This is a genomic window from Arhodomonas sp. AD133 (assembly GCF_051195215.1).
Taxonomy (GTDB): Bacteria; Pseudomonadota; Gammaproteobacteria; order Nitrococcales; family Nitrococcaceae; genus Arhodomonas.
This window is the reverse complement of record NZ_JBNAZM010000026.1, coordinates 1-57,671: the sequence shown is the minus strand read 5'-3', so window position 1 is coordinate 57,671 and position 57,671 is coordinate 1. Positions and strand designations below refer to the sequence as shown.

The window sequence follows — 57,671 nt, the reverse complement described above, 5'->3', positions numbered from 1 at the left end:
TGGCGTCGCGCACGGGAACCGGCTGCAGCATCCGCTGAAGCGCGCCGGGGTCGCGACGCAGCCGGTCGCGATAGCGCTGGAGCGAGCCGTCGCCCGCCGTCTGCCTATTGCCCGAGGGCGATTGCGTGGCAGTCTCGGTACCGGCGCCGAGACTATCCTCCGGCAGATTGAGTGCTTCGTGGCGACCGTTGCGCATGAGAATCACGCGATCACCGTAAATGGCATCGATCACGGCACCGCCGGGAAGCTCGTCGCCATGTCGGAACAGGGCATCGGGGTCGCCGCCGGCGGCGATGATGGCCAGGCCGGAAGTGCCGTCATCGCCGGCGAGCACGCCACGGAGGGTTAGGTCGAGCTGCGTCTCGGGCGCTTCGCGCGGCGTCGCCGTCTCTTCCTTCTCGGCCGTCGCTTCGCCGAACAGGTGCGCGGAGGCAATGCGCTGGTAGTCGGGTCCGGTATCGCCGGAACCGCCGGCGTCGTCGAGGGACAGCGCCGGCGGCGGTGGCGGTTCCGTGTCCGCGTCGGGCCACAGCAGCCAGCTCAGGCGAGCCGCCTGCCAGGCGAGCGCCATGGTGGCGGCCACGGTCACGACCGCGGCCACCCGGGCGCCCGTGCGCGAGGCGGGATCGAAAGATGGTGTCATTGCCGATAGTGCCAATGCGGGCTGCTCCGTGGGGGATGTCCGTTTCCCGTGGCCGCTGCGAGCCTGATTGCGCGAGCTTAAGGAACGCGGCTGCGCCGCTGCAAGCTGGCTGGTACTAGCGGTAGCCCATAATCGGTGGAAGCCGGCGCAACACGTGACCGGCCCCGCGGGTGATGAGCCGACTGTCGTGCACCGGTGTCACCACCTTAGTACCAATCGTGACACCAATGCTAACAGGTCGCGCGTCAGGACTCCGAGGTGAGCGGGCATCCCGTCTCTCGCGGGTCGCGGAATGCCGTGCCCCGGGGAACCGTCTCGAGCACTTCGAGATAGTCACCGGTACGCTCGATGTCCATCGGTTGCTTTACTTCGACGAGGAGCATGTCGTGGAGCATGCGGCTGTTCGCGAGCACGCGACCGTCGCTGGTGAACACGCCATCGTCCACCGGCCGGGCGCGCATGGCCGCCATCACCCGTTCGCCTTCGTCCGTCCCGGCGGCGGCCACAGCTTCCAGGTAGTGGCGCGTCGCCGAGTATACGCCTGCCTGCGGCGAAGTCGGCGGGCTGCCGTGACGGCGCAGGAAGCGCTGGGACCACTCTCGTGCACGGGCGTCACGGTTCCAGTAGAAGCTCGTCGCGAAGCGCAGACCAGTGGTGACGTAGACCCCGAGGCTTCGCACGTCGGTGATGTAGAACTCGATCGCCACCGGTGCGACATCCTTCATCTGCAGCCCCTGGGCATAACTCTGACGCAGCGCGAGCTGCGTGTCCTCGCCGGCGTTGGCCAGACCGAGCACGTCCGCCGGGGAGGCTGCTGCCTCGTTTACCGCCTCGGCCATCGCTTCGGGGCCTGCCGGGCTGGGGATCACGCTTTCGCCCACCACCTCGCCGCCATTGGCCGTGACCACCGCGGCGACCTGGTCCCTGAGGTCATGGCCGAAATTGTAGTCGGCGGTGACGAAGTACCAGCGACGGGCGCCGCGTTCCACCAGGCTGGTGGCGACGGACTGGGCGAGCGCATGGGTATTGAACCCCCACTGGACGGCGAGCGGGGAGCAGTTCTCGTCATTGAATGCAGTGCTCGAAGGGGCGCTGTGCAGGGTGACGATGCCGTGTTTCTCGGCGAAGCGTTGGACCGCCAGCGCCGTGTTGGAAGCCGACAGGCCCACTACCATGTCCACTGGTGTTTCCGCGTGGGTTTCGCGCAGGCGCCGGACAGCGACGTCCGGATCCAGCTCCGAATCCCTCGTCAGCACCTCCACAGGTGTGCCGGCGACCGTTCGCTCGAGCGCTTCGGCGGCCATCTCCGCGGCTGCGACCGAGCCCTGGCCGGTGAAGTCGGAATAAGTGCCCGATAGGTTGGTGAGAACCAGCACGCGCACCACGCCATCGGACATGGCAGCGGCGGCAGAGCCGGTCATCGTGGCCAGCAATGCCAGGGCCCACACGGAGCCACGCAGTCTCCCTTGCTTCATGGTGCCCCCTCCTGCTCGCGGTGTCGGAATGCTGTTGTCGTTATCCAGCCTTCGAGCGGATGCCCGAACGGCTTGAGCTCAATGTAACCCCGGGCCGCTCGCGAACGCGAGCGCACGACGAGTTCATGTTCGCCCGCGCGCGCCCCGACCCTAGCTGCTTCATGGGTGCGGTAAGCCGGGAGTCGGGCAAGCCGTTCGGGCCAGTAACGATCGAGGCCATTGACACCGATGGGGGGCACCGCTATCGTTAGCTCCCAGATCGGCACAGCGTGCCTCCCCCGTTTCCCGCATCAGTCGGTCGTTTCCGCACTACTATTATCCTTAAGTCGACGGACAGCCCTGCTATATCCATGCGTTTCCAGCGAGGAATCCCTGGAGGTCCCAAGTCGTGAGTGCAGACATCGTGCATGCCTCGGACGAGACATTCGAACGCGAGGTGCTCAATGCCAGCGAACCCGTGCTGGTGGACTACTGGGCCGAATGGTGCGGCCCGTGCAAGATGATCGCACCGATACTCGACGAGGTCGCTGGCGCCTACGGGGCGCAGCTGAAGGTCGTCAAGCTCAATATCGACGAGAATCCGGAAACACCGCCGCGCTATGGTATCCGCGGCATTCCCACGCTGATGCTCTTCAAGAACGGTAATGTGGAGGCCACAAAGGTGGGCGCGCTGTCCAAGTCGCAGCTGACCGCGTTCATCGACAGCAATCTCTGAAGCCGGGACGGCCGGCGCCCCGCCGTAAGCCGTCCATCCTGAAATCTCCGAATCCCCGCCTGCCGGTCACCGGTCGCCACCATTGAGACGAAGGTCCGGAACGGATTGCCGATGGCTAGCGCGGGGGGACACAGCCCATGAAGCAGTAGGCGATGAATCTCACGGAACTCAAGCAAAAACCCGCGACCGAGCTGGTTGAGATCGCGCAGTCGCTCGGTATCGAGGGGATGGCGCGCAACCGCAAGCAGGACGTCATCTTCTCGATCCTCAAGGCCCAGGCGAAGAAGGGCGAGGACATCTGGGGGGATGGCGTACTGGAAATTCTCCAGGACGGCTTCGGCTTTCTGCGCTCGGCGGATAGCTCCTATCTCGCAGGCCCGGATGACATTTACGTCTCGCCCAGCCAGATCCGACGCTTCAGCCTGCGAACGGGGGACACGATCGCGGGCAAGATTCGGCCGCCCAAGGAAGGTGAGCGGTACTTCGCTCTGCTCAAGGTCAACGAGATCAATTTCGAGAAGCCCGAAGCGGCCAAGCACAAGGTCCTCTTCGAGAACCTCACGCCCCTTTTCGCCAAGGAGCGTATGGTCATGGAGCGTGGCAACGGCTCCACCGAGGATCTGACCGCGCGGGTCATCGATCTCACCGCGCCCATCGGCAAGGGGCAGCGCGGGCTCATCGTCTCACCGCCCAAGGCGGGCAAGACGATGTTGCTGCAGAACATCGCCCAGTCCATCACCAGTAACTATCCCGAGTGCTACGTGATCGTGCTGCTCATCGACGAGCGACCCGAGGAGGTCACGGAGATGCAGCGCACGGTACGCGGCGAGGTGGTGTCCTCGACGTTCGACGAGCCGGCGAACCGGCACGTGCAGGTCGCCGAGATGGTGATCGAGAAGGCCAAGCGGCTCGTGGAGCACAAGAAGGATGTGGTCATTCTCCTCGACTCCATCACCCGGCTCGCGCGTGCCTACAATACCGTGGTGCCTTCCTCCGGCAAGGTGCTCACCGGTGGTGTGGACGCCAACGCGCTGCATCGGCCGAAGCGCTTCTTCGGCGCGGCACGAAACGTCGAGGAGGGTGGCAGCCTCACCATCATCGCGACCTCGCTGGTGGAAACCGGCTCGCGCATGGACGACGTGATCTACGAGGAGTTCAAGGGCACCGGTAACATGGAGATCCACCTGGATCGCCGGATCTCCGAGAAACGCATCTACCCGGCGATTAACATCAATCGCTCCGGTACCCGCCGCGAGGAGCTCCTCATGTCGCCGGAGGAGCTGCAAAAGGTCTGGATTCTGCGCAAGCTGCTCCATCCGATGGACGAGCTCGCTGCCATCGAGTTCCTGCTCGACAAGCTCAAGGACACCAAGACCAACGGGGAGTTCTTCGACTACATGAAGCGGTAGGTCGAAGACCGATAAGAAGAAGGAAGGCTCGGGACGCGCCGGGGTGCCGGGCGCCCCGGAGCGCGTTGTGTCGTCCCGAAGCAGCTTCGAGAAGACACGGGGACGAGGCTATACCAGCCAAGCGCGAAGAGCATCGGTTGCCGATCCTGCCCCTTCGCTGCAGATCGGTCGTCCGGGCTTTGTGGGACGAAAAAGGCCGGCCCCTTTGCGGGAGCCGGCCTTTTTCGTCCCGTCGGTGCCCGCTGGTCAGAATCGGTAATCGGCGGAGACGGCGATTACATTGGCCGAGCCGTCGTACTCCCCGGAGAGGTTGCCGCGGCTGGCGTTGCCCGGGTCGCTCGCCCGCAGATCGGTTTCCCCTTCGTCGAAGAAGATGTGCATCAGCGCAGCGGTTACGCCCAGACGCTCCGAGGGCGAGAAAGTGGCTCCCACCGAAAGCCAGGTCCGATCCACGTCCGGGACGCGCGGCGTGCGGTGTTGGGCGTCGGGAACAGGTGTCTCGTCGATGCCGACGCCACCGCGCAGCAGCCACCGATTGTTGAGCGCGTAGTTCGCACCGACCGATAGTGCCCAGGAGTTGTCCCAGTTTTCCTTGGTGACGCTGTCCGGCGTGTTGTCGCCAAATTCGACCACGAGCTCGTCGAACTCGCTCCACCGTGTCCACTCTGCATTGGCCATGACGGCCAGGCGGTCGGTTGCCTGGTGATAGACGCCGATGTTCAGGTTGCCCGGCGTCGTGAGCTCCGCGGTGCCGTCGGTGTCAGTGAGCCGGCCCTGCGCCTGCGCCCCCTGAAGCACGGCCTGTGCGACCGGGTCGGAGGCGCTGAATTCCGCATCCCCCTCGAGCTCCAGCTCGACCTTGGAGCGATAGGAGACGCCGAAGCGTGTGCGCTCGGTGATGTCGAACAGGGCGCCGATGGTATAGCCGACCCCCCAGTCGTCGCCGGTGACCTCGGCCATGCCATCGTTCTGGCCGATCCCCGCGCCGGGTACACCAGCCTGCGCACCCATCGCGCCGAGGTCCAGGGCGTTGGTGAGGGTGGCGTCCGCGTACTGGAAGCGCAGGCCGGCACCCAGGGAGACCCGATCTGTGAGCCGGTAATTGATCGTGGGCTGGATGTCGATCGTCTTGAGTTCCGTCTCGATGGCGTGATAACGGCCGATCCAGTCGTCGTCGTACTCCGTGGCCAGGCCGTACGGTGCGTACAGGGCGATTCCCAGGTCGAGGTCGTCACGGAACTGGTATTTTGCCGCGAGTGACGGCACGAGCTCGCTTTCGCCACTCTCACCCGAGCTGCCGGAGTACGGCACCGGCCCCATGGGTGTCTGAGCGGAGGCCTGGCCGTCGCTGAGATCGAAATCAGCATCGATGAAGGCGAGACCGCCGGCGACCTGGTTGCCGTCGATATTGCCGATCGCCGCCGGATTGTACGCCATGAAACTGGCGTCCTCCGCGCCGGCCGCTGCATTGGCGAGAGAGTTGGCGAGAGTCTTCGCACTCTGTTCGCGAATCTGGAAGCCGGTGGCGTGGGCCGTGGTCATGGCGCCGGCCAGCGCCAGCGCCGAGGATGCAATCAGGATGCGCCGGGGAACGCGGTGTTTGGCCATCATGGCACCTCCTCCTCCATGGGTGTTTTATTCGGGACCGACGCTGCACAAGTGCCCGAGCATACGGCAGCGTACGGACCCAAACATAAGCCGGCGCTGGTACGGCCGTCAATACGCTGGCGTATGGAGTTAACCCGCCGGCAATATCAGGTCCGTCTGCTTCGGTGCCCGGCCGCTCACCCTTTCGAGGATAAGCAGCCCGTTGGGGGTGCGGCCCGTGACTTCCAGAACGCCCTCGGCGGGGTCCGGTAGCCATGCCACGGCATCGCCACCGTTACGGATGACCCGGCCCCCGGCGTGGACGCCGAATCGCGTGCCCACCGTGGCATCTGCGTCGGCGTCCTGCATGACCCAGCGTGTTCCATCTTCGGCGCTGGCGACGTGGAATACCCGCGGCGCCAGGCGCAGCCGCTCCAGGGCGTGCATGTAGACAGCATCGGCGAGTGCGGCGAGGCTCTCACCGGCGGTGCCATCGTCCGTGGCGGGCAGTGCGATCCGCCAGGCCGGATACTCGATGCCGAGATCCAGGTCGACGAGTGTCACCTGCAGGGGCAGCTCGTCCCCGTCGGGGGCGGCGCCCGTGATGATCGCCACCACACGCGCCCGTGTGGCCGCTGACACCGATTGCCCGCATTCGGCGAGGCGTGCCTGCGGACATTGCTGGGTGCGCATGGCGTTAGTGAGCGTCTGCGGGCTCACCGGTGCGATGGGGTAGTCGCCAGCGGCCCGGGCCATGGTCGCGTAGGCGCGGGTCGCTGCCTCGTCGCCGGCGTTCGGGAAGAGCAAGGCGACGCCGGGGCCCCGGTCGCCACCGGCGGCTGCGCTGCGACGGGGTTCAGGCTCGCGTGCACGCAGGTCCGCCCGCAACCGGGCGATCTCCTGACGCAGCGCCCGTTGCTCACCGGTATCGGCGGTCGTGCCGGCGGCGTCGCCATCCTCCTCATCGTCACCGAGAAACAGGGATATGATGCTTAGCTCTTCGTCCGACTGAGCGCCTTCCCCCGGCGCCGGATGCTGGACATCGCTCGGGTGGCGAGCCGGGTTCGTGGGCTCGCCGTTGCTGGCGCAGCCGGTGGCGAGTGTCGTGAGCATGGCGAGTGTGACGGCGAGCGTCTTGCCGCGGGGCAGGGTCATCGTTGTGCTACCTTTCCTTCGATCTGCGTGGAATCGAGTGTGCGGCGCCAGGATGGCGCGCACGCCGCCGGGCCTGCACCGTCGGACCGACTGGTTGGTCAGCATAGGCAAGGGGCGTCGGTGCTGCAATCGGGACGGCGCTCACGGCGCTGGCGCTAGCGTTCCAGTCTCAGGAACGTCATCGGCCACGCGTTCTGCTCATCGGCGGGATGGTGGTCGCGGGCGGTCTCCCGCCACTCGTCACCGAGCTCGGGGAAGAACGTATCCCCGTCAAGTCGGGTCGCGATGACGGTGAGCTCGATGCGGTGGGCGCGAGGCAGGAACAGCCGGTAGATCTGCTCGCCGCCAATGACCATCACTTCAGGGGCATCGCCGGCCGCGGCCAGCGCGGCTTCTAGGTCGTGCACGACCGTGCAGCCAGGCGCTTGGAAATCCATGTTCCGGGTGAGCACGATGTTGTGCCGCTTCGGCAGCGGGCGGCCGATATCCGCATAGTTGCGTCGACCCATGATCACCGGCTTGCCGCGCGTGGTGGCGACGAAATGCCGCATATCCGCCGGCAACCGCCAGGGCAGCCTCCCGTCGCGGCCTATCACGCGGTTTTCGGTCATGGCGGCGATTAGTGTGATTGTCGGTGTGCTCATGCCCCGCACAGAAACCACATGGATGGCTCGATTGCAATGGCATGTGCGTGTTTGAGGGGGGGCACGGACGCATTGGTCGCAGGTTCCCCGGGCGGCCCTGCTTTTGGTAGGGCGTGTCAGGCGCGCAGCATAGCAATGGCGTGATGCGTGACTGCCGCTCGAATGCGAAGATGGGTAGCTGGTCACCAAGCTGGCGACCGAACGCGGCGGTAGCGGTAGGAGCACGCATCGCCCGTGCCATTGTTTGGGGGAGACTGGCTCACCTCAATGGCGGGAACAGGGAGGTTCATTGGTATGAGAGAAGTGTGGCGGCGCCTGTGTCGGCACGAGGTCGCTTTGGTTGTAGCGGTTGGGCTCGTCTCAGCAGTAATCCAGAGTGTGTATTTCTTTGAGACCGGCAGGGCACTTGAGCTGCGTCCAGCATATCCGAATTCGGACGCGTTTTTCTACTGGCATGCGGGTTGGTACAGGGCGTTCGTCGATTGGGACGGAGGGTTTGCTGGCGCTGTCATGCCTAACGATCCTTACGTGTACCTCCTTGCGCTGGCGCACCGGGTTTTAGGGCCGTCTTTTAGCTCATTGTTCGCTTTGAATTCCGTTTTTGTTGTTCTGTGTGCGATATTCGTCGCTTTGGCGGCAAACGTGGCATATGGGCGTGTTGCTGCATGGGCGGCGGGCCTGATGACTGCTCTGTGCGCGCCGATTGTCTTTTTTAGTGGAATGGTCATTAAGACCGTTTTTGTTCTTTTTTTGCTGCCTGTTGCCATTTTTGCATTCTTCCGTTTTCTGAGAAGCGGCGGTCTCGGGGGGCTCTTCATTCTGGTTCTGAGCGTGGGCATTGCGACACTGGAGCGCCCTAATCTTGGCGTTGCATCTGTGGTTCTGGTCGTCGTCGCAACGGGCCGGGCGCTGTGGCCCCGAGGCGAGCTCCCGAGCAGACTCGCCAGGACCAAAGCATGCGTCACGATCCTGCTTGCCATCGGTTTCGTGTGGATTATCGGAGGTTTGGAAAGTGACAGGCTCGAGCAGGATATCGTGTCTCCTGTCGGTCTGAATTTCTACGTGGGGAATGTGCCGGAGGCTCGTGGTGGCCATGCTACCGTCCCCGGACTGCGGGACGACGTGGTCGGTCATCGGCTCGGATCGGGGCGAGTGCTCACGGAGAAACTCGGGTATCGACCGTCGCGCTGGGAGCAAAGCGAATACTGGTTCGAGAAGACAATCGATCGCTATCGCGAAGAACCACTGTCGTACTCTGGCCTTCTGGCGCGCAAGGTCGTTGCGCTTTTCAGTCGAGAGACCTATGGCCTGCCTGAGCAATTCGGAGTTTGGCGCTGGCATCGGTCGGCATTGGCAATGGCCTTTGTCGATTTTTCCGTGGTGCTCAGCTTCGTTGCGGTTACTCTAGCTTCGGGGGCGCAGAGCGTAAACGTGCTGAGACCCGGGTTCTGCTCGGCTGTGCGGCGTTGTACGCCATGACGCTTCTCGTGTTTCTTGTCGTAGAGCGTCAACGGCTGTCACTGCTCTTGCTACTCATGCCAATAGCCGGGCTCGGCGTCAGTACGTTGTGGGAGGCGGTGAAGTGTCGGAGAGCGCTGGTGCCGCTCTGCGTAGCTGGAGGCGTGTTCGGGTTGAGCGTCGTGTCAGTAGAGGTGCTCGCACCGGGCCCGGGGTGGGTTTCGGATGCGCAGCAGACGCGTAGTGTCGAACGCGAGCGGCTTCGGAGACTGGACCCGGTTTACGAGGACTACGTGCATGTGCCGATGGACGATGCCTCGGATCGATGGGCGCGCATGGCGGAGTACGCGTCAGCACGCGGGTTTCACCCGGATGCACGGGCGTTCGCGGAGCGTGCGCTGAAGTCCGATGATTCCAACGTTCGTGTCTGGGGAGCCCTTCTGGAGGTGTTTCGCGCGTCGCGCAACCGGTCCGGCGTCGAGTGGTTGGTGCAAGAGATCAGCCGTCTACAGGTACATTCGGAGCACGACCGCATCGCGTTGCGACGTATTCACGGCCGCGCGCTCGATGCGCTCGCCGCGTGGGAGTAGAAGCGGGTTGTACGTCGTGCTCGAGCTTTGATAGTGTGCGCTACGTCACGCTCGATGGGGTTGTGTTGAGCGTGGCGATCGATTCGGGGGTGAGTCCCTTGGTGACGGGGTGACCAGGCTTCCGCGACGGTCTGGGGTACCGGGTACCCATGGCTCGGCACATCGTGCCCGAGTATTCCGTGCGGGTGATCGAGCCGCTCCCACGACGTTCTAAATTGCCGAAGCGGGTGATGGTAACCGCACGAGTGGGCATCACGAATGCCTTCGCTCATCGGTGCCGTTGCCCGATAACAGGGATGTGGGAAGGCTGTGACCAGGGGACACCAGCGTCTTCAGGGATGGTTCTGCGGGCGCGTATGCATTCAGCACGTATTTGCGGCACTGACGTTCCTGGTCAGTGCATCGGCAACGGCCGACGTTGTGGTGGACATCCGTGCGGCGTCGCCGCTTGGCGCGGACAAGGAGCGTCACGAATACGTCCTCCGCGTATCGGACTGCTCCGACGTCACGAGCATGGAGGTTGTGGCGGGCGCCACTGAATCCTTCGATACCACGGATGCTCAGCAAGTCTCCTCCGACGACTCGCCCGCTTGCGAGGTTCGTTTCCACGGCGACGGGCTCCCGGCGCTTACGCCTTCTGCGACAGTTACCTATTCAGACGGGTCGACGCAGCACCATAGCGAGACTTTCCGCTCCGAGGACTCGCGGCCAACCCTCGGGTTCGGGCAGGCGGTGATTCGAAGTGACGAGTCCGGACAGTATCTCGACGTAAGGGTCGAAGCTGCTGACGATGTCGATCTGCGTTATGTCTCCTTCTCCCTGCTTGGGTTGAGAGCCTCCGACCTTAGAGACGCTGGCGGTGTGGTTGCCGAGGCAGCGACGAATGCTTTCGCGAAAACGGACGGGGTGCGGCGTGTACCTCCATCCAAGGATGGTCAAACCAAGTTCTCGCTTTCAGTCCCGGTGGATGCCGAGTTAAGCCGTGGTGCTATCGCGCGCGACGGCTTGGTGCTCGTCGAAGCCTCCGCCGTGGATGCATCCGGTAATCAGGCTAGCCTCTCGCGGATGTCGTTCACCGGGGGCGAGGTGTCGGAAGACGTCAAGGATCTGAAAGCGGCACCCGAACGCGTGGTGTTCACTCACCTCCTGGAGTCGGTCTCTATCGTGCCGGAGGTCCAGTTCGAGTTCCGCGGCTGGACACCTCTGCCGGGTTTGGGAACAGGTGTCACCTATACGTCTTCCGATCCGGATGTGGTCTCGGTCACACGCAGCGGCGTGGTTTACCCGCTGGAAGAAACGAACGGCGAGCCGGTGACCGTCACTGTTAGCTACCCGGGGCTCGACGACGTCATTATTCCGGTGGAGGTGGACCCATCCAAGGAGCTCGTCGGGCTACGGGCGCGCGGTGTTGGAGCGGGCGAACAATTCGTCATCGAGCGCCTGAACCAGTACCAGCCGTTGCCTGAAGTCGTCGGCGTTTTCGATGACGGAACACAGGCGGGCCTGGCGAGCAATCTGAATCTGCGCTACGAGTTGCCGGCCGAGGCGGAGGGCGTCCTCGATCTGGCGCCGGGCCGGGGGCTGCGTGCCAACGCAATTGTTCCGTCAGCGGAGCCGCTTCCGCTGACGATTCGGCTGCAGGAACATCCGGGGATATCGGCGAACGTGCCCGTCGTGGCAGAGGATGCGCCGCCCGAAGTGAGCTTCGACCCGCCTGATCAAACCGTTGCGGGAGGCTCTTTCAAAGTCGTCGCCGAGGCATCGGACGACGTCGACGTCGCTTCCGTTCGAATTGAAATGAATGGAGCCCTGGCCGGTCAGCGGCAACAGCCGCCATATAAGGTCTCGGTAGCAGTTCCCGAAGAGTCGGCCGGAAGCGTATTGACCTTCCGGGCTATCGTAACGGATAGCCAGGGGCAGAAGACGATATCTCCGGAGCGCGATGTACGAGTCGTCGCCGAGCAAACCGCGTCGTTCCCGACGCTGACGCTGGAGGAGCCGCGCAGCGGGCAACGTCTCGTGGAAGGCGGCTCCGTCAACTACCAGCTCGCTGTCCCGTTGAGTGGATCGACACGCAGCGAACTCGATTATGTCGAGTTTTTTCAGGATGGCCGTCAGGTTGCGGCATCCCACTTCCCCGTCATGGAAACCCGCGAGCTGGAAGGGGCGGGAGGCAAGAAGAAGGAGAAGAAGTTCGAGCTCTGGAGGGCCGAGGGCGTTATCGGCTCCATCTCGGTTGACGAAACCAGTCAGTCGGTGCAGGCACGCGCGCATATCGGGGACCAGAGCAAGTCCACCGAGGCGGTGTTGGTACGTGTACTCGGCAATCAGCCCCCCAATGTGAAGCTCGAATCGCCTCGCCAGGGGGAGACAGCGACGGCAGGGACGGATCTGGTAGTACGTGCCACCCTGACTGACGAAGCCCCGGAGACCGGTGCCGCCCTTCAGCTCTTCGTCGACGGAGAGCGCGCCGAGACCGTCAGCTTTTCCGAGGAGGATGTCGATGGCGCTGATCGCAATGACTTCGGTGCGACTACCGTCACTCACGAATTCAGCATCGCGATAGCCGAGGAGCTTCAGGGGCAGAGCCTGGAAATCCACCTCGAGGGTATCGATACCCACGGCGAAATCAGCAAATCCCAGTCGGTGACCATACCGGTGACGGGTGACCAGCCGCCGGACGTCGCGCTGGCGCGACCGCAACCGGGGGCGCATCTTGTAGGCGGTTTGAGTACCGAGCTCCGCGCGGAAGCTACCGATGACGTCGAAGTCTCTCGCGTGGATTTCTTCGTCGAGGACCGCCTGGTCGGGGCGGACGAGTCATCCCCATTCTCGGTGAGTTATGAGCCACCCGAGATCTCTGGCGAGGAACAACGGCTGCGGCTGCACGCCGTGGCTGTCGATAGCGCGGGCCAGCAACGTGCCAGCGCCCCGGTCGAGGTGACACTCGGTGCGGACGAACAGTCACCGGTGGTCAACGTGGTATCGCCACCGGTAGCGAAAACCGAAGGCGGTGAATCGATTGCGCCAGTAATCGAAAACGCAGAGGTCGTCGTCAAGGCCAGTGGTTATGACGACGTTGAAGTCGATCGGCTGGAGCTCAGAGGCGTCGCACGCCGCGATGGCGAGTATCATCTGACAGGGAACCTGAATGACCGGATCGCGGGTGAGGATTTCGCTCCCCAGCAGGTGCCGGACGCAGTAAACGCGTTTTCCGCATTAAGGCTGGTCAGTGTCCCGGCGTTCTCCGGCGGTGCGGGCGTTGAATACGACCGCTATCCGCTGGAAGTGGAGGCTTGGGATGCCGCAGGGAATTCCTCTACGGCCAGTGTCGTCGTAGGCGTTAAGCCCGACGAACCACCGAGCGTCGCCCGCATAACGCCGGACCGTGGCAGTTACCTGCCGCGTGGCACAGTGCGTCTCGATATCGTGGGCAAGGATGACAGCGCGGTCCACGAGCTCAAGTCTTCCTTTTTCCTGGACGGGGCGCAGGATCCCGTGCTCGTACGGAGCAAGTCCGCCGATAAGGGCCTGACACCGGGGAAGACCGCGCAAGCGAGCGTTCGGGTCGACCTTGGCGAGCTCGACCTGAGCAACGAGTCCCACACGTTAACGGTTCAAGTCGAGGCAGTCGACGACCACGGGCAGCGCTCGCGCGGCAACGACACGGTTACGCTGAAGATCAAACCGGACAATACGGCACCGACGATAGGCGTTAGCAAGCCAACTCAAGGCAGCACGCTTTATCGTGGTGATCAAGTCGACGTCCATTGGAAGGCACACGACGATTCGCGCATCGAGCTGGTCCGCTTTCTTCGGGCGTCTAAAGAAATCCATCGAAGCACGCCCGACTCAGCCGCCGCCGATGGGGCCTTCACTCTGAATGTTCCGGAAAACGGTGATGAGCTGGTTCTGACAGTGGAGGTGCGCGATGTATTCGGCAACGTCAGGGAAACCGATTGGCGCTATGCGCTAGGGGAAGACCGGCCCCCGCAGATAACCATTCGCGATCCGGCACAGGGCTCCCGGTTGGTCGAGGGTGAGCCATTTACCATGACGGTACGTGCCGTCGATGACCGGTCCGTTGAAAAAGTCGAGTTTTTCATCGAGAGCAACGGAAAACGCCTGTTCACGGAGACAATCGATCCCGGCCCGGAAGGCATCCCTGCCGATGAGTACCTTTCCGCGCATATGCGGATACCGCACCGTGCTGAGAATGGTGCGTTACGCATCGGTGCACTGGCAGTGGATTCAGGCGGCAATCAGGCCGAGGCGTTGCTGGAAGTCGAGATCCTCGATGACCTCGAGGCACCAAGAATTGAGGTTGAGTCCCCCAGCGAGCCATTGTCGGTCACCGCCGGCGATACCGTGGAGGTATTGGGGGAAGCCAACGATAACCAATACATCGACTCCATCGAGGCCGTGCTGGTCGGACCCAATGGTGGCGAGCTCTCGCTGGAGTGGGCGGTCCTCTCCAGAAAAGATCGTGTGGAGGAGCGTCGCGTTCCGAACCCGGACTCTTTTGGCGATGTCATTGTTGGCCGTCGGTTCTATGCCGAGTTCGAAGGCCGTGTCGTGGTGCCCGAATCCGCGTTGAGGTGGCAGGGGAAAGACGGTGTAACGCTGGTCGTTCGTGTCAAGGACCGGGGCGTCAACACCACCGACGGGCCGGCGGTGCCGGTAACCATCCTGGGCGATGAAGAGGCGCCCACGGTGACGATCGATGACCTCCCCGAAGTGATCGCGGAGAATTGGCCCGTCACACCGACGGTAACGATCCGTGACAACGTCTCGGTGGCCGACTACAAAATTTACCTGGCCGATCGCCCTGAATCCGTCCTGGCGGCAGACCAGGGCGTGGATGAGTCAGCGATAACTGTCCAGGACGTCGCATTGGGACTCGATCGGTTTACGCCGGTACCGGCCGACGGCGTGCCCGTGACGGTTGTGGTAGAGGCGTCCGATACACAGGGGAACGCGGTCCGCGAAACCCGGGTTGTACGCATAACGCCTGACACTGCGCCGCAGCTGTCACTCAGTGATCTCGATCCGGAAAGCGACCCCGTCAAGGGCGCGATCGCTTTCCATACGCTGGATATCGAAGATGATCTGGCGGCCCCGGATGCACCGGTGCGATACATGCCCGTGTATACGTCCCTGCATGGTGTCGGTGCAGGGGGCGCACGTGACCCGACCGGTGCATTCCGAAGCGCAGACGCGGATGACGGCTTTATGCCCGTCGTTTCGTATGCCTACCCGGAGGCCGATGGCAGGTCCGCTACCGTGCGTGTTGCCGGAACCCCCTATCTTGAGGCCATGGACGGCCGGCTTCGTGTTAGGCCTCTGCCCAATATGACCGAAGGCTCTTCGGCCGAGATCGCGGTGGACCCGGTTGCGGGGGGCAGCGTCAGCTACCGTGTGATCCGTTATGTCTCCGGTCTGTGCAGCTCCTACCAGGAAGCCTATGAGCTGCGAGGCGGCGAAGTACCCAATGTGCAGAGCCTGTTCGCGACCGAACGAAATGATGAGCACGTCGCTTACGTTGACATCGTTCCCCTGGTTAAGGCTGCGAATGGCGATTCTATCGATGTTTTCGTAAATCGCTTGCGAATTCACGCGAGTACTCTGGACGCGGCTCGCGGCCATGCCGTGAAAGGACGCTCACAGGGCATTATCCGGCGTGACAACCTCGTCATGACCGCCCTTATCGATGATGCCGGCCTCAATGACGATGGAGAGGCAATCGTGGCATCACGACCCGTGCAACGTGCTAATACCACCGCGGAAGGTGGGCCTGTTGAGGAGGGAACGTCATATGCCGTTCCCGTGCCGGCGCGGCCAAGGATTGCACGCATGGCGGTCTTCGCGCACGGCGTCGACCGATATTCGGACCAACGGGGACCGGTGGCGCTTGAGCCGCTGGTAGTTTACGACCTGGTCGCCGACCAGCAAGCGCCCACCCTGAGCGTGGATCAGCCACCTCAAGGGCGAACCGTCGTTCCCACGGAGCGCCTGCGGATTCAGGCGCAAACACTTGATAACTCCGGCGGGATAAAAAAATTAAGCCTGTATCGTGATCGCAGTGACCTGGTGCACGAAGTGCCGGGGCAATACCTGCAAGAGAATTATGAGCTGATTTTCGATGTGCCGGCAGGGAGTGCCGGCGGGAATCTGGATTTGCTCCTGGTCGCTGAAGACCACAGTGGCGCGACAGCTGAAAAGCTCGTGACGTTGCCGGTGAGGGCGGATAAGCCTCCACAGATTCAATTCGACGCTTTTCTCAGTTACAAAGTTAATGGTGCGTATCAAAAAGTTCTGACCGCGCCCGAGCGATTGAATCTCAACGAGTTCTGGGTGCGCGTCGGTGAAAGTTTCGGTGTCGAAACGACGCTGCGTGATGACGCCGGTTTGAAAAACTATGTGATTTATCGCGTCAAGCCGGGCGGTGAACGAGTCGAAGAGTATCGGAAGGACTGGGACAATCGTTGTCCGGCAGCTCCGGTCGCCGAGGACGAGCTTCGTGCGCAATTACTCTTCGAGCGCAATCAGCCCACGGAATACCAGTTGGTGGTAACCGACCGTGGCGGCAACAGCCGTAAGCGGACATTTGTGGTTCACCCCCAGACCAATATGTCGCCCGGCGTACGAATTACGGCACCTGCGGATGGCCAGCAGATCGCTGCCGGCACGTTCAAGATTAAAGTCGGCGTGGTGGCGACCGACGATCGCGAATTGAGCGATCAGAATATCGAAGTTTATGCGAATGGCGTGAAGCTTTCGACTGTTTCGGAACGCGATATCCGCGAAGACGAGGCGATTGGTGGTCGCGATGTGATACTCCAGGCTTTCGATGCCCTATATGACCGCATCGAAGCCGATTATGGGGTTGCGATGGCCGATGAGTACGGCCGGCGAGACAGCCCCTATGCCGAAGAAAAGGCATTCGTCATGGGCGTGCCGGCAGGGCTGATCGAGTTCAACGAGCCGGTGACACTCACCGCTATCGTCCGAGACGCCGATAATGCCGTGGGGCGTCACGAGATTACGTTCGATGGCGTGGCCGACAATATCAATCCGGAGGTGGCCATTAGCGAACCCGGTCCCGGGTTCGGCCCCCCGGAAGCGTCGGATTTCAAACTCGCCTTCCAGGCGTACGATAACGTAAAGGTCGAGCAACTGGAGCTCTACACAGCGTATGCCGTGAGGGAAGCGGGGGGCGCTTACCATAAAGAGGATTACGGCGCAGCGTTGAGGACGATCGGCAACGTCCCGGCGGAAGATGCGGAACCGGTGTCCACGGTCAACATTGACACGCCGGTATATCGGCAGCTGCTCAACGTTGACCGGTTGGCACAGATAGCCAGCCGTTTCGAGTCTGTGCCGGTCGGCGACGAAACGCGCTTCGATCTTTGGGTGAAGGTCGTCGTGCGGGATGCATCGGGTAATGAGCGCACCCGGGAGGTGGCCTACCGAATCCACCCGGATGAACGCCCGGTGATCGACGTGGAGGCTCCGAACCCGGGTGAGAAGATCGTCGAAGGTGAGCAGCTCAGCGTCAACGTGAAGGCATTCGATGACGTTGGCATCGAGTACGTGCGACTTGTCGCGAAGCGGGGGGCGAACGATTCCATCAGCTTCGGCTGAGAGAGCCCCCTTATACTTTCCAGGTTCCGGTTCCCGCGGTTGATCCAGACGAGCCGGAGAGCAACGTCGTAACACTGGCACTGGAGGCAGTCGACACCTACGGTGTGCGGTTCGGTGATCTTGACAGGCATCGTGCCACCGAGACCGTGAACCTGGAGCTCGTTCGTGATGAGCCGCCAAGTGTGGCCATCGGTGCGCCGGAAGACGAAAGCGAGGTCGCCGAGGGCGAATATCTGCTCGTGCAGGTCAATGCGGTCGACGACCTCGGCATCCAGCGGGTCGTGTTGAACGTCGGGGGGCTCGTCAACGGAGATCGGGCCTTTACCGATTCCCGTTATCCGTTCGAGTTCCTCGTCCCGGTCCCGTACGGGCAGGCCGGTAAGAGTTTGTCCATAACGGCCACCGCGGTGGAGCAGCGACGATTGGGGGAACCGCGCACCGCGGAGACACCTGAGCCGCTCGTGGTGCACGTCACCGAGGACCTCACGCCGCCAGAGATAACGCTCCGTCGCCCGGTAACCGGAGCGAGTGTCGTCGAGCAGGGTGCACTCCAGTACCTGGCGGAGATTCAGGACAACGTGGAAGTCTCGACCGTTCGTGTCGGCCTGCTGGCGGATCGTAACGGTGACGGTACCGTCGCAGACGACGAGGTCGTCCACCAGGAGGTGCTCTCGGAGCCGCCCTACCAGGGCTCGATTGCCTTGAAGCGCATCGCCGACTACGCGAACGCGAACGGGCAGCCACCATCCGACATGCCACTTCTGCTGCGTGTCGGGGCGAGCGACGGCGCTGGTAACGCCAGCAATGTGGAGCGTGGCGTTACGCTGACGAGTAACCAGCCTCCTCAGGTTCAGAGAATCAAGGTGCTGGACAGCCGGGGCTTCAATCTGGGACAGGACCTTACCGAACTGACGGAGGGGCGCGAGATCATCGTCGCGGTCGAAGCGGCCGACCCGGAATCCGGTGTGGGGTCCGTGCGCCTTCAAAAGGCATTGGTTACCGGCGACGAGTCTCCCGCGTTCGAGCAGATCGGAGAAGACATCGCGGCACCGTTCCAGTACCACCTGAAAGTGCCCGAGGGCGCGGTCGGCGCTCGGTTACTGTTCCGTGCCGACGCGGAGGATGTGGACGGCAACCGGTCGGAGCCGTCGCAGCCACGCGCCTTCACGATCGCGAAGGACCAGCCGCCCAGCGCGACCATTGTGCATCCGGATAGTGATGAGACGGCCGTTATATCGGGCGAGCCAATCGAGGTCAGAACCCAGGTTATTGACGATCTCGGGCCTGACGGCGTTGACCGCGTTGTCTTCTTCCTCAACGACGTCCCCGTACAGACCGTGCACCAGTCCCTGGCCCACAGGAATGGAACCGCGGGTGGCGAAAATGCCTATATGGCCAGCCTGACGCCCCCCGAAGGCGTCGATGGAGTCGTGATTCACGCCGTGGCGCACGACATCGTCGGCAATACGGCGCGAACCGAGACGGTCAGGGTCGGGCAGGTTGAGGATACGGTGGCTCCCAGGCTGTCCATCATCAGCCCGGCCGACGGTGAGATTCTCACCGAAGCCGAGCCGGTTCAGTTGACTGCGGCGGTAGAGGATATCGGGGCAGAGTCGAAACGCACGGTCACTGCACGTCTGGTGCGCGAACGCCGCAGCGGCGGTACCTGGTCGCAAGTCGCCTCCAGGCAGGTCGAGCTGCAGAGGCAGGTGGATACCGGGCCTCAAGTGCCGGATGACGATCCCGACCGACACTATTACATCTACGGAAAGCGCTTCGTGGACGGCGCGGTGCTGTCGCGAGGCACCGGCGCCGAGGAGCGGGTGCGAGTCGCCGTGCGCGTCGACACACCGAACCACGCCGAACAGTCGGTTACGACACACGAAGTCGGCCTGGGTATCGACGAACGACGTTATCTCGCCGCCGAAGGACCGGGGAATGCCGGACGGTTCGGCGAGAAAACCAAATTGGAAGCGAAAAGCGTCTACTACACGGCGGTCGCGCAGTTCCGTGGCCCCGAGCGGACGGGAGCGTTGCTCGGGGCCTGGTCGAGCGTGGACCCGGTGCCGCTGGAGACGGGGCTGGGTAATTTACCCCCGGAAGAGGTGCCGCACCCACCCCGTACCGGCCTGTTCATCGCGGATGGGACCAATGAGTATCCCACTGGTGACGGTGAACGGTTCGTCCACTCCGAGCTATTGGCCGGAGCCTCGGAGGTGTTCACCGGCGCGATCAGCGAGTTGCATGCGGATGCAGACTTCGTTCTGGCTGCCAAGACGGGTGTCGGACTTCAATCCGAGGGCGGGGAGCTCGGATTCGTCAAGAGCCTGAAGGAAACCATCGAAGAAAATCCCGAAACCGGGCGCTTTGATACGCGACACACCGATGGTGAGCTGTTGCTGTTCAATACACGCAATGGCGACGATCAGTTCGGCCTCCCGTACCTGCTCGTTGGGCGTATCGCGATGCCGTACCCACAGGTATACGGCGTCGCGCGCCGTGATGACCTGGCGCTGGTCGCCAATGGCCCCGGCGGCGTTCAATTGGTCGATATCAGTGATCTGGCGCAGCCGTACCGAGTCGGTTACATCAAGCCGAACGGGCTTGCCCGGGATGTCGTGGTCCGGGGCAATTTCGCGTTCATCGCGGCTTCTCACGAGGGCCTGGTGGTTGCCGATCTGGCCGATCCTTCCAACCCCATCGTGGCGCGCGTGGATACTCTGGGAGTGGCGAACCGGGTATCGGTCGAGGGCAACCGGGCCTTTGTCGCGGACATGGCCGGCGACGGACGTGTTTCTCAGGTCAACGTGATCGATATCGGTGATCCGTATGACCCGCGTGTGTCGAATGTCGTCGAGCTGAAGCCTCAGCGTCCGGACTTCGTCGCCGATGGCGTCTACGACGTTTTCGTCAGCGGCGGTGATGCCTACGCGACTACGCACTATTCCGACCAGGAGGACCAACCGTCCCAGTCCGTCGTCGAGATGATTGATATCGAGGCGCTGGGACAGCCGGGCCGGGACGCAACGACACCTGTCGTCATCCATCGCGATGCGAGCGCAGACGATTTCGCCGCACGAGGTGCAACGGTAGCCCGCGGGGCGCTGCAGGTCGCGGGTGCCAAACGGGGTATCGACCGTGTCCGGTTACCCGCTTTGACGGTACTTGGCAGCCAGCCTCTGGAGGGAGCCGGTGATGTCCCGTCAGATCTCGCGGCGATCGAAATAGAGCTGTCGCACGTTCTTTCCAGTGACGTGCCATTGGCTGACTACGTTCGCGTCATGACTGGTGACCCCGAGCTGGGCGTCGAGGTTACCGACCGGTTCGATATCGGCTTCGCCGAGCGTGACGGCAACGATGCACGTCGATTCATCCGTTTGGTACCCCACGTGGGTAAGACACTGGAGCCCGGCACGAGCTATTACATTGTCCTCGAGTCCGGACTCGTGCCCCTCACGGGCGGGGCACTGGCGAACGATTTCGTGCTCAATTTCTCGACGGCGGTCGCCAGTGGCTCCAAACCGGATATCGAGCAGATCGAGCCGGACAACGGCAGCGTCGAAGGCGGTACCCGCCTCGTCGTTACCGGTACCGGCTTCGGTGACAATCCGTCGTTATATGTGGGTGGTCAGCAGCTTACGGTCGAGGACTTCTCGCCGGCGACGACGCAGCGCCCTGTTGACCGAATCGTGGCGACCACAGTGCCGAACTATGCCGGGCCGGCCGCGGTTCGGGTCGAGACCGCAAAGGGTTTGCAGGACACAGTGCTCGGCGGTTTCGTATATACGGATTTATTGCGAATCTCTTTCATCGACCCGTCCGTTGTCCGAGTCTCGCAAGCGGGCCAAGGGGATCGCGTCGGCGTCATCGGGCACGGATTTCATCCGGGTGTCGAGCTTGTCGCTTATCCATCGGGTGAACCATCCGAAGCGGTTACGGTGCCGGTTGACGGGGACCGATTGGACCTGATGAGCGCCGAGCGCTTGAGTTGGGTGGTTCCCGATTTCGGGGATTCGTATCGGGGCTTCGTCGATGTGAAAGTGCGAGACGGCGAACGCCGCCATGTGCTCCCGGAAGCCATGTTCTACGGTCGTCTGGTAGTCGACCGGAGCTTGGCGTCCACTGTCCGGTTCGACAGCAGTGAGGTGAGACAGCTTCAGGGAGACAAGGAATATGTTCCCGACCCGCTCAAGCTGCCACCCGGAATCGTTCAGGACACCGCACACGATCGCGATCTGGGTCTCGTGTACGCGCTCGGGCGCGGCGTTCTTCACGACATCTCCATACTGTCGCCAGGGAGCTCCCTTCCGGAAAGCGTCTCCGACCCGTTAGCGATGCGCCAGGAGTTCGCCCCGGGGTGGATTTCCTTGATTCACTACGATCGGGCGGAATTGGGCAAAGCGGCCCCGATGCATGGGCTCGGCTATTTCAATCTACCGCCCGAGCTCGTGCCTTACGATATGGCGCTAACCGCCGACCAGCTCTACGTTGGTGCGCGCGGATATCATTTCCCGCTGATCGATACGGAATACGAAGGCCGATCCTTCCTGCTGACCTATGATCGAGAAGATGAGCTCCCCGCAGACGGGGAGCCCGATTCGGAAGGAAAGGATCGGGATATCCTCTATGCCTTGCCGCTGCCCTTCGAGTCGGTCGCCAATTCGACGCTCGATGGGGTCATGTCCGCCGACAATGCGCGAATGTCCATCACCGCGGCTGACGATTTGCTTTTCGTCGCGAGTCCCCAGGACGGCGTTGCGGTTCTGAATACTGCCGATCCGTTGAAACCATCGGTCGTACGCGTTATCGAACGGGTCCGAGTCGATGGGGTCGACCATGATCTACGACCCCGGTCAGTGAAAGTGATCGGTCACCAACTGCACGTACGGACCGCGAGTCCGTCCGGCTATGCCGTATACGACATTACGGTCCCGACCTTGCCGCAGTTGAGCTTTACCTCGCTGAACCGTCCTTCGGCATCGACCGGTGCGCCCGGCGAGCTGGTTCACGGCGGCAAAAAGGGGCTGGAGCTTTATGAGGTCACTGACGCCGGTGCATTCCGGAACCGGGGCGTATACCAGCCTCACGGCTTCCGGGTGCCGGGAGATATACTCGCGATCGGGGCAGGGAGGACCGCTGCGGCAACCGGACGAACCCGCGAGTTCAAGGACGTCGTTTCCCCCGATAAGATCCCGGAGGACGAGGAGGTCGACTCCGTCGAAGATCTGAATGCCATCCTCGCCGCAGGCGTCAAGTATCGCAGTTACCTTGGTGTATACGATTTCAGCAGGCCGGCGGATATCGGATTGCTCGACGCGCTCGTCCTGCCGGGCGAGTCCCACGTCAGAGGCGTGCGCGCGACAGACGACGGGCTGATTCTGACCAATGTGCTGGAGAAGGGTGGGAATATATGGCGGTCCGTCCTGCACTTCACGGACAGCCATATTCTCGACCTTGTCGCGTCCGATCCCGTTGACGGTAGCGACGGCGTACGTCCGAGCACGAGCCTGAAGCTCCGTTTCAATCGCCCGCCGGCGCCGGCCGGGTCGGATATCGAGGCGTCCCTTGCCCCACATGTCGCTCTGGTCCGGGAGACAGGCGCTGACGAGGGCGAACCGGTGGCGTTCGGTATAGCCGGGGCTGCCAATGACCCGAACGTCGTGATTCTGACGCCACAGAATGCGCTTGCGCCGGCAAGTGATTTTCGGCTCGAGCTCTCGGGTGTTCTGGGAAGTCGCCGCACGGAAGGTCTGTTCGATCATGTGGTCAGCTTCTCGACCGCTGCCGCGGACCAGCGACCGCCGGTCATCGAGAGTGTCGACCCGCACTTCGTCAACACCTCTGGCGGGCAAGTCGATGTGGTGATCAGCCACGCTGCAGATACGGACTTCCTGGTTGGTGGGCGAGCGGCCGCGATCGTCTCCCAGGAAAGCGTCGGCGCGGCCAGAACACGCTTTACCATCGACGTTCCCGCAGCGCCGGCGGGGCCTGCCGCGCTTCGGGCACGCAATTCGGCCGGCGGCAGCGATACGCGGCTTGGAGCCGTGCAATACGTGAAATCGATAGGTCTGACCGGCATCAGTCCCGCGCAGGGAAGCGTGAATGGCGGAACCCGGGTCACCCTCACCGGCGCCGGGTTCCAGTCCGGGGACGGACAGTTCTCCGTGTATTTCGGTGAAACGCCGGTCCCGGAGGAGGACGTCCGGATTCTCGATGAGGAAACCGTCGAGGTGGTGACGCCGGCTGGGGCCGTCGGTCCGGTGGACGTGACCGTCCGCCTGGATAGTGGTCGGGAGATCGGGCTGGAGAACGCGTTCTTCTATCAGCAGCCTGCCCAGGCCGCCATCAGGGACCGTGGCCGGATATACGATGTCACGGTGGATCCGACGGGAACCTACGCCGTCGCCGCCGTCGGTAATCGCGGTGTGCTCGTCTACAACATCGATTCCTCCGCGTATACGTCGGGGCAAGCGGACGAATTGCTCGACAAGATCGACGAAGACGGCGACAACGTCGATGACCGCATTGTGGCGCAGGTCGGTCTGCCGGATGGTTACGTGGCACTCGGCGTGGATGCCTATTTCGAGCGCGGGATGGACCGCGTCCTGGTCACGGGCGTTCCGTCCGGGGGCGGCGGCGCGGATGCCCGGCTGTTCGTACTCGGCTTCGACAGCGAAAACCCCGCCAGCGCGTCGGTCATCAAGTCGCTGCCGCTGTTTTCCGATCTCGCCCGGGGTATCGAGGCGGTCAACAAGCGGGCGCTGGTGGCCCTGGGTAGCCGTGGCCTGGGTGTTGTCGATATCCATCTCCAGACCAAGGCCTACCTGACCGATAATTTCGTGCTCCCCGGTGAAGTACCGGCACTGGACACGACTGCCGTGGATACCGGCGTTGACGGCCCCGAGCGGTACGCCGTCGCAGCCGGTGAGTTCGACGTGGCCGAGAACAAGCTCGTCAACGAAGACGACGAGAACAGCGGCGGTTTCTACCTGGTGGAGCATGGTCCTGACTTCGGGTACCGGGTGGCCGACTCGCTGCCGATCCCGGCGAGCCGTGTGGCGGTCCAGGGGCGATACGGTTACCTGGCTGCCGGGGTCAACGGCATGGTCGTGGTCGATCTGCGCAGCCCGGATGACTTGCGGGTAGTCGCTCGTGTCGATGACCAGGGCCCTGTCTACGATGTCGATGTCAACGGAGGTATGGCCCATCTTGCCTTGGGCGAGGCAGGTATCGTGACCGTCGACGTCACCGATCCCGCCGAGCCTGTCGTGATGCCGGGTATGGAAGCCCTGGGCGGGAGCAGGGTCGAAGCGGTATACGCAGGCGACTACGCGGCGATCAGCGGCGGGCGCATCGCGGGAGGCGGCAGCGTCGTGCAGGTCACGCGGGACGCCGTATTGAAGGTCCACGACGTCGATCCCGGCAACGGCATTCTCGATCGCGATGCGCGTGGTGCGGTCAAGGTCCATATCCGGTTCAACAAGGCGATCGATCAGTGGCCGCCCAACGAGGGCCACTTCCGCCTGGAAGGCCCGGACGGTGTGCCTTTGCCGATTGGCGTGGAGATCGTCAACAATGACGCGATCCTCACCCTCGAGGATGCCAGCGGGCTGAAAGTCGGGGATACCGTCGCGGCCGTCGTGGATGCCGGTGTCCAGGCCGTCAAACCACTGGATGACGACACACAGGTAACGCTCTACGAGCTCGCCCGCGCACAACGTTTCGAATTCACCTATCGCGGCGGGCGTCCGGATCGCATTCGCGTCGTGGATGTCGTGCCGCGGCATGTTTCCGCGGGACGGGAAACCCTGGGCACAGTGTCGGCGCTGGGTATGCCATCCGACCCGCAACGGGTGCGTGTGCGCATCGCCGGGCAACCGGTGGATATCGAGCGTATCCAGACCGATGCGGAGAACGAGCGCCAGGGTATCGCTCACATCGTCATTCCGGCGATCGCCGAAGCAGGCCAGTACGACGTCAGTGTGGCGTTCGATAAGGACGGCGTCTGGCGCGAGGCGGTGCTGCGTGGCGGCCTGATCGTGGACGCCGCCATCGAGTTCGATTCCATCGAGCCAAGGTGGGGAGCGGTAGTTGGTGGAACGCCGGTCATCATTCGGGGCAGTGGGTTCGAGTCGGGCAACACGGTGACGGACGGGTTGAAGATCCGTATTGGCGACGTGCCGGTCACGGATATTCGTGTCGTTGCCGAAGATCGATTGACCGCAGTGACTCGCGGGGGGCCGGTGGGGCGCAACCCGGTCCGCGGCGAAGACCGCTATGGCAATCAAACCGAGCTACCCAGGGAAAGCGGTTTCGGGTATGGCCTGAAGGTCATTGGCTCTGCCAGCGCCGTATTCCGGCCGCGGCACGTGCAGGTGGACCAGGCAACCGGCGTGGCGGTTACCAGCGGCGGTTACTTCCTGGATCAGTTCCAACGGGATTCCTACAGCGTGCTCGAGTACGAAGGCGAGCCGTTTGCGGAGACCGTGATTGCGGGCACGTTCGACGTTCAGACGCCGGAACGCCCGTTGCTCGTCGGCGGGGCGTCGCCATTGCCGTCGGCTGATCGAGGAAGCGTATTCCAGTCGTACCTGGACGGTGCGACGCCGGTCCCGCCGTTGCCAGTCGATGGCCTGGGAATCTCGCCGGTGGTCGAGCGCGAAGAGGGTGTCGACCGCAAGAGACTCTACGTGGCCACCGGCACCGGCGGTGTGACCCGTCTGAACCTGGACGAGCAGAATGGACTGCAGACGCTCTCACGCGTTCGCAGCGCGTCGTTGAGCGATGTGGTCGTGGACGTCGTCAAGGCGGGCGATACCGCATTCGCGGCACGTGCCAGCGGTGTGAGCTCAGACAAAAAGCCGAAGATGCCATGTGGCACCACCAGCGGATCCGGTTTCGCGGGCCGGGTCGAGCGTATCAACTATTTCGCCGCCAATGATCCGGTTTACGTCGGAGACGCCCCCGCGCTGGAGGGCGTCAACACGGTCCATCGGGCGGGTGACTGGCTATACGCAGGTGGTGAAACCGGCGGTCGCGCTTGGCTGCCGGGTGATGAATGCCGTCATTTCCGCCCGATCACCGCGAACCCACCGTCCGGCAGCGACGACGGTGAGCTCCAGGCAGTCAATCTGTTCGATCCCGCGCTGGAGCGGGTCTACCAGGTCGGCGGAAATGTCCGTGACGTCGTCACCTACGGTGAATATGTCATCGTTGCCCTGGGAGCGCAGGGGGTCGAGATTTTCCACCGCCTCAAGCCCGAGCAGCGTACCCGCTTCCGCATGGACACGGCATTGCAGGAAGTCCCGGGGCAGGCCGTACGTCTGCGCCGGATGGCCAACGTGGTGTTCGTCGCCGCGAGCGGTGGCGGCGTCGTCGTATTGGATATCAGCGAGCCGTTGAAGCCGAAGGTGGTCTCGGCGGGCAATACCGAGACCATCCATGGCGTGGATGTGTTCAAGGACCGGTTGGTAGCGGTCCCGGGACCCTCCGCCCTGGCTCATCTGCAATTGCCCGGGGCGCTCGTGCGCAATGTCTCCGTAGCCCATGGCGGATTCATCGGTGCACAGCAGGCGTATCGCCTCACGTTCAATGAACCCGTGACCGTGGATTCCCTGCGCGGTGGGAACGCCGTAACGGTGGTGCGAAATGACGACGACAGCATCGTGCCACATGAGATTACCCCGGTATCGCCCGAGGAAGGTTCTGCCACGACCTACGATGTGACCTTCGATCGTGAGGCCGGGGTGGCCTATACGGTCGAGGTTCGTGACGCGCGCACGTTGCGTGGCTCCGGGCTTTGGGTGCCGTTTACCGCAAGCGTCCGCGCCGCCAGTGGCGGGGCTGTGCGTCCCCGGATCGACTCGGTGGAAGGCGGCATGCAGCGCCTCGGCGAGCCGCGGGAGATCATCGTCCACGGCAGCGGTTTTCGCGGTGGCGGTGTGCTCAAGGCATACGTCGATCAGTACCAGGTCCCGGTCGAACGGCTGAGCGAGGGCAAGCTCCGCATTCCGCCGGGCAGCCTCGGGGTGTTGCCGCTCGAACCCGGCGAGCATCACCTGCGCATCGAGGATCAGGAGCTTGCCGCCAGGTACCCGGGAGCGATCGTTCTCGGGGCGTCGCTGAGCGATGCAGGTATCGATGTGTCCCCGTCGGCCGGGAGCGCCGGTGGCGGTGTCGAGGTGGAGATCACGGCCGACCGTCCCGTCGTGCTGCCGGGCTCGAAGGTCATTCTGCGTTCCAGTGACGGACGTATCATTCGTTCGGAAGCGGTTACGGACGACGTCGTCGTGGCCGACCTCAGGGAAGATGTCGTGGACCTGGAGACCATGACCTTCCAGGCCCCGAGGGTCGAAGCGCCCGACGTGTACGACGTTTTGCTGCTCTCCGGCGGTCGCGAGGTCAAGGTCGGGCAGTTCTCCTACACGGTGGACGACGGCCAGGACATCGATCTGCCCAACTATCCGCCGATGACCATTGGCGGCTCCGTCGTTCGCGGCGATCTGCTCTACGTCGGTGTCAACGGCGGTAGCGCGCCGACCGAGGACAACCGTTTCCTGATGGAGAGCGGCTTCGAGATCTACGACATCGCCGTACCGGAGCGCCCCGTCCGGTTGACACAGGTCCGTACGTCTGAGCCGGTTACCGGCGTAGCCGTCGAGGACTACCTCGCGTTTCTCGCGAACGGTTCCGAGGGGCTGTTGGTCGTCGATATCCACGATCCGAAGAAGCCGCACGTGCTGACCCGCAGGCCCGTGCCGGGACACCGGGCGACCGATGTGGCCGTTCACCCGGGGCGTGGCATCGTCGCGCTGTCCGTCGCCAGTGAAATGGACGAAACCGGCTTCGTGCGCTTCTTCGATCTCGCCGACGCGGAGCTCGATCCGCCGCCCCGATACAGCTCGCTCGTCCTCGCCGAGGGACAACGGGCCGGTGAGCCGCTCGACATCCAGTGGGTGGGTGATGAGCTCTACGTCCTGCTTCGCCGCGGTAACCAGCTGTATATCGCGACCTTCAACAACCTACCCGATGACCAGGCGGAGGTGCAGGCCGTGCCCCGCGGTCGGGTTTCCGACCGCGACGCGCCGGCTTCGTTCGTCGTCCAGAACGGTCGCATCGTCCTCACCTTCCGGGGGGCGCCCGAAACCGATGACCAGGGGGGCGAGACGCCCGTAACCCAGTATCTTGTTCTCGAACGGACGTCCGACGGCACGTACGAAACCGCCTACTGGCAACGCGTTGTCGACGGTGGAACGGAGGCGTTCGCCAACGACGGTCACGTGTACGTCGATGACGGTACCGGCGTTATCGATACCGTCTCCCCGGGGCTCGCCGTCGCGAGTGTGTCACCCTCCGGCGGCAGCGAGCTCGTGAGCGGGGAGACGGTGAGTGTCTGGCTGAGTCAGCTCATCAACACGGCGGATACGTCGCTCGCTGACGCCGTCGAGGTCACCGACGATGCCGGACAGCCGCTCCCGTCGGCTGCGGCGAGCGTCGCCGGCACCAACACCGTACGGGGAGGCCGGATTGACATAGCGTTCGAGGCCGGCGGCGGGTATCACGGCCCCGTTCGGATTCGGATCACCGAAGCGCTCACCTCACTGGCCGGGGAGCACCTGGCGGAGTCCGTCGAGCTTCGCTACACCCTGGCCCAGGGCAGCCGTCCCACGATCGACTCGGTGCGCCGGCTTGGGCCCGACGGTCCCATGAACCACTATTTCCATGCCGACGGCACCGAAACCGCCGTGATCGAAGGCTCGGGTTTCGGTGACGAGCCTTCGGCGATCTCTCTCAGTGTTGCCAGTCAGAGCATATCGCAGGCGCAGATCGTCTCGGTGACGAACCGTGAGCTGCGTTTCCGCCTGCCGAAGCTGGCGTTGAGCCGTCAGGCGGTCGCGCTACCGGTGACACTGGCCACCGGCGGCGCGCCGGCGAACGTGCAGGGCGCCATCGTGGTGCAGCCGCCGGTTCACCTGCAGGACGTGGAGCCCGAGCAGGGGCCGCCCCAGGGCGGCAACACCGTCGACCTCTACGGCCTGGGCTTCAACAATCATCTGACGGTGCGTATCGGAGAGCGCGTCGCCGGTGATCTGCGGCTGTTGAGCAGCAATCGTCTGCGTGTACGTGCCCCCGCGGGTGATTTCGGCTATGCCGACGTGACCGTCACCAGCGATCTGTTCCCGGATGAGGCGAGTACGCTCGCCGATGGCTATTTCTACGCGAACGGTGAAACCGGTTCGGTGGACCTTCGCCAGGACGATGACCGCCTCGGCGCGGTCACAGCGGCGGTGGTCAAGGACGATATCCTCTACGCGGTCACCGGCGGGTCTTATCAGCCGGTCGACCTCAAGGGACGCGAGCGTGACAAATCGGTCTCAACCTCACAGGGCCAGCTCGCGCTCGCCGACCTGTCGGATCCGGTGAATCCCGAGCTGATCGAGCGCGAATTCGCTGACGACACCAGGCCGTACCATTTCCAGGAAACACTCCCGCCGGATGGTTTCCGCGACGTCGCGCTGGAAGGCAACGATCTCTTCCTTCTGAGTGCGCAGCGCCTGTATCACTTCGACGTGACATTGGCCGCCGATCCGCAACTGCTTCGCGACGTCTCCCTCTCGGACGAAGCTCGCGGCCTGGCGCTGGATAGCGGTGTGTTGTACCTCGCCACCGACGCTGGTGTGGAGATCTACCGTGTACGCACTGATCGCCGCCTGCGTGCCATGGGCACGGTCGATACCGCCGCGCTGGGCGGTGTGCCGCGTCGGGTGGGCGCTTCCGGGGAGCGCCTGTGGGCGTTGCTACCCGATGCCGGTGAGCTGGTGGAAATCGAGACCATGTCCGGGCGTTTCGAAATCGAGCGCCGGGTTCGCCTGCAGGACACCGATGGCAATTCGGTGACCGGCGTCGATTTCCTGGTGCACGACGATCTCGCTATGGTCTCCACCGGCCAGGGTGGTCGCGTAATCGCATATGTCCTGCGCGACGGCGACGATAATCCGCCCGTCGCTCAACTGCGCCTTTCCTACCTCATTCGCCATGGCGACGTGCAGGCGGGGGAGTTGCTGCTACGCGGGCAATCGCTCCATGTCGCCGGTGGCGATGGCGATCTGCAGGTATTCGACATCGCCGATTGGCTCGATGGTCGTTTCGACGAGACGGTGTCGCTGGACGACTACTTCGCGTTGACCGGTCGCGTCGACGCAATCGCTGACAGCGCCACTGGGTTCTACGCGGGGACCGGGTTCGTCTACGTGGATGGCGAAGCCGCCGAGAATCCCATCGCCGGCGACGTCGCACTTGGCGGACTGGGCGGTGGCGTGAATACGGTGTCCCTCGGCGGCCTGAGTGTCGTCGGTCAGAGTCCGGCAACCGGCGGCCGGCTGGCCGCGGACGAGTCCGTGTCCGTTCGGTTCGACCGTATTCTGGACCCGCAGCGGGTCGCCGAGAGTGCTGACAGCCTCCTTCGGGTGACCCGTTCCGGTGTGCCGGTCGATGGGACCGTGTCCAGCCGGGTGGCGCCTTCCGGCACGGAGTTGATATTCCGCCCCGCGAGTCCGTACCGGGCGGGCGATCAGTATCGTGTTCACGTCGCAGCGTCGGCCACCGGCATTCACGGTAACGAGCTCGGCCGGCCATACACGTTCCGTTTCGTCGCCACCGGCGAGCGCTGGCCCACCATCGATGCGATCGAGCCGTCTCGCGGCAGTTGGCGCGGCGGTGCCGAGGTGCGCATCACCGGCAGTGGCTTCGGCGCCGATAGCCGAATCGAAATCGCCGGCATGGCAGTCGCCGAGAAAGACGTGATTGCCCGCAAGGAAGGCGAGCTGGTGTTCACGCTGCCGGCGCTCGCCAATGCGCCGGAGGAGAACCGCCTCGTCGGGGTGAGCGTTGCCAACGGATCGCTGCGTGCCGCGTTGCCCGGCTCGTTCGTCTACGTCACCGAATCGGCGATCGAAGCGCTTGGCCACTACGATCCGGGTAGCGCGACGGTGCGCCTCGGCGATCATCTGTTCGATTACAATTCGGGCGCCTATGCCGCGATACGTGGCGCCGGTCTCAGTGCGATCACGCAGGTCAAGGTCAATGGCCAACCGGCGGAGGACCTGCAGGTCGTCGATCCCCGGACGCTAGCCTTCCGAGTGCCCGACCGGACGGTCGGGCGCCTGGAAGTCGAAGTCGACAATGGCGCCGAGGGCTCCGCCGCGGCGATGTCCGATGCCCTGTCAGTGCGCCTGTCCGCCCAGAAGCGTCTCAGTGCCGTCGACGCGAATCGGCGGTTGTCCATGATCGACAGGGCCGGCGAGCGGTTCCTGGCCGCCGAAGGCACCCGCATGCGGCTTTACACCACGCGCGATAGTGTCGAGCCGGTTTCCCTGGCGAGTGTCGATGTGGGCAGTGAAGTGCACGGCGGTGCACTTTCCCGGCGCTATGCGGTACTGATCGTCGGCGATGCCAGGGAGCTGGTCGTCTACGATCTGGCGAACGTGTACACGCCGGAGCTCGTGAACCGGTTCGGCAATGCCGACGGAATCGATCACGACCGACTGCTCCTTTCGGACAAAACCCTCGTCAGCGCTGCCGGAGACGGCATCCGCATCGGCCACGTGCGGGGAAGTGCGTGGCGGCACGTGCCGCTGGATGCGATGGCCGTAGCCGTCGACGATCGGTTCATTTACGTTCTGGACGATCTCAAGGTCGAAGCGCGGGCTCTGTCCGATCCCGAAGCGGTGGTGGCGTCACGCTACCATGGGCTGGTGGCGCCCCAGGGCCTGCGGCTCGGCAGCCAACAGCTCTTGCTGCTGGGCGATGACCGCATCGAGCTCCTCGATATCAGCCGCGTGCATTCCCACGGGTCGATGAGCGAAATGGGCACCGCCGACCTGGCATTCAGCAATCTCGCGCTCAACGGCGAGTTGCTGGCCGTGCGCACGGACTCGGAGCCGGCCCTTTCCATATACGACATCGGGCCGGATCGTGGTAGCGGCGCCTTGAGCCTGGAGCGCATCGTGGCCGTGGGCGGACGAGCACCCGCGCAAGGCAAGCCGATGATCTTTCGCGGCTCCATCCTGGAGTGGGGGGCCGGAGGCAGTTACCACAGTGTGGTCGTACCCCTGCTGAACACGGCCGATACCCTGCCCGCCCGTTTCGTCCGCGATGCCACCGGGAACGTCGGCTTCCGGGTGACCGGTCCCGAAGACGGCTGGCGGGACGTCCTGCTCGACGTCCGCAGCCGTGAGACCGACGACCCGGTATCGGGCGATACCCGGTATCTCGGCGATCGGCTCGAGCTGACCCCGATCGGCGGGGAATTCCAGCCGGGCACCGACTACAGGCTGAGCCTTTTCAATCGACCGGCCGAGGTCATCGCCGGCGGCGCACTTGCGTACGATCTGCCGTGGAACGTGACCGGCAAGCCACCGTTCGGCATCGAGCAACCCCTGCTCGATAGCGTGACGCCCGCGGAAACCGTCACCGGGCGTGCCACCGACTTCGTCGTCCGGGGCGCGAACCTGGGTAATGTCACCGACGTGGCCATCGGTTCCACTGCCGTGCCGGCATCCGCGTGGAGCGTGTCGTCCGACGGTTTCGAATTGACATTCAGCGCCACGGTCAATGGCGCGGGGCTGCATGCGCTGCGTGCATCCTTCGAGGATCAGGAAGTCGTATTGCCCGCGGCGGTGCGCGTCACCCAGGCCATCACGATCGACGAGGTCAGCACGAACAACCCGCGGGGGCCGGATCGGTTGAGTGGTTCCGGCGGTACGGTTGTCACCGTGAGCGGTCAAGGGTTGAACGGGGATCTCCACCTCCACCTGATGCGTGCCGACATGGGGGAGACGCCGTCCCCCGCCAACGAGGTGGATTTCCGGCGTTCCGATGGCGAGCTCACCTTTGACGCACCTGAAGTTGCCCACGACGCCGAGTATCAGGTGGTCGTGCGACGCCCGGCGACTGACGAGAGCGTCACCGCGGCGACCAAGCTGGTGGGCGTGGACGATACCCCGCCGCGCCTGGTGCATGCCTCCAATGTCGGCGTGGATGGCCGCGTGGAACTGAGGTTTACGGAGCCCGTTACCGCGAGCGGATTCGTTGTCTCGTATTCGCCGCGCGACTACAGCGGCGAGACAGGGGGCGAGGTCTCATCGGAATTCGAGCTCATCGGCGACGGCAGCCGTGAGCTCACGTTGCGGGCGCTGAGCGACGGCCGTCTTCCGGCGAACCGGCGCTACGAGATGCTCATCGAGGGTATCGAAGACGCGCACGGCAACACCGTCATCGACAACGTCAAGAAAGGCGTTACCGACGGCACCTATCGGGCCCATCGAACGAGTCTGGATACTCTCGCGCCACAGGATGTCGGTCTGACGCGCTTGAGTGACGGCGAGCCCGTCACCCCCGCCATGACCGTTACCCGCGGCCGCAGCTATGCGTTCCGGGCCAGCGCGGTCGACAACATCACGCCATCCGATGCCCTGGAAATCGATTATCGCGTGTCCACGGACGGGGGGCTGAGTTTCGGGCCCTGGGACGAGTTCGTGAACGACGACGGCGAGTTGGCCCTCGACGTCGAAGAGGCATACGGGGATCTGGTGGTCCGCGTGCGCGTCAAGGACGAGGAAGGCCGTGCGGCCGAGGTGGATTACCCCATCGCCACGGTGGATCCGCAGATCGATATCTCGGCGCTGCGCACGGTGCCCGCCAAAGTCGAAGAAATGAGCCGGGCCGACATCCGCTTCGATCTGGCCGGCGATGTGGACCTCATCAAGCGCGCCGAGATGCAGGTCTTCGATCGGCGATATCCGGTGGAGCTGGAGGAGACCGGCGATCGCAGTGCGGTTGCGTCGCTTTCCTATCTGAATCCGAAGCTCGCCGACATCCCGGATGACCAGGTCCCGGTGGTGCTGCGAATCTGGTTCGGCTTCCATGGATTCCGCGAGGTCACCGGCAGCTATACGTTGCTGCTCGACGCGACACCGCCGACGGTCAGTATCGTCTCGCCCCCGGATGGCTCGAGCATTCCGATCGACGAGCCGACGGACGTGCTGATCAAGTCCTTCGACCGTTACGGCATCGATCGCGTGGAAGCGCGTATCAATGGCGGCGCCTTCGAGGTGCTCGATAACCCGGGGCGGTTCCGGTTCGTGCCCGATAGCGAGGACCCGGTAACCGTCGATGTGCGTGCGGTGGATGCCAACGGTCTGCAGAGCAAGGCCGACGACGACTCGTCGGTCACGCTGCAGCCGTTCGACGCCACCAAGGGAGAGCCGAGCGTCGATATCATCTCGCCGGCCAACGCCGCGACCTTCCATGAAGGCGAGTCGGTGACGTTCGAATTGCTGGTGCAGAACGTCCCGGAGGCCACGTTGCACCTCGACGTGGCCGGCGATCCGGATGATTCCCGGAACCCGGATCCGATCGTGTTCAATCGTGGTGACGACGATCCGGCGCGATTCCTCCATGCCGTGGCCATGCCTGTGACCGGTGAAGACGCGGTCGTGCGGGTCCGGCTGGAGGCCGGCAACCTGCATGCCGAGCGATATCTGAACCTCAAGCACGATGCCGGCATAGACACGGACCTCGACCTCGTCGTCGAGCCCTCGACGCGCGTTCTCGGTGGCACCGGGTTGTGGCTCGACGCGCCGCGTCCGGCCAACATGGAGGATTTCTCGACGACCTCCGAAGTGGTCGTTACCGACCCGGTCGGTGGTGCGGTACAGGCCACACAGCCGGTCGGCGCGGGGCCGAAATCGATACCGGTAACGCCCGGCGATGCACCGGTGGGCGTGACGGCCTATCTTCGCGACCGCTCCGGGCACGAAGAAACCATCGAGCGCGAGCTGGAGCGTGTTCCCTATTATTCTTCCGGCAGCGAAACGGTCTACACGCCGTCGAGCCCCGATGCAGTGACCGGCGCCATCGCTGCCCTGCCGCGACTCGCCGGCGAAGTGGCCTGGGTGGTCAATTTCCGTGATGGGGGTTATCGGGTCCGCACGCGCCAGAGCGTTCTGGCGGAAGAAGACTCCGGCAGCATTCTGCGGCTGGAGTTCACGGGCACGGGGCTGCTGGCCGAGGAAGAGGCGGGCGGCGAGCGGGCTGTCGTCTTCTGGCCGGTCACCGGGGGCGCTCTGGGGCAGGCACACCGCTCCAGGCTGTACGGCCGCGTGCTCGGTGCGAGCGGTGACACCGTGTACACCGCTCATGGGGCGCTCGTGGATGCCGTGAGGTACCGCAACGGCGCGTTCGTGCCATTGGCGGGCCGGCATATCGGCGAGGCCATTCGCGATAGCTGGGTGAACCAGGGGCGCCTGTTCCTGCTCAGCGAAAGCGGCGTGTACGGCCTCGCCCCATCACTCGCCGGCGATGTGCCGCAGATGGAGCAGCGGTTCTTTACCGCCTTGCCGGGGATGGAGGGACTGGCCGTCAGCGGACAGTGGCTGTTCGCCTGGGGCGAGCAGTCCGTGCAACGCTACCAAATCGGCACGAATGGCGAGTTGACGGTTCACGAAACCCTGCCGGTCGATGGAACCGCGCACTCGGCGGTTACTGACGGCGACATACTCTGGCTGAAGGTGGACGGGCCGTACGCGGACAATACCTGGCACGCGTTCCTGGACGGCGAACGCGTGGCCATGGACACGAACGAGGCCGCGACCATGGCGTTCGCTGGCGGACGTGTGTTCACGCGGTGGACCGGCGAGCGCGACGGCTACATCACGGCGCGCGCATTGGCAGTCGAGGCGCAACCTGCGGCGTTTGCACCACAGTTGACCGAGACGCCCTTCGGCGTGCTGGTCTCCGGTATTCCGGCGTCCGCGTCCACCGGCGGGGAGACCATCGTATTCTCGGATGCGGCCACGGACGACGTCCTGCCCGCAGAGCCGGTCTGGCACGAGGGTGCGCGTGCCTGGTTGCTGGAGCGCACGGAGCTCTCCGGTGACGCGATTGCCGTCACGCGTATCGACCGTGCCGGTCAGGCCGACTCCGCGACGGTGCCGCGGGATACCGCAACGATGTCGGCGGCGGCCGGAACATGGCCGGCAAGCGGCGGGCGTCTTACCCAGCAGGCGCTCGTGCCGCTGCGCCTGGAAATGGCGCAGGGCGCACGCGTCGAGCACGCGCGCATTCAAGGCTTCGATGCCCCCGCCCACAGCCTGACCGGACGCGGTGCCCGGGTATTCGGCTGGGCCACGGTGCCCGCTGACGAAACCACGGCGAGCCTTACGCCTGTCATCGACGGCCAGACAGGCAATGCTTTCGATGTCTCGCTGGTGGCGAATGACGGCTCCGGTATCGACGTCAGCGTCTTCGAGCCCACGTCCAACGCCGCGGCACGTGAAGGGCAGGCGGTTTCGGTTCGCTATGAAACCAGCGTCGAAGGGGGCGGGCCGCTTCGGCTCGTCGAGGTCGCGTTGCTCGACTTCAACGGGCAGCTGATCGACCGCCGCCTCTCGGTGAGTGCCGCCGGCACGGTCGACATGACAATGCCCGCGGTCGATGTCCAGGAAAACCTCACTATCCGCGTGCGGGCCTACGCCGGTGAGGCGTACCGCTTCAGTGAACGCAAGGTCGGGATCCGTCTGTTCCCCGAGGTGAGCCTGCCGCCAATCGAGCTCACGGGTGTCGGGGACCGGGTCATGGCCGGCTCGCGCGTCGAGCTCGAGCTCAGCGGACGGGATACGCGCGTGTTGCCGTCGGATCTCCAGCCGAGCGTGATCGTGGCAACGGCTGGCGGGTCGAACATCGCGTCCGGTGATCGCACGGTGTCCTTCGAGGTGCCGGCCGGCGCGGACAGTCTCGAGATCGCCGCCGCAATCTCTGACGGGCTGGGCAACGAGCGACGCATCGAGCGCGAAGTCGAGGTGATACCGCCGCTGCAACTGAGCGCATCGGGCAGCGCGCAGCCGTTCGATGTCGCGCTGCCGAGAGTCGGTGGCGCCTGGTTCGCGCACGGCCGTCGCCTATATGACCATGAAGGTAGCCCGGTGCACGAGTTCGACGCACCGGTGACGGCGATGGACCACATGGGCGACCGTATGCTCGTCGCCCTCGACGGCATCGGCCTGCAGGTCGTGGATCCGGATGCCGGTTTCGAGCGCCTGGCGGGAATCCCTGTCTCCGGGCGGATCCGTGACGTTGCCGTCTCCGGCGATCGTGCCCTGGCCATTGTCGGCGGCCAGGTGCAGCGTTACACCGTCTCCGGCAACGCGCTGGAGTCCGCGGGCCCGGCGAGCGTTACCGGTACCCCGCGTGAAGTGTCGGCGTCCGCGGACGGCTTGATCATCCGAACCGGCTCCCAGCTGCGGGTGCTCGATGCCCGCGATCTCAAGGAGCGCTGGTCGGTGGATGCGGCCTTCCGGTCCATGGCGCAGCAAGAGAACTACCTGTTCGCCACCACTTCGGAGGGTGCATTGCACGTGCTGCGCCTCGACGCCGAGGACGGGGCGCCGCGGACATTCGAGCTGGGTGTCCCGGTCCAGCGGCTGCTGGCACTCAACGGCGAGTTGCTCGGGCTCTCCGCCAACGCGAACCGGATTACCGCCATCGATGTTCGGGATCCGAGGGTGCCTTCCATCGTTGGCCGGTTTTCCCGGGATCTGGGTAGCGACGTCGGTCGCGCCGTGCTCGCCGATGGTGTGCTCTGGACCGGCGGTGAGCAGGGGGCCGCCTATCGCCTTTCCCCGGAGGACGCGGAACCGCGGGTCATTCATCGCACGGACCGGCCGCGCGGATTCGCGCAAGGCGGGGCCGTGGCGGCAGGCCGGTACGTGACCGCGGCCGGGGGATACGGTGCCGTGGTCCTCGCCCGGGACGGCAACGGTGAATGGGCGGAGACCGTCCATCCCGGGCCGTTCAACAAGGCCGCGAGCCACGTCTTCGCCGATGGCGAGCAGGCGTATGCCGTGCTGCCGGACTTCCAGCAAATCGTGCGCCTGGGCGACGGTGGCCGGGTCGAGCCCGTACTCGAAGGCGCTGCCTTCACCCAGGGCGCCGCGACGGACGCGTGGCTCGTGGGCGCGGCGGGCACCCAATTGCATGTCTACGATCGCGACAGCGGCGCCCGCCAGACTTTCGCGGTCAACGCCGGGGACACGATCGTCGCGCTCGCCGCGGCGGGCGAGGAGATCTACGCCGCCACCGCCAGCGGCGGCATCTACCGGGTTCGGATCAAGGGAGCGCTGCCGGCGCAGGAAGCGGACATCGACAGCACGGCGTTGCTCAATGCGTCGGTGCCCGTTCGCCAGCTCGCCACCGACGGTGATCACCTGTTCTACGCACTGAACGGCGAGCTGCACCGTCTGCGTCTCGACAACCGCGGCGATGACGTCCTCTCTCTCGGCTCGCAGATCAACGGCCTTGCCGTGAGCTCGGGCCGGGTGTGGGTCGCCACTGATGCGGCGGTTCAGGCGGTGGACCCCTACGCCTGGAAGACGGTCGGCGAGTCGATCGCCACCGCGCAGCGTATCGAGGCCATCGCCGTCGACGACGATCGCCTGGTGACCGCACACGGCGCGTATGGCTACGCAGTCCGCGCATTGCCGCGCGCCGTTCTCAGCGGCAATCCGGCACTGGCGGCGCCGGTGACGGGCGCGCTCCTCGAACAGGGGGAGAAGCTGCGCTTCCGGCTCGTGGCGGAGCGGGGCGTCAACGCCGTGACGTACCGGGTCAACGGCAAGGTCGTCGGCCGCAGCGCGTCCGCGCCGTTCTCGGTGGACCTGCCGGTGCCGGCGGAACTGCGTAACGGCCAGCCCTTCGAAGTGAGTGCCCGGGTCGAGACCGTGTGGGGCGAGGTGATCGCCTCGCGGCCACGTCGTCTGGTACTGCAGGGTGAGGATCTGCCGGCCAACCCGTTCTCCGTGGAGCTGGACGTGAACAACGCGTTCCTGCCGCAGCCGGTGGAAATGCGAGCCCGGGTGCTCAACAGCACGCAGCCCGTCTCCCAGGTCGAGTTCTACAAGGGCGAGACGCAGGATGGACCGTTCGAGCTGATCCGCAAGCACTACGGCCCCGTGTACCGTGTCAGCCGGAGTTACGGCAAAGAGGCCGACGGTCACTACATCATGGCGCGCGCCGTGGACGTATACGGCAACTTCGTGGAATCGCGGCCCGTTGCGTTCCGTCGACTGGCCGACCCGTTCCCGCCCACGGCGCAGTTCGGCCTGGAGGGCACCCTGGTCGGCGGTCAGCCGGTGAACGGGCAGCCGTTCACGGTCACCGTGGATCTCGAAGACGACGGCAGCGGCGTGGATATCGCGCTGCTGCGCCGTGACGGCGCCATTGTCGCCGCTTCCGTGGACGGCCAGCCAATACGCTATACCGAGCGGAATCCCCAGGCCGGCCGAACCTATCGGTACACCGTCACCGTGCGTGATCGTAGTGGCAACAGCCGCGAGTACACCGCCGAGCACACCGTGCTCGCCAACAGCCCGCCGGTCATCCACGGTTTGACCGTGCCGTCCGATGCGGTTCGCGAGCGCACGGTGTTTCCCGTGAGTATCCGGGCGACCGACGATGTGGGCGTTCGCGAGGCGTTCATCGACTGGCACGGCGAGCGCCAGACGCAGACACTCGAGCGCGAGTCGGGCACCCGGACGATCGAGTTCGACGTCGAGGACCAACGTGGCACGCGGGTCAGCGGCTCCGTGACTGAAACACTCACCGCGACTGTACGCGACGACCACGGCCAGGAGGCCGTCGAATCCGCGGATATCACGGTCAGACGCGATCGGGTACCCGACGCCTCGGCACTGGTCGTCGATGTGCCGACACGCGGTTTCTTCGGACGTCTGATGCCGTTGAGCGTCAGCGGGCTGCAGGCCGCCGACGACGGTGACCTGCGCGTGGAACTGGTGGATGTGACCGGCGGTAGCGAGCAGGCACGCGAGGAACTGGAGGTCCGCGACCAGTCTTACCGGTGCGCACCGCACAACGCACCCTGCGTTCGCACCACGGTGCGTTTCCCCGAGGATGACGATCACGGCAGCCAGTTCCGGTTCAAGCTGCGCGTCACGGACGCGCTCGGGCAGACGGATGAAACACCGGTGTTCGCGGTGGATCTCACGTACCTGCCGAACACGGTGCGCTTCGTCGACAGTGACGAGCCGTCCATCAACCCGGACCAGATCACCGTCGGTGAGCCCGCCGTGTTCCGGGCGCGGGTGCTCGACGTTCAGCTCTCACCCGTGCCCGCGCAGCAGGTGCACTGGGCGGTACGTCGTCTGGACAGCGAATCGGACGATTATCAGCCGGTCGACACCACGACGACGGATGACGACGGCGTCACCGAGTGGCGCTACACCGCCGAGCTCGAACCCGGCATGTACCGCCTACGGGCACGCGTCACCGGCCCCGACGGTGTGGCAGTCGAGAACGTGCGCGCGATGCGCGTCCACGCGGGTGGCACCGAGACGTTGCGCGTCCAGCCCGTGCCGCCCGTGGTGGCCGGAACCGGGTTCGTCGTGCGCTTCAGCGCCCTGGACGCCGGCGGCAACGTGGCCACGGGCGTCAACGATCACACGGTGACCCTGCGCTTCGACGACCCGGGCTTCCATTTCGAGTTCGCCGATCACGTCGATATCCGCCTGATCCGCGAGAATGGCGTGACCGTCGGCGAGGAAGCCGTCGTGCAGCTCCAGCAGGGACAGGCGACCGTCCGCGTCGTGGCGCCCGAGACCGCCGGCCACTATGCCGCGGCCGTGGAGGACGGCGCCGACTTCCCGGTGAAGCTCGGCGACGAGCCGACCGATACCCTGCCGGTGGAGGTGATCGCCGGCGTGCCGGCGCAGGTCCACTTCCGTCGCGTTGGCCTGGAGGACAACCGGCCCCTTGGCGATCCGGAACGCCTGGAGGTGGACGAGACAGCGGTCATGCGGCTGGAGGTCGCCGACCGGTTCGGCAACCCGGTTCAGCAGGTGCCGGATGCGAATGGCGATCTCCGCGATGCCGAGTTCACGGCCACCGTTGCCGTCAATGGTGACGCCGTGCTGATGGACAACGGGCAAACCGCCTCGCTCACCCTGGAGCGCGGGGCAGCGGACTTCCGAGTGTCCGACGCCACCGCAGAGGTCGTGACCCTGGAGCTCACCGGGGTGAACGCAGACGACGGTCTCGCGAGCGGTTTGTCCACCGATGCGACCAAGGACCTGGAGTTCCTGCCGGCCGTGCCGGCCATTGATGAGGCCCGCTTCGGTACGGCGCATGACAGCACCAATGCGCCCTTCGAGTTCCTGTTCACCAAACCGGTGCGGGACACCGGGCCGGCGTTCCCGATCATCGTCGAGCTCGACGATGCAGCCGTGACCGGCGACTACGACATCGCCGATGACCTGGTTCGCTTCACCGCCGATGCCGGTATCGAGCTGGATCGGTGCTACCACTACGACACCAACGAATCCCAGTTGGTGGGCGTAGCCGAGGGCGATGCCGTCCGGCCGGAGACCGGAACCGTCTGCTCGCCGCAAGCGGCCATTCCGGAACAGACGCGGCCATACGGCGTGATCGGGCGGCCGGCGACGCTCACCCTCGACATCGCCGCCACCGTCGACCGGGATAGCATCCAGGACGGCTCTGTCAGCCTGCAGGGCGTGGGGGAGGCCAGCTTCGACTGGATGTCGGGGAGCTTCACCGTTCCGGAGCCGACACAGGCCGTGAGCGACGGTCACGAGACGGTGCTCGCCCTCTCGGGCTCCCGTCCGGACTACGGCTTCCAGGTCACCAACACCATTTCGTACCGGGTGTTTACCGCCGACGGCGACTTCGACGGCGACGGCCTGCCCAACGGTGACGAATTCGATGCCGGGCTGAACCCGGGGACCAGCGACAGCGATGGCGACGGCATCCCCGACGGCGAGGACGATGCCGATGGCGACGGCCTGGCCAACACCGAGGAGATCGACATCGGCACGGACCCGGCGTCCGCCGACACCGACGGCGACGGATTGTCCGACGGTCGCGAGCGGAACGATCTCGGTACCGACCCCACCGCCGAGGATACGGATGGCGATGGCCTGTCCGATGGCCTCGAAATCGCCACCGGCAACGATCCGCTGGACGAGACCGGCATCGACATCGCCGGCTACGTCACCGCGCTGGACGTCAGCCCCGCCGAGCGGCAGGTGGTCGATCGCTCGGACAGCGGTCAGACCGTGTCGCTGACCGTGATGGCGACGCTCACGGTCGACGGGGCCGAGCACACCGTCGACGTCACCGCCGACCGCTTCGGCGTCCGCTACGCCTCCGGTAACAACACCGTGGCCACCTACGCCGCGGACGGTGATTTCCGGGTCGAGGGCGAGGGCGAAACGCAGCTCACGGCGACCCTCGGCAGCGGCTCGGCTGCCTCTGCCCTCACCGTCCTGCCGCCGCCCCGGGTCGAGCCCGTGCTGTCGCGGATCGTCATCGACGGTGACGACACGCTGTATCGCGGAGTGCCCGGAGAGCAGGTATGGCTGCGGCTCGAAGCGGGTGTGCCGGTGCACGTCCACGGTGTTGCCCTCAATGGGCGCGAACTCAGTAGCCATTATCAGTTGTTCAGGATGCCTAACTATTACGCGTATGATTGGGATGACACCCTGCGGATGACGCACGCCGTGGTGTTTCCGACGCTTGGCGGAAATACCTGCATAGAGTGTGTTTATGACGATGTGGATATACGGGAATCGCTATTCCGCCGGGTTCAATACATCCACCTGAACTGGCCCAACGGTATTCAGTTCGATGCCGATACGCTGGAAATTCAGGTCTACGTGAATGTTGTTGGCCACGACGAACTCTATGAAGTGCCGATGGAGCTTCTTCTAGGTGAGCCGCGATTGCATTCCGGTGAAAATACGCCTCAGCCGTAGAACGGAGTCAGTGGGGAACGAGTGTCAGGATGACCACGATGACGAAATGCAAAACCGTTTCACGACCGTCGTGGCTCGCGCGCTGGTGGCTTACGAGCGTCGTTTTCGCCTTGATAGCGCCGGCCGTGATGCTGAAGCAAGTTGGTGCTCAAGAGGGCTATGGGACATATCCGGGAACGGGGTTACAAGGCGGTTACAATCTGACCGAAGACATGCCGCTAGAGGCTGATCCCGAACCGACGGTGACTTTTCCGAATGCTTTGCCGGATACTTTGGTGCGTCGGGTCGGCGAACCGCTCTCCGTTCCTTTCGAGCTCGAGGACGCGGGAAAGAACCCGATCGGTGTGCAATACCTGTTGGACGGCGAGCCGCTACGTGTGCGCCGCCCGTTTCCGGTGGTGCAACTTGGAGAGTGGATATCCGGGAATAACGAAATAGTCGGTGTCGATGCCAACGGTGACAAACGCGTTTCCTACGCCATTTATCATATGGAGCTCCCTTATCGGGAGCGTCTTTATTTTAACGTGGATGTTGATAGTGATGCGTCTATAGGAATTTTTCGCTATGACGAGCTGACTGGTGTTGGCGAGCTTGTTGACCGTCAAAGCACATGGCCGAATTCTGACTACATCGGGCCGGGAGAGTATGCTATTGCCGTGGCTGTGGGCGAGCGTGACCACGACTTCCAAATTGCTGAGCACCCGCCGACCCGGCGTTTCACATACGCGTGCCCCCAATGTGATGAGACGATCGGGTCGTTCGAGTTTCGTGTCGGTGGCGAAAACGGTGGTACAGGCTACGACGAGTCCTTTCACATTGACGGCGACTATAGCGACGGTTACGGGGCGATTTGGTCTGAGAAATTGGCTCACCCGACCTTGTCGGCCAGTTTTGCCCAAGACACCCACTTCGTCAGCTACCGACCTGTGAGACTCGCCGATCGGCGGGTTGTCCACGATAAGACCTCACTGGCCCACATTTTGGATACGTCTAATGTTGGTACCCACGAGTTGACGTTGCGTGTCCAGGAGTTGACGAGCGAAGGTGTTCGCCAAACGACTCTGGACCGGAGGTTTCAGCTAAAGGTGGAACAAGCCGGCAGTTGCAAGTCGCCGACGTTCGACGTGCCATCGGAAAGGCCGGTGTACATCACTGCGGCTGGCAAAGACGGCTGGCCGGACTCGGGCCAAGACGACATTCCCGGTGTAGGCGAAGTACAAGTCGGCGTTTGGCCCTGGTTCGGAAATGCCCTGGGGACCGCTTTCCGGAACGTTAACCTGCATCCCCTCGAGTTCACGGTAAGCGCGCCGAGTGGCATCGAATCCGTCGAGGTGATCAATCAGGTGCCGGCGACGGTCAAGGAGCGTTTATGGAGTAGTGACGGCGCCACCTACCGCTTGCGTGGGGAGGCGCCGTACCGGGCGCTGCGAGACGCCGGGGTATCGGAAATTCAGGTCAAGGCGACGGCGAATTGCGGAACCTGGGGCGTCAAGTCGATCCCACTGGATATTCGTGAAGCGCCGGTACCGCGAGTATCCTTGAGCAGCTCCGGAACCCTTACCCTGCAACAGGCGTCTTTGGGCACGATCGATGTAGCCATCCAGACGCCCGGACGCAGCGTGCTCGCCGTTGCGGCGGTCCTGTTCCCGCGAGGCTGGCAGCCAAAAAGCGGTGTGGACGGTCGCCATTCACAATATGGCACTTTGCGGGAAAACGGGTTTGTTATAGGTGCCCACGAGTGGCTGGATGTCCGAGAGGAAGGGCACCCATTAGACTACCGAGTAATTATGGGCGTGCCCGCTAATCGAATTGACAAGGATCGCTTCGTCTACGAGCTGCCGATTTCTGTTTTCGCACCTGCCGGAGAGCACGATCTTCGATTTGTCACCAGGGAGCTGGATGGGCGGCTGACCGTTTCGCAGCCCCACGAAGTGGTCGTCGAAGCGAACGACATTCCCCCGGCGCTCGATATCAAGCAGCTTGATATCAAACAACCGGCGTATCCCACACCGCCTGGTGAGGACGCCCATGTCGAGGCGGTCGCGATTAGGCTGGGCGCCTTGGATCGGCTCGAGGTCGAGCTCGGCAGTGGCTTCGATGAGCCCGGCAAGGTTTTGACATTTCCGACCCATCAGGACCCTATCGACGAGAATGCTCCTCCATGGGCTGATAGCCCGGATTTCCCGGGGGCTTATAAGTCAACGGTGCCATTGGTATTACCGGTTCCGGAAACCGCCACCCCAGGTGACGACCTGGAAGCCACGGTTACCATCTACGACGAGTCGGGTCTGACCGCTAGCGCTGATCTGACCATCAATGTCGCGGATTGGGGCTCACGGGAGGTGTCTGTCTCCCGGAATTTATCGGCTGGAGAGCGGGAACGATTCGCCGATGTCATCGTGGAGGATGGGGCTCGTCTGCGCTTTGAGGATCCGGGGATCGTGCCGAATTCGATAACCTTGCGCGACGAGGCAACGGTAAGCATTGATGGGTCGGTACTGGACGAGTTCGTTGTCCACGAGAGCATTCGCGTGGGAACCGCGGGACAGATCGTAATCGACAATTCGTCCATTGATTTCAAATCGGACAATGTGGGAGCGCGTCACGGTGGTGACAGTTCGCGATACGCGAACCCCGGAAGCGAAGTGGCCGCCTATGGCAGTTTTCGACGCCCGCGGTTCCCTGGTGCAGTGACCGGTGAAACCGGCGGCGGCGGTGCGATCACCTTGAAAACACCATCTCTCCACATTGATGGAGCTGTTCGCGCAAATGGCGTGGATGGCTCGAGAGATTCGAACTCTGGTGGAGGCGGTGCGGGTGGCAGCCTATGGATCGAAACCGGTTCGTTGACCGGAACCGGCACCGTTAGTGCGAGTGGCGGCGATACTTACAGAATCCCAGATAGTGAGCAGGCCCCAGGTGCCGGCGGCCGCATCGCGGTGTATTACGATGCCTACGGTGACGGTTCCGTCCCGCTGGTGGAGGGTATGACCTTCGAGGCCCGCTCCGGCCAATCCACACATGGGGCGGATTATGCCGCCGGTGCGGGCACCGTGTTCCTCAAGCGCAGTGACGCGGCCTGGGGCGAGCTCCATGTCGACGCCGGCGGGATAGGCTCGGAAGGAGATTCCACGACGACGTTGCGTTCCATCGGCCGTCACCGGGTCACGGGTACGGGCGTGGACGATGCCGATCGCGATCGTTACTGGGTTGCCGTGGAGGGCCAGCCCTGGACGGTGCCGGACCCGGAGCAGTGGGAGCTGGGCCTTCGTGGCCTCTTCGTGAGCCTGGATGCCGACGACCCCGATGCGCCGCTGTTCCAGGTCGTGGACAACACCGAGAATCGGCTCGTGATCGAGTCGGACTCGTCCATTGACGCGCTCGTCGGCGATGAGCTCATTGGTGTCGTTCGCCTGGATCGTCTCGTCACCAGCGCCAAGGCGCGCTTGATCGCCGATGACCGCCTGGTCGCCGACGAGCTGGTGATGGACGACGTGCGCGCCGTCTCGGGCATCGCGGAAGTGAAGCGGGGCGAAACCCACGATTTCGACACGCTGACCGTCGACAGTAACCGCGCGCTGGTCGGGACGGTGACCGCCAAGGACGTCATCGTCGACGGGGCCGAACTCGGCGTGGAAGGCGCGCTGGAGGTTTCGGGCAGCATTACGATTCGCAACGGCGGCCGGTTGTGGGTGCCGGACCTGGAGACACCGTCCGGCGTCGGTGTGACCCTCGACAGCGGCACGCTCGCCGTGGACGGAAGCACGGTGCTCGGAGGCAGTCTCGATATCCAGGGAGAGAGTACCGTTCGCACTTCGGAGCTGACGGTCACGGGCAGTCTGACCCAGGGCGCCGGCACGCTGACGCTCGCCGTCGACGACACCATCGACGTGGGCGGTGACTTCCGCCTCGATGATGGCGCCGTGCTCACGGTGCCGCCGGCCGATGTCGACGCCCGGCAACTGTATGCCGTCGCGGCGGAGGTAGCGGGAACCTTCGAGGTGGCCCAAGGCGCGACGCTGGATCTGGTCGGGACCGGCTATCCGCAGGATCATGCGGTCGGGTTCCAGGACCTTTCCGGTGTCGCCGGTTCCCACGCGGCGCCCGGTGGCGACGAAGAGCCGGGCGCGGTCTACGGCGATTTCCGCCAGGCGTCGACGGCCGGTGCTGGTGGTGAAGGATCCGCGGGCGGCGGGATGCTGCGCGTCACGGCGCAAACGGCCGTAGTCGACGGCGAGATCCTGGCGGACGGTGCGGCAACGGACGATACCTACGTGGGCTCCGCGGCCGGCGGCAGTGTCTTCATCGACACCGAAGCCCTGCAGGGCATGGGGACGATTCGTGCCAACGGTGGCGAGGCGGAACGCGACCCCACCGGTTCCGGCGGACGCATTGCCCTCGAGTACGCCAGCGGGGACATTTCCCAGCTTACCCTCGATGCCCGTGGAGGCCGGTTACGCGGCGACAGGGAAGAAACCCGCGGCGGCGCCGGTACGGTCACCCTGACACGGTCCGGCGCTCTGCCCGAGCTGCGCCTTGCCAACGACGGGGCATCCGGCCGGATGGCCACACGGCTGCGCAGCGTCGGTCACTGGCCCGTTGCCACCAGTGAAGTGGACGGCTCCCGGTGCCGCATCACCGTGGACGGCTCGCCGTGGACCGCGCCTGCCGATGCCGGGGACGGTCTCGGCCTGGTGGGGCTGATGGTGGATCTCGCTGCCGGCGACCGGCAGGGGCCGTTGCACACGATTCGGGACAACACCGACGACTCGATTTGGGTCGATGCGGATCAGGGCCAGTGCCCCCAGATCGGGTCGCACCTGGTCGGTGTCATCCGCCTCGCGCGACTGTCCGTTACCCAGGGGGCCTCGCTGAAGACACCGGATCGGGTGTCGGTGGATGAGCCGGGCGGCCTGGTGGACGAAGGGCAATCCACGTTCGGGGACCTGATGGTGGCCGGCGATAGCTGGGCCGCCGTGGATTGGCCGGAGGGCACGCACCTGTCCCTGATGGGCGATCAGCGGGTCGCCTCGATGGTCCTGGATGGCTGGCACCTGGATATCGACGGTGAGCTGGTCGTCGATGGCCCGTTGACCGTGCGGGGCAGTGACTCCGCGCTCACGTCCGATGCGGTGCGGGTGCGTGGTGACGCCGAGTTCTTGGACGTCGGTCGCCGTCCCCTTATCGAGGGCACCGACACACTCGGCGCCGCCGATACCGCGGAGTCCATCCGGATCCACCGGTTCACCTTGTCCGAGCCGATGGATTTCCGCGTGAAAGCTGCCGGCATCGACGGCGCCGTCGAGTTCTTCGTGTTTCGGGACGATGGCGATTTAACCGAAGACGACGTGATCGGGGGATCATCGGGTCACAGCAATACGCAGACATACGAAAGTGGCGCCGATGGTCTGACTGCCGGGGACTATCTCCTGGCGGTTGGCGAGGGGGATATCTCCAGCGATACGGTCATTTCGGGAACCTCCGATTGGGGCGGGGCTACATACACCTACAGCGTCACGCCCATCGCCAATGTGGGGGCATCGCACGTCGAAGTCCCGGCGATCGAAGTCGACGGCAAGCTGCGCATGGACTCGGCCATGATTGCCGCGCGAGACGTGAAGGCGCCAGCCGGCCTGCAGCTTACCAACGGGGCGCGCCTGCACCCACCGGCGGTGAGTGATCCCGCCGATCCGGCGCAACACCGTCTCAGCGTTTCCGCCGAGAGCGCTGAGGTCAGTGTCGATGCCACCTCCGAAATCAGCGTCGCCGATTTGGTGACCCAGGAGCTGATCGACGCGAATGCGCACGGCGCGGATTCCGAAACTGCCGAGGCTTACGGTGACTTCCGGGCGCCGAGTACACCCGGTGCCTCCGAAGCCGAGGACGTCGGGTCCAGGGCCGGTGGATACCTGGATCTGACTGCTCAGGCGTTGACGCTCTCAGGCCGGCTAAACGTGAGCGCCGGCGTTGGAGCAGGGGACGCCTCCGGTGGCGCGATCGCCGTGGATGTCGGCACGTTGTCCGGCTCCGGTGCGATTCTCGCCCAGGGCGGCAATTCCAATGGGCAAAACACTTACGAAAGCAGTGCATATCCAGCAGGAAGTGGCGGCCGGATCGCGCTGTACGTCGGTGAGCGCTCCGGGTTCCGGGGACAGGTTTCCGCCGCCGGGGGTGTTTCCAGTTATGACGATGGCAATGCATTCGTGCCGGGCAATACCGGGGGCGCCGGGACCATCTACTGGCTCGATCGCGCCACCGCCGAGGGGATGCTGGAAGTCTCGAACACCGAGGCGGTGACCGGACAGGTTCGCGACAGCGACTGGCCCACGCGCTTGCGGGATGTCGGCCGCCATGACATCGACTCCGTGACGCGCCTGTCGGACGGCCGCATACGAGTGGAGGTGGCCGGCGAGCCATGGCAGGCGCCGGCGGATGCCGTCGACGGACTGGGGCTCGTCGGCCTCGAAGTGGACCTGAACGCCGCTGACGAGGCGGGGCCTTTCCACGAGATCGTCGACAACGGGCCCGGACACCTGATTCTGGCCGCCGATGGTCAGAGCGGCCAGCCGGCGCACGGTAGCGAGCTGATCGGCGTGGTGCGCCTTCACGCGCTGGCGTTGGGGCCGGGTGGTCGGCTGCGGGTCGACGACCGCCTGGTCATCGAAGATGGCGACGGTGTTTCCGTCGACCCCGCGAGTCTGGGCCTCGTCGCCGGCTCCTTCTCCGGCTGGTCCGGCACGGCCTGGCCGGAAGGATTCGAGCTCGATGTCGGTGGTGACCACGATGTGGGCTCGCTGGTGGTGTCCGACTATTCGTTGGCCGTGGACGGTGAGCTTCGTACCACCGACGTATCGGTGGGATCCGATGGTGCGATTTCCGCGGACCGGCTTCGCGGCACGGGCGAAGCCATCATCGTCGGCGGTGAGCTCGACGTCGACACACTGCACATGGACGAGGGCGTCACCCTGACGGAATCCAGCGCGCGGGTGAAGGCGACGCATCTCGAATCCGGGGGTCTCGACATCCAGTCCGGCAAGCTGATCACCGAGGACGTCAGCGTTCACGGCAATGCCCGCGTCGGAGACGGTGGCGTGCTCACGGTCCCGGAGGCGAGCATCGATCCGTTTCACGTGCCGGTTCTGGATATGGCCGTCGAAGGCACGATAGACGTGGCCCGACTGGGCAAGGTGGACCTCACCGGAAAGGGGTATCCCGCCGGGATACCGCGGCCGGACATACCCGCCAGGGCCGAGTGTGCCGGCGGCAGCTATGGTGGCCTCCGGAAGGGGGAGAGCGTGGCAACGTGCACGGTGGGACGCTATGACCGCATACGCCATCCGGGTGCGCCGGGCCAAGGCCGGGGTGGCGGTCTTGCCACGATCAGGGCCGATCTGTTGCGCCTTGATGGCGCCATTGTGGCGAACGCAGCCGAGAGTAACGGTTCAGGCTCCGGCGGTGCAGTGGTGCTGGATGTGGGGATTTTCGAAGGGAGCGCGTCCGGGCGGTTGAGCGCCAACGGCTACGGGTGGTACGGCACAGGTACCGGTGGAGGCCGCCTGGCGATGCGTACCGAAGCGGATGGCTATCGGTTCCAGGGCACTGTGGAGACGCATGGTGGCGTGGGGAGTGTTGCGGGTGCCGGTACTGCCTTGGTGCAGGAAGGGGAGGCGTTACCCCGCCTGGTGATTGGCAATGGTGGTGTGACTGCCGACGCTTCGAGTACCCCGTTTCGGTCGGTGCGGCACTCCGCCCTGCCCGACGGGAGTCTCACGATCGAGTCAGTGAGCGAGGCATCCCCGGGGCGCTGGCGCATCAGCGTGGGCGAGGCGACCGGCGCACACGATGTGCTCGAGGACCATATCTCCGGCGCACGCGGCGATTCGGCCCGCTATCTCGATTTCACGCTGGGCGCGGCCCATGAAGTCGAAATATCCGTGAAGGAGGCTTTCACTGGAAAGCTCTTTCTCTACCGGGAAGAAGGCGGTGCCTGGCAGTACCAGGCGTATACCTGGCTCAATGAAAACGCGGGCTACTGGACACGCTGGATGCGGTCATTGGAGGCGGGCACGTATCGCGTCGTCGTTGCTTCCGGCCGCCCGTCCTCGAGCGCCGCACTCGATACCGGGAGCTACGGGAGTGGCGTTAGCGGCGACATCCACCTGGCGGTGCACACCGACGGCGGGATATGGAAACCCAGCAATGCCGGCCGCGGTACTGGGCTGGATGGCTTGCACGTGGACCTGGATGCCAGCGACGCGGCGGGCCCGCTGTACGAAATCGTCAGTAATGGCGAAGCGCACCTGATCGTCGCCAGTGACGATCCCCTGGACGCTTCCGCGTTGGTCGGCAACGAGATCATCGGTGTCCATCGCTTCCGGGAGCTGGACGTCACCGGCGGCGCTTCGCTGGACGCGGGTGGCGATCGCGTCATCGTCGAGGACATCGTCAATTCCACGGTCGAACGCCCCATTCAGAATGTCGGCGAGTTCAGTGAGATCCCGTGATCCCGCGAGCGGTGCGCGTGCGGCAACGGTGCATGGAATGAGCGAATGGAAAGGCCTCACCAGGCCAATAGGATTGAAGGAATGAGGAAACTAGCAGGGATTTGTCTCATCGGTGCGTGTCTGGCGTTAGCCGGGTGCGAAGAGCAGGACGTCGTCGCCACCGTGGCGGACAAGGAGATCACCAAACCCGAGGTTCAGGCGCATCTGGCCTTCAAACGCGTGCCCGAGGGCAACGAGAAATTGCGCGAGCGCCACGTCGACCGGTACCTGGAGCGCGAGGCGCTGGCCGAGGCGATCACGCGTGAAGACGCGCTCGACGACGAGATGGTTCGCGCCGAGCTCGACGAGTTCCGCCAGGAGCTGCTGATCAGCCGCTATTTCGAGAAGTACCTCGACGAGCGGATCACCGACCAGGCCGTGCGCAACTACTACGGCAACCACATTGACGAGTACACGCACCGCAAGGCGCACGTGGCGCATCTGCTCATCCGGACCAACGAGGCCATGAGCGAGACGGAGCGCAAGGCCAAGCTCACGACCGCGCAGGAGGCCTACTCCAAGATCATGGCGGGCGAGGAGTTCGACGAAATCGTTCGCACGTACTCCGAAGACAAGCTCTCGCGGGAGAAAGGCGGCGACCTCGGCTGGATCAAGGAAGGCAGCATCGATCCGGTCCTCTCCGAGCGCGCCTTCGCGCTGGAGCCGGGCGAGGTATCCACGCCGTTCGAGACGGCTTTCGGCTTTCACGTGATCAAGCTGCTGGACGCGCCGAAGGACGTCCGCCAGCCGTTCGATGCCGTCAAAGGCAAGATTCGCTACCAGCTGCGCAGCCAGGCCAAGCAAAAGGAGCTGGAGCGCCTGCGCAACGCCGTAACCGTCCAGCGGGAGAGTTAGGGCGTGCGTGTCGTTGCGGCAATTGGTCTCGTCATGACGGCGGTGCTGGCCGGGTGTGGAGGCGGAGAGAATGACGCCTCGGGCGTTGCCGATACCCGGGCGGCTGCCAGTGCCCCCGTGCTGGCCCACGTCGACGGTACCGATATCACCGCCGTCGATCTCGAATTGGCAGTCGGTCGCCTACTCGACGGACGCAGCACCAACGAGCTCGATCGTTCGACCCGCGAGAAGGTCTTGCGCAGCCTCGTCCGTGCCCGGGTGATCGCGAATCACCAGGCGGCGCGGCTTGGCGAAGCCGATCGCGCCGAGCTGGAACGCAAGGTCGCCGCCTATCGTGAAGACCTGCTCATGAAGCGTTTCCTTCGCGACGAGGTTACCGCCGAGCCGGTCACCGAGGAGATGATGCGCGAATACTACGACCGTCACCCGGAGCGCTTCGGCGCACGCACCGTTCGCACCTACGAGCTGTTGACGACCCGGGAGGAGGTTCTGCCCGCCTCCCGCGACGAAGTGCTCGACCGCCTGAAAACACTCGGCCGTACCGGGGACTGGGCGGCGGCGGCCGACTCGATCAGCGTGGGCGGTCCGGCACTTCGCTACCGGCAGGTGGCTCTGGACGATGCCACGGTGGCGCCCCGCCTGCGCAAGCTATTGAGGAGCATAGAGGGTGACGAGCGATCGTCGATCACCTTCATTCGCGGGCGCCCTTATATTGCGCGCGTCGCGGCCGTCGAGAACATCCCGCCGCAGCCGCTATCGGAAGTGCGCGGGCAGCTCAGACGGGCGCTGGCACCGGTCCGGGTCAAGGCGGCGCTGCAGGAGGCGTCCGCCCCGTTGATCGAAGCCGCGGATATCGAATACGCCGGGGAGTTCTCGTCCCTCGGTGACGAATAGCCGGAAACCGACCATGCGGAACCTCCTCCAGCCGATCCTGCCGTCGGCCTCGCGGGAGGTTCCCTACCGGCATAGTGCCGTGTCTCGCGACAGAGCGGGAGAGACCGTTACGAGCCGAAAGCACGGGCACGGATAGCAACCTGTGACAGGGAAGGGCGGCCATCCGCTCATGCAGTCCATGAAAAAAGCGAACGACAAGTGGGCACGGCCCGGTTCTCCCCGTAGCGCCATGGCGCTGTGCATGGTCATCGCGCTAACGCTGGCGGTCAGCGCCTGCGGTGGCGGTGGAGGCGATGACCGGCAACCCGCACCGACGGTGCGGGACTTTTCGGCGGAACCTGTTCCCGGCGAGGTGGCCGTACGCCTCGAGTGGCTGGGGCTGCCCAGCAGCCGGAATGCCGAATCGGCCGTTGTCGGCTACCGCATCTATCGCCGGGAAGCCGGTAAGGACTCAGCGCATCAACTGGCGGAGCTTCCCGCCGATGTCACGACGTACGTGGACGAGCGGGTCGACAACGGCCACGGCTACGAGTACGAGATCGTCGCGACCACTCGCGATGGCGGCGAGGGGCGGGCGAGCGAGCCACGACGGGTGGTCGTCGCCGTCAATTCGGTGGCGGTGGAGCGGCTTCGCGGCGACATTGTCGATGGGGCGGTGGAACTGAACTGGGGCGCCCGGGGCGCGATTGGCGAAGGGGGGCGCTACGAAGTCTTCCGCGCCCGCGAAGAAGACTTCGCCAGTATCGGGGAAACCGCAGAGACGGAATACCGCGATGCCACGGTCGACGCGGACACGGCATATCGCTACCGCGTGCGCAGCGTCAAAGTCTTCGGGAACCCTTTCGGCGGCGAGCGAATCGAGCGACGAGGGCCCTGGTCGAATTCCGTCGAGCTCGATGTCCCGGGCTCGGACGGCCCCGGTGATGGGGATGATGACGACGACGACGACGATGATGGTCCTGGCCATCCCCGGTCCCTGAACGCCGGGCTTGAGAATGCCGAGCACCTGGGAGGGAACAAGTGGGCCGTCTACGCTGGCCCCGGCCGCGAGGCGCGCGTTCGCGGTTACTACGACGCCGATGCCGGCCGTATCGAGATCCGGGCACGCTCCGGCGGACAATTCATCGATAGCACCGCCAGTGGCGGCACGTTCGAGCTGGCGTTGCCCTGGCCGGGCTCGGCGCAATGGCGCATAAGCCTGCGCGCCACCCAGGGAAATCCCGAGAGGCGCGATCGCCTGCTGGTGCGCTTCCGCGAAGACGCGGAACCGCCCGTGATCCAGCTCGACGGACCCAGCCAGCGGGCGCTGCACAATGACCTGATCACCGTTACGGGCCGCGTTATTGACGATGCCGGCATTTACCGCGTGGAGGCGAGCTCCGGGCGCTACCCCGATCAGCGCTTCGGTGCCGTGCTCGAAGCAGACGGCCGCTTCACCGTCGAGGTCCCACTGCGCATCGGCACCAACGAGCTCACCCTCACCGTCACCGACATTGCCGGCAACACCGCAGAGGCGCTGCTGGACGTGCGCAATCTCGGGCCGCTTCACCCGGAGCTTGCGATCACCGAACCGGAGAGCGGGCAAGCGGTGCTCGAGCCGACCGTCGAGATCCGCGGTGACGTCAACACGGGTCACCCCCCTGGAGATGTCGTCGTCCGCTACGGGGAGCGCACGTTTGCAGTGACCGGTCAGCCCGGCGCCTACCGGTTCACGATCCCCGATGTGTCTCTGGAGCCCGGGAACAACCGCCTGCGGGTACGCGTCGCGGTGCCGGACGGCAGTGGCGAGGACGAAGTCAGCGTTTACTACATCGACGGCGATCCGGAAGACATTCCCCTGCCCGAGATCGTCATCGCCGAACCGTCGCCGGCCCGCCCCATCAGCACGCAAGAGGTGACGGTGGCCGGTACGGTCAGCAGTGAGCTCGGCGTCACGGCGGTGACGGTCAATGGGGAGAGCGCCGGAGGCGCCGGCCTGGGAGGCCGGCAAGCCACCTTCTCGCGAACGCTCGCGGTACCGGCGGGCGAAGGTGCATTTTCCGTCGAAGTGGCCGCCACTGACCGGCTGGAGCGCGTACAGACTGAAACCGTCTCCCTGCGCTATGACCGGCGTGCGCCGGTGCTCAGTATCGACGGCGATCTGGCACCCACGCCGACGGTCAATACGGTCGTCGAGCAACCGTTCCGACTGACGGGCACCGTCGTCGAATCCCGTCTCGGTGGTATCAGCGTCAACGGTGAGAACGTCGGCGTCGTACCCGGCGAGAGCGAGGATGAATTCACCTTCGATGTGGGCGTCAACCTCAACTACGGTGAGCCCACCCCGGTGACCGTGGCCGCCTGGGATTTCGCCGGCAACCGTGTCGAGCGTGAATACCTCATGCGGCTCGAAAGCAGCGCAGGGCTCGAGCTCGTGCAACCACGCGATGGTGACGTTATCACACCGCAAAGCGACCCATTTCAGCTTCAGGTCACCGTTCGTGCCGAGGGCCTGGGGAGTGGTGATCGCCTGTTCGCCCGCGCCGACGGTGGCGATTTCACGGTCATGGAAATGTCGGGAGGCACCGCCAACGCGAACATCGAGCTGGCCGCGGAGACACGTACCCGCACGCTCACGGTCGAGGCCAGGAGCGACGATGGCACCGTGCTGCGCCGGCTGACGAGCACGTTCGACGTGGAGCATGCCGGCTCCCTCCCCCTGGAGCTCACCGGCAGTGAGCCCGCCAATCTCGCCGAGGGGGTCGAGCCCCATGAGCCGCTCACCCTCCATTTCAACCGCTCCCTTGAGCCGGCGTTGCTGGAGGTGGAGCTGCGGGAGACGGTTCACGGCGAAACCTATCTCCTGGGGGACGACGCCGACGTGGGCGTCGAAGGTGCCGCCGCGCCCGAGCCACAGGAAGTGCATCGTGACCGCGTGATTGTCCCGGTCGGGCGTTCGGTGTTTCCCGGCAACCGCATGGTCAGCGTGTATCCGGAGCGGGATTTCGCCTATGGCGCGCAGATCTTCGCCGTCATCGAGTACGACGGAGAGGAGCTGGCCCGGCTGCGGTACCAGGTTCGCCCGGTGCCCACTTTCATCGAAGGGCTGATCGTCTCGCCGTTCGGTAGCCAGGTTGAGGGGGTGACCGTCGCGATCCCCGAGCTCGGCCGACGTACGGAAACGGGGCCGGACGGCGAATTCAGTTTCGGTTTCGGCGACCCGGCCTCGGAGACGTTGCCGGGCGGGCGCTATCGGCTCGTCGTCAACCCGGGGCTCGATACCCGACGGCTCGGGACGGTGGAACGCTGGATCAGCATCCAGCAGGGGCGGCTCAATACCCTGAGCGCCATTCAGGTGCCCGTGCTGAATACCGACGCGCCCTTCAGGCCCGTGGCTTCGGGGGAACAACGTGTGTTGCTCGCCGGCGGCTCACTGGAGCTCGACTTGAGCGAGGCGGAAATCTTCTTCCCGGACGGCGACCGCAACGGTTCGGTACATACCCAGTTCCTGCCCCTGCAGCAGATCCCCTACCGGCCGCGGCCGGGGTCGGTTCCCAACTGGGCCTATGCGTTGCATCCGGCCGGGATCCAGGTGGAAGGCCGGGTGGGAATCAGGCTCGAAATGCCGGAGCTCTACGGCACGCAGGACTACGTACCGGCCACCGGCAGTTACGTGATTCTGATCGGGCTCGACCCCGGTTCGCTACAGCTCCGGCCCGTGGGGGTCGGCGAGGTGGACGGCTACTGGGTGCAGAGCGTCGGCGCCGTGCACCTGGATCGATTGGATTACCTCGGTTTCGCATTTGCCACCACCGAGCTGCAGGACGAGCTGGAAGCCTACGCCAACGGTGAGCTGTCCCGGCAGGAATTGATACGGATTCTGGAAGGACTCTAGGGCATGACAAGGTTGATGGCAGGAAGCCGTGGGCGCCGCTTCGGCGCCTGGACGCTGGTCTTCGTGGCCCTGGCGCTGCTGGCGGTGGAGACGGCGAGCGCGCTGTACGCGCCGATCTCCGGGGGCCAGCGGGTGAAGGCCGGCGTGGTGGCCGCCCGGGGCACCATTACCGGTCCCAACGGCGCACCCATCTGGGTGGCGTACGACGAGCAAGGCGCGGTGGTGGAGGTCATCGGCGAGGCGGTGGGCGAGCTCGCCGACGCCGAAGTGATGGCGGGCTCGGCCTACCGGCTGCACTGGGCGGGCTACCAGCGCTACCTCGACGAGCACGACCTCGACCCCGG

17 protein-coding genes (1 of these 17 running past the window's edge) are annotated in these 57,671 nt (G+C 64.6%); 11 read left to right on the top strand and 6 right to left on the bottom strand.

Going from position 1 to position 57,671, the window contains the following annotated elements:
- Positions 1-643, bottom strand: partial view of a type II secretion system protein GspC gene (gene gspC / locus ACPEES_RS14425; protein ID WP_435104221.1) — the 5' portion only. Its footprint begins 230 nt before the window's first position; the window shows 643 of its 873 coding nt (coding positions 1-643); it begins with the start codon at positions 641-643; its stop codon lies off the left edge, out of view.
- Between the two features lie 245 nt (positions 644-888).
- Complete coding sequence (locus ACPEES_RS14420; RefSeq protein ID WP_435104220.1) at positions 889-2,118, bottom strand: ABC transporter substrate-binding protein; 1,230 nt, start codon at positions 2,116-2,118, stop codon at positions 889-891.
- Between the two features lie 388 nt (positions 2,119-2,506).
- On the opposite strand from ACPEES_RS14420, the gene trxA reads away from it, so the two are divergent.
- Together trxA and rho are read left to right on the top strand one after the other, a co-directional pair.
- Positions 2,507-2,833, top strand: coding sequence for a thioredoxin TrxA (gene trxA / locus ACPEES_RS14415; protein ID WP_435104219.1), 327 nt, complete (start codon positions 2,507-2,509; stop codon positions 2,831-2,833).
- A 152-nt stretch (positions 2,834-2,985) separates the two neighbouring features.
- A complete protein-coding gene (gene rho / locus ACPEES_RS14410; RefSeq protein WP_435104218.1) occupies positions 2,986-4,242 on the top strand; it encodes a transcription termination factor Rho in 1,257 nt (418 codons plus the stop codon).
- Positions 4,243-4,488: 246 nt separating this feature from the next.
- Here rho and ACPEES_RS14405 read toward each other — a convergent pair whose 3' ends face one another.
- The 3 genes from ACPEES_RS14405 to ACPEES_RS14395 all read right to left on the bottom strand — a co-directional run bounded on the left by ACPEES_RS14405 (position 4,489) and on the right by ACPEES_RS14395 (position 7,628).
- Positions 4,489-5,853 carry an OmpP1/FadL family transporter gene (locus ACPEES_RS14405; RefSeq protein ID WP_435104217.1) on the bottom strand — a complete coding sequence of 455 codons (1,365 nt, stop codon included), beginning with the start codon at positions 5,851-5,853 and terminating at the stop codon, positions 4,489-4,491.
- A 126-nt stretch (positions 5,854-5,979) separates the two neighbouring features.
- Positions 5,980-6,984, bottom strand: coding sequence for a hypothetical protein (locus ACPEES_RS14400; protein ID WP_435104216.1), 1,005 nt, complete (start codon positions 6,982-6,984; stop codon positions 5,980-5,982).
- Positions 6,985-7,139: 155 nt separating this feature from the next.
- Complete coding sequence (locus tag ACPEES_RS14395) at positions 7,140-7,628, bottom strand: dihydrofolate reductase (protein ID WP_435104215.1); 489 nt, start codon at positions 7,626-7,628, stop codon at positions 7,140-7,142.
- Between the two features lie 294 nt (positions 7,629-7,922).
- Here ACPEES_RS14395 and ACPEES_RS14390 point away from each other — a divergent pair, with 294 nt between their 5' ends.
- From ACPEES_RS14390 to ACPEES_RS14375, 4 genes are all read left to right on the top strand, one after another.
- Positions 7,923-9,107, top strand: coding sequence for an ArnT family glycosyltransferase (locus ACPEES_RS14390; RefSeq protein WP_435104214.1), 1,185 nt, complete (start codon positions 7,923-7,925; stop codon positions 9,105-9,107).
- A gap of 119 nt (positions 9,108-9,226) precedes the next feature.
- Positions 9,227-9,676 (top strand): hypothetical protein, encoded by a 450-nt coding sequence (locus tag ACPEES_RS14385; RefSeq protein WP_435104213.1) that lies wholly within the window; start codon positions 9,227-9,229, stop codon positions 9,674-9,676.
- Between the two features lie 309 nt (positions 9,677-9,985).
- Positions 9,986-17,320: an Ig-like domain-containing protein gene (locus ACPEES_RS14380; RefSeq protein ID WP_435104212.1), complete on the top strand. Its 7,335-nt coding sequence runs from the start codon at positions 9,986-9,988 to the stop codon at positions 17,318-17,320.
- 146 nt (positions 17,321-17,466) lie between these two features.
- Positions 17,467-43,161: an IPT/TIG domain-containing protein gene (locus ACPEES_RS14375; protein ID WP_435104211.1), complete on the top strand. Its 25,695-nt coding sequence runs from the start codon at positions 17,467-17,469 to the stop codon at positions 43,159-43,161.
- Between the two features lie 1,769 nt (positions 43,162-44,930).
- Here ACPEES_RS14375 and ACPEES_RS14370 read toward each other — a convergent pair.
- Positions 44,931-45,293, bottom strand: coding sequence for a hypothetical protein (locus ACPEES_RS14370; protein WP_435104210.1), 363 nt, complete (start codon positions 45,291-45,293; stop codon positions 44,931-44,933).
- A gap of 807 nt (positions 45,294-46,100) precedes the next feature.
- Here ACPEES_RS14370 and ACPEES_RS14365 point away from each other — a divergent pair.
- From ACPEES_RS14365 to ACPEES_RS14345, 5 genes are all read left to right on the top strand, one after another.
- Entirely contained in the window at positions 46,101-51,665 is a 5,565-nt protein-coding gene (locus ACPEES_RS14365) for a hypothetical protein (protein WP_435104209.1), read from the top strand.
- Positions 51,666-51,746: 81 nt separating this feature from the next.
- Positions 51,747-52,559 (top strand): peptidylprolyl isomerase, encoded by an 813-nt coding sequence (locus tag ACPEES_RS14360; RefSeq protein ID WP_435104208.1) that lies wholly within the window; start codon positions 51,747-51,749, stop codon positions 52,557-52,559.
- A 3-nt stretch (positions 52,560-52,562) separates the two neighbouring features.
- Positions 52,563-53,453 carry a peptidyl-prolyl cis-trans isomerase gene (locus ACPEES_RS14355; protein WP_435104207.1) on the top strand — a complete coding sequence of 297 codons (891 nt, stop codon included), beginning with the start codon at positions 52,563-52,565 and terminating at the stop codon, positions 53,451-53,453.
- Between the two features lie 142 nt (positions 53,454-53,595).
- Positions 53,596-57,327 carry a hypothetical protein gene (locus ACPEES_RS14350; RefSeq protein WP_435104206.1) on the top strand — a complete coding sequence of 1,244 codons (3,732 nt, stop codon included), beginning with the start codon at positions 53,596-53,598 and terminating at the stop codon, positions 57,325-57,327.
- A 15-nt stretch (positions 57,328-57,342) separates the two neighbouring features.
- A partial coding sequence (locus ACPEES_RS14345; RefSeq protein ID WP_435104205.1) for a hypothetical protein occupies positions 57,343-57,671 on the top strand: 329 nt, incomplete at its 3' end.

Excerpts from the sequence above, each read along its gene's own strand:
- ACPEES_RS14420 (WP_435104220.1), bottom strand. The coding sequence starts at position 2,118 with ATGAAGCAAGGGAGACTGCGTGGCTCCGTGTGGGCCCTGGCATTGCTG.
- rho (WP_435104218.1), top strand. The coding sequence starts at position 2,986 with ATGAATCTCACGGAACTCAAGCAAAAACCCGCGACCGAGCTGGTTGAG.
- ACPEES_RS14405 (WP_435104217.1), bottom strand. The coding sequence starts at position 5,853 with ATGATGGCCAAACACCGCGTTCCCCGGCGCATCCTGATTGCATCCTCG.
- ACPEES_RS14400 (WP_435104216.1), bottom strand. The coding sequence starts at position 6,984 with ATGACCCTGCCCCGCGGCAAGACGCTCGCCGTCACACTCGCCATGCTC.
- ACPEES_RS14395 (WP_435104215.1), bottom strand. The coding sequence starts at position 7,628 with ATGAGCACACCGACAATCACACTAATCGCCGCCATGACCGAAAACCGC.
- ACPEES_RS14390 (WP_435104214.1), top strand. The coding sequence starts at position 7,923 with ATGAGAGAAGTGTGGCGGCGCCTGTGTCGGCACGAGGTCGCTTTGGTT.
- ACPEES_RS14370 (WP_435104210.1), bottom strand. The coding sequence starts at position 45,293 with ATGGGTCGGAAATGTCAAAACCTTGCCGGGCTCATCGAAGCCACTGCC.
- ACPEES_RS14360 (WP_435104208.1), top strand. The coding sequence starts at position 51,747 with ATGAGGAAACTAGCAGGGATTTGTCTCATCGGTGCGTGTCTGGCGTTA.